Below are 48,378 nucleotides of genomic sequence, written 5' to 3' on the forward strand. Positions count from 1 at the left end.
AGGTCCGAAATCGGCATCATCGCCGAGCCAATGATCCCAAACGCATGCTCAATACCATGCATCTGCAAAACCTTAACAAAGGCCTCTTCCGTCGTCATCTTCATAGGGGTGTTTCCTTATCTTCAGAACGCTAAAGCGTTGGTAAATTACAGTATTTCGTCTCTTAGGTAATAGCCGACATACGCCATGCGCTGACCCAGACGGCGGAAGGGTGTCAGGATGCCGTGACTCGGAAGCGGGGACGTGAAGATCGGCAGGGCAAAGGCCTTGTCTTTCTTGCCCGCGATCAGCTGTGCCATACGACGCCCGGCCTGAGCCGAGTACATCACGCCGTTGCCACCATATCCCATCGCGTAGAACACGCGCTGTTCCGGGTCCGGTTGAAAGATACGCGGCATCATATCGTGGCTAACATCGACCCAGCCCCACCACGAGTAATCGAGGTTGATATCCGTCAGCGCCGGAAACTTTCGGGCGAGGCCCTTTTTCAGAAGCTCCAAGTGTTTTTCGTTCTCGGCGTCTCGTCCTGTTACCGCGCTGCGGCTGCCGATCTGCATCCGGTTGTCAGGCAATAAACGATAATAATGGCGCAGGGTGCGCGTGTCCGTCAGGGGCGATTTGGTCTGAATGCCACACTCATCCAGCTCGGCCTGGGTCAGCGGCCGTGTCACCATCGAGTTGGACAGGATAGGCATCAAGCGGTGCTTTGTGCGCGTGTTCAGACCCGGCGGGGTATAGCCCGCGGTTGCCAAGGCCACCGTTTTGGCGCGGACGATGCCGCCCGGTGTGCGCAGGTGATGCACGCCGTTCTTCGTCTGCCATCCCATAACCGGGCTGCCGGTGTGAATTTTCACCCCCAAACGACGCGCCATGTTGACATAACCGAACGCCAGTTTACCCGCATGGATACAGGTCCCGTCAGGTTCCCACATGGCACCTGCGGCTTCCATATCGCGCACGTGCTTTTCATGCAGCTCTTCCCGAGAGAGGATGCGCGAGCCGTAGCCGAACACATCGTTGAGCAGCTTGCTCTCTTTCTTGAGGGACGGCATGACCTTGTCGCGATGCGCGATGTAGTAGTGGCCGCCTGGCTGCGGGTCGCAATCGATATCATCCGACGCAATCAGATCGTTGAACAGCTGAAACGCTTCTGTGACCTCGGCATGCATGCGCTTGGCCACGTCCGTTCCCCACCGTTCGATCCATTGCGACCGCTTGAGCCGCCCGGATGAGATCTGGGCCTGCCCGCCATTGCGGGTGGAGCAGCCCCATGAGACGGTATTTGCTTCTAAAACAACGGCTTGAATGCCGTGTTCCTTGGCAAGATGAATGGCGGTCGACAGACCGGTATACCCCGATCCGATCACCACCACATCCGCATCCATATCGCTGGACACAGGTCCATCATCGGCCGGAGGTGTTCCGGCCGTTCCAATCCAATACGTGGGCGCGTGGTCGCGATTGTGACCCGGACCCGCATCAATGATCGGGTCATATTTGGGGTCATAGCTGGCCTTGGGCCAGTGACGCGGGATGCTGTTATCCACCATTCTTGTTTTTCTCCGAGGCTGCGCGCAGGGCGGCGGATCAGGCTTTGAACATTGGGCGCGCTTTGCGAAGCGCCTGTTTTACAATGATTTTACCGTCACGAACGGTGAACAGATCTGCACCTTCGGCTTCGATCCGCATTCCGTTTGCGTCGGTTCCCGTGAAGGTCCACTCGGATACAGCACGATCACCGTGGACAAAGTGGCTGTGATGGTCCCAATGGGCGTCTTTCATGCCTGCCCAGACGCCCGAAAACGCGGCGGCGATGGCTTCGGCACCTTCAACCTTGTTGCCGTATTTCTCGTCACCGGCCACGGTGTAGAACACGCAGTCGTCGGCGAAGTGGGTCATCACGCCGTCGATGTCGTGGCGGTTGAACGCGTCGAACGTGTCCGCCAGGTCCTGCGTGGTCAGGGTTTTGTTCATTTTGTACTTCCTTGTCAGTGGGGTTGTTACATTTCGTCCGGGTTCGGAACGATCAGTGTCGGGATCCTGGAGCGCCGCAAAACGCGTTTTGCGACCGTGCCCAGGAAGGTGTGCGAAAAGCCGTGATCATGCGCTCCCAATACGATCAGGTCGCAACCCAGTTCGACCGAGCGGCGCAGGATCACTTCTGCCGGATGGCCGTCAGTCACCTCGACCGAGGTGACCTGATCGCGAATTTTCCCGTCGTCGCCGTCGAACTGCGCCCAGAACTTGGCTTGCCGCTCGGCCAGAACCTTGCGCACCATCTCGTGACGACGCTCAATGGCGGTCTTGCGGGTCTCTTCGTTCATAATGAAGATTTCCATCGTGATCTTGGCGTCGTCCGACAAGGGTTCATTCACGTGCAACACGTGAATCTCCGCCCCGGTGGCCTGCGCGATGCTTGCGGCATGGCGCATGGCGTGACCCGAGTTTTCGGACAGGTCGGTGGCAAACAGGATGTTGGAGACCATCTGTTTCATGTCGTCATCCTTTCAGATCAGTAGCCAAACAGCCGTGGAAGCCACAGCGACAGTTCAGGGAAGAAGGCGATAATGAAGATCGCCACCGTGTTTGCCGCCGCAAAAGGCAGCGCGCGCAACGAGATCTGTTCGATCGAGATGTTCGAGATACCCGATGCGATGAACAGGTTCTCGCCCAGCGGCGGGGTCTGGAACCCGATGCCCAGCGTACAGACCATCACCACGCCAAAGTGGATCGGATCGATACCAACCGAATACGCTACCGGCAGCATTACCGGAACAAGGATCAGGATGGTGGCCAGTGTTTCCATGAACATGCCGACGAACAGTAGGAAGAAGATGATCAGCGCCCAGATTACATAGAGGTTGTCGGTGAAGCTGAGCATCGAATCTGCGATGATCGCCGGGATCTGGTTTTCCACCAAAAGACGTCCGAACACCGTAGCGGTGAACAGGATCAGCAGGACGCGACCGGTCAGCCATGTGGTGGCTTCAAGCGACTGGAACAGCGACTGCCAGGTCAGTTCGCGATAGATGACTACCCCCACGAACAGGGTATAGAAGATCGCGACGATTGCAGCCTCGGTCGGGGTGAAGAAGCCGGTATAGATACCGCCCAGGATCACCAGCGGCGCCATCAAAGACCAGAACCCGCGATACATTTCGCAGCCCACATGGCGGATCGACCAGCCTTCGGCGACGCCTTTGTAGCCGCGCTTTTTCGACATGAAGTAGTTCAGGATCAGAAGGCTGGTGGCGATCAGGAAGGCGGGTACAAACCCGGCAATGAACAGTTTCGAAATCGAAACCGACTGGAAGGTGCCGAATTTCTCGACCGCTTCGGGTGGCGGGGCCATACCGAGCGCGGCAATGCCGAAGATCACCATCGGGATGGAGGGAGGAATGATAATCCCGAGGCCGCCAGAGGACGCAGTGATCGCCGAGGCATAGCCGCGCTCATAGCCGCGGTCGATCATTGCCGGGATCATCAGCATCCCAACAGCCGCGGTTGTTGCCGGGCCCGAGCCCGAAATTGCACCAAAGAACAGACAGGCCATGACCGTTGCGGCCGAAATACCACCGGTGAAAGGACCGGCCAGACTTTCGGCAACGTTGATCAGGCGTTTTGAGATACCGGCAGCCTCCATCAAGGCCCCGGCGAGGATAAAGGCTGGCAGCGCCATCAGCGGGAACGAGCCCACGGATGTAAAGGCGATCTGCACGAATTTGATCGGGTTATCGCCCAGATAGAGAAACGAGATCAGCGACGCGACACCCAGCGCCACCGTGATCGGCGCGCCAATGAGCAGCAAGAACAGAAATGATCCAAACAGGACCGTGACGATTTCGGATTCCATGATTTAACCCCCTGCCCTTAGGATTTCTTTGCTGCTTCGGTCGCAGCTTTGATTTCGTCGAGGTCGATCTGATCGGGATCGTGAATGTCCTCGCCTTTGACAAGGCGGAGGTAATTCACCTGAATGATGCGGACGGTCATCAGCGCAAACGCGATGGGCAGCACCATGTAGATATACTTCATCTCGACACCCAGAGTCTGGGATTTCCAGAACTTGTTCATCTTGTTGAAGACAAAATCTGTCGCCAGATAGAGGAAGTAGACATTGAAGAAGAGCCAGAAGAGATCGGCGAAGGCTTCGATGTACTTGATCGCCCCCTCAGGCAGGAACTTGAACTGGAATGTCACGCGGTTATGCGCCCCTTTCAAGGCGGCGTAACTTGCGCCGAAATAGACGAACCATACGAACATGTAGACCGAGAGTTCTTCGATCCAGCTGACCGAAAAGCCGAAGACTTCGCGCGCGATGATCTGCACGAATAAAAGGCAGACAAAGCCGGATAAGAGTATCCGGCAGATGACACTTTCTATGTTGTCCAGAAATTTCCAGAACATGTGGTTTCACTCCTCCCTGAGATGAGAAGAGCGCCGTGGCGCTCTTCCCGGTATCGCTCTGCGGCGATTATTGCTGCACCGGCTCGCGGCCAATGGCTTCCAGAACGGTGTTCAGTTTTTCGACGCCACCGATGGAGTCGTAGAACTGGGGCCATACGGCACCTGTCGCCAGTTCGATGAACTCGGCTTCGTCGTTTTCGGGATCGATGATCTCCATACCTTTGGCGGTCAGCTCTTCCTTGATGGCGGCTTCGGAATCCCGCAGGAACTGTGCGGATGCCAGGGTGGCTTCCTGTCCCGCTTCAAGGATAATTGCCTGATCTTCTGCGGACAGGTCCTGGAAGACCGCTTCTGAAACGATGAGCGGTTCGATCGAGAAGATGTAACGCAGGTTGGTGACGTGGTCCTGAACCTCGTAGAACTTCATCGCGTTGATGGTCAGGTAAGGGTTGTCCTGCCCGTCGACCACCTTGGTTTGCAGTCCGGTGAAGGTTTCCGACCAGGCCATTGGCGTCGGGTTGATGCCCCACGCTTTGTAGGTTTCGATCATGATCTCGTTCTTGGGAACGCGGATGACCAGATCCTGAAGGTCGGCAACCGATTTGACCGGCTTTTTCGAGTTGGTCAGGCGGCGGAAACCGGTATAGGTCCAGCCGATGATGCGCACGCCGGCATCACGGATGGTGTTTTCGACCAGTTCCTGACCGATTGGGCCCTGAGTCAGCTTTTCGGCATCTTCCAGGCTGAGGATCACGTAAGGCAGCGTGAAAACACCGACCGAAGGCGAGAAGGGCGTGATGTTATTGATCGCCAGCAGCGACATATCCAGCGTGCCGATCGCCGCCTCGTTCACGGTGTCCTGTTCGGACCCCAGCTGACCGTTCAGGAACAGCGTGGCGGTGTGGGCACCGCCCGATTTCTCTTCCAGCGCCTTGACGAAGGCGATGCCCAGAGCTTCCTGTGCGCTTCCTGCGCTATCGCCCACCGCGATCTTGAAGTTCTTCGCGTCAGCCGTGCCTGCAACCATCAGTGCAGCAACGGAAACGGCGGCGCTGATGGTGCCAAGCTTTTTGATAAATGACATGGATGTCCTCCCATTTGTCGTGTTTCGAGGTGCGCGATGGCCTGGGGAGAAGGTGGCCAGTCCGATTCTGCCTCGGCCACAAGAGGCTATCTTGCCAACATGGTTTCGTCGTTGTTAATATTTGCGCGAAAGGTTTCACAAATGTCGAACTTATAATATGAGACAGAACCCACTGGCCACCCGCATCGGGGACACGGACATTCGCCTTCTTCGGGTTTTCAAAACCGTTGCGGAAAGCGGAGGGTTTTCGGCAGCAGAAATTGAGCTCAACATCGGGAAATCAACAATCTCGAAACACATATCGGATCTGGAGCTTCGGCTGGATCTGAAGCTGTGCAACCGTGGCCCGGCGGGTTTTTCCCTGACTGAAGACGGCGAGAAAGTGCTGGCCGCGACAGAAGACCTGCTGATTTCGGTTTCGCAGTTCAGAACCGAAGTCAACGAGATCAAGCAGCAACTGGCAGGAAGTATCCGCGTGGCGCTGTTCGATCAATGCACCACGAACCCCGAAGCGCGCCTTGCGCGCGCCATTCACAGCTTCAACGAAGCCGCCCCTGCCATCCAGATCGAGTTGTCGATTGAACCGCCTAACGTCATTGAGACCATGGTTATCAGCGGGCAGCTGGATGTCGGGATCATCGCCCTGCACCGCCCCTCGGCAAGCCTGCATTATGCGCCGCTTTATGGGGAAAACATGTTTCTGTATTGCGGGCAGGCCAATCCGTTGTTCAGCCAGTCCGCTGACACGCTGAGCTTGCGGGACATTCAGGCGTTCAACTATGCGGGTCTGAACGTGAACTCGCCCAACCTGATCTACGGCCAGCAACTGGGGTTTCGGCGCGCCGCCAAAGTGCAGAACGAACAAGCCCTTGCAATACTTATTCTGTCGGGCAGCTATCTGGGCTTTCTTCCGGACCATCTGGCGCAGGAATTTGTTGATAAGGGGCTTATGAGGCAGGTGATGCCGCAGGAAATCAAATACAGAACGCGCTTTGCGGCGGTGACGCGGAAACAGCCGGATCCGACACGCGCGGCCAAACTGTTTCTGGAAACCCTGCTGAGCGTCCATTCCGAAGTGCCCTGAGCCCGGCCTCGTCGCCTGTTTGCGCGAGGGCACCCCGTTTATTAACCGAAGACATGCGCCAGCCGGGGGCGCACGGCCGCGCTTGTCGTGTCCACTAGGGCGAAAGGCACGGGGAAAATTGGTCGAAAACGTCTGATTGAAAACAAATTTGACTTGGCAATTCCAGTTTGATTTCAATCGGCGAAGACCATCACCTCTTGCCCCCAGATAACCGGAGAGCTGCATGTCATCCGACCCTGTTGCCGCCTTGCGCAATCAAACTGATCACGAGGCGCAATCATGAGCCGCGATGCCTTGCTGCAACCTTATCAGCTAAAGCACCTGACGCTGAAAAACCGGATCATGACAACCAGTCATGAACCCGCCTATCCCGAAGGTGGGATGCCGACGGAACGCTATCGTGCCTATCACGAGGTGCGGGCCAAAGCGGGGGTTGCGATGACCATGACGGCGGGGTCGGCCGTTGTCAGCCGCGACAGCCCGCCTGCGTTCAACAATATCCTGGCATACAAGGACGAGGTGGTCCGCTGGATGGCGGAGCTGACGGATGCCTGCCATGCCCATGGCTGTGCGGTGATGATCCAGCTGACCCATTTGGGGCGGCGCACGGGCTGGAACAAGGGTGACTGGCTGCCGTCCCTGTCGCCGTCGCACGACCGGGAACCAGCGCACCGGGCCTTTGCCAAGAAGATGGAAGATTTCGACATCGCGCGGATCGTGACCGATTACGCCGATGCCGCCGAACGGATGCAGGCCGCCGGGCTGGATGGAATTGAATTGCAGGCCTACGGTCATCTGATCGATCAGTTCTGGTCGCCGATGACCAATCGGATGGAGGCGCCCTTTGGGGGCAATCTGGACAACCGGATGCGCTTTGGTTTCATGGTTCTGGACGCAATCCGCGACCGCGTCGGGAGCGATTTCATCATAGGGGTCCGTTACACCGCCGATGAGGTGGAAAAGGGCGGCATAACCGAAGCGGAAGGGCTGGAGATTGCCCGAAGGCTGCGCGACAGCGGTCAAGTCGATTTCCTGAACATCATTCGCGGGCGTATTCATACCGACCCGGCCATGACGGACGTGATCCCGGTTCAGGGCATGAAAAGCGCACCCCATCTGGATTTTGCCGGGCGGGTTCGGGCCGAGGTTGGGATGCCGACCTTTCACGCCGCGCGCATTCCCGATGTGGCGACGGCGCGGCATGCGGTGGCCTCGGGCCTGCTGGACATGGTCGGCATGACCCGCGCGCATATGGCAGATCCGATGATCGTTGCCAAAATCCGGGCTGGACGGGAAGAGGACATCCGGCCCTGTGTCGGTGCCACTTACTGTCTTGACCGCATTTATCAGGCGGGTGAGGCGCTGTGTGTCCACAACCCGGCCACCGGGCGCGAATTGTCGATGCCGCATCTGATCCCCGCCGCTGAAACGCGCCGCCGCGCGGTGATTGTGGGCGCAGGCCCCGGCGGGCTTGAGGCGGCGCGGGTCGCGGCCGAGCGCGGGCATGACGTCACCGTTATTGAGGCCGCCCCCGCACCCGGCGGTCAGGTGCGGCTGACCGCGCAGTCCCCGCGCCGGGCCGAGATGATCGGGATCATCGACTGGCGCATGGCCCAATGCGCCGCACGCGACGTGACATTTTGTTTCAACACCTTTGCGGACGCCGATGCTGTAACTGCGCTTGCGCCGGACATGGTGGTGATCGCAACCGGCGGATTGCCCGAGGTGACGGTTCTGGAGGCGGGTAACGATCTGGCGGTTACTGCCTGGGATATCCTGACCGGTGATGTGCGCCCCGGCGACAATGTCCTTATCTATGACGATGCAGGGGATCACCCGGCCCTGATGGCGGCTGAGGCTATCGCGCAAGCGGGGGGGCGGGTAGAAATCATGACCCGAGACCGCAGTTTTGCCCCCGAAATCATGGGGATGAACCTGGTGCCCTACATGCGCGCCCTGCAAAAGACCGGTGCCGAGTTCACAGTCGCCCGGACGCTGAAATCATTGGTGCGATCAGGCAATCAGCTGGAGGCAGCCATTGGTACGGATTACTCGGACCTGATAGAAAAGCGCCTGTATGATCAGGTGGTTGTCAATCAGGGTGTTTTGCCGCTGGATGATCTGTACTTCGATCTGAAACCGCTGTCGCGAAACTTGGGCGCCGTGGATTATGAAGCGCTGGTCGGCAGGTCCGGCCCCGTGTTTCCGCAATCTGTCCCAGAGGCGGGGTTTGATCTGTACCGGATCGGCGATGCCGTTTCATCGCGCAACACGCATGCCGCCATTTATGATGCGCTGCGCTTGGGGCTTCGATGGTGAGGCCATTGAAACACCCCCCGGCCAAGCACGCCACAAACAGCTTTTCACCTGACAGTCAGTCAAAGGACCGGACATGAGCAACACAGAGGTCATCGAAACCGTTTGGATTCCCATGCCGGACGGCGCAAAACTTGCGGCACGGCTTTGGCTGCCCGGCTCGGCCCGAGCAACGCCCGTTCCCTGTGTTTTGGAATACATCCCCTATCGCCGCCGGGATCGCACCCGGATGCGGGATGAAAGCATGCATCCGCATTTCGCCGCTGCAGGCTATGCGTCGATCCGGGTGGACATCCGCGGCTATGGCGACAGCGACGGGATCCCCGAGGATGAGTATTCGCATCAGGAGATTCAGGACGGGCACGACATCATCCAGTGGATTGCCGATCAGGACTGGTGCGACGGAAATGTCGGAATGTTTGGCAAAAGCTGGGGGGCGTATAACGCCTTTCAGGTGGCCGCTACCCGCCCGCCTGCGCTGAAGGCGATTGCGCCGGTGATGGGAACGGATGACCGCTGGCGCGAGGATATTCACTTTTACGGCGGCAGTCTGGCCAATGACAATTTCTGGTGGGGCTCGATCATGCAGCTGTACAATGCCATGCCGCCCGACCCCGAGATCGTGGGCGCAGATCGCTGGATCGACATGTGGCGTGCACGGTTGGAGGGGGGCGAATTCTGGCCCGCCATGTGGCTGGAACATCAGACCCATGATGACATGTGGCGGCGCGGTTCGATCTGCGAAAACTACGCGGATGTCGATGTGCCGGTGTATTTCTTTGGCGGATGGATGGACCTGTATCGCGACACTCCGTTCCGCATCGCGGAACACCTGAGCGGGCCGGTCAAGATCCTGATGGGCCCCTGGGCGCATCTGTACCCGCAAGAAGGGGTGCCGGGGCCCCGGGTCGATTTCGTCGGCGAGGTGATCCGGTTCTGGGACCATTGGCTGAAGGGGATCGACACGGGCCTGATGGACGAGCCGCCCTTGCGGTTTTTCCTGCAGGACAGTGCCGCCCCGTCCGGTACACATGTGCACCGCGACGGGCGGTGGATCGAGGAGCCAAGCTGGCCATCGCCACATGTCAAGGACCAGCCCTTGTGGCTGAATGACGGAACGCTGGACGCCTCCGCCGGGTCGGGCGGGGAGATGTCGGTTTGTTCGCCGCAGAATTTCGGGGCCGCAGCGGGCGACATGTGTTCCTTTGCAATACCCGGAGATATGGCGGCAGATTGCCGGATCGAAGCCGCAGGGGCGCTGCAATTCAAAGCAGAGCCACTTGGAGAGCCGATCGATATTCTGGGCCAGCCCTCGGTAGACCTGACAGTTTCTGCCGATCGGGCGCAGGGTTTTGTTGCGGCCTTGCTGGTGGATGAGGCCCCGGATGGCGCGCAGACATTGATTGCACGCGGGTTCTGCAATCTGACCCACCGGATCAGCGACACTGAACCGACACCGATCACACCCGGCGAAGACATGCACGTGACTGTCCCGCTTTATGGAACCGGTTATCGGGTGTTGGCGGGTCATCGCATCGTTCTGCAAATCGCGTCCGCCTATTGGCCGGTCCTGTGGCCAGCGCCCGAGCCGGTTACGCTGACGATCCAACCCGGCACATCGCGGCTGATCCTGCCCGTGCGCAGCCAGCATGATGACGCGCCAGCCCCACGCCCCTTGCCCGAACCTCGGGGTCCCGACGTCGCCCCGCGGAAGACGAACGTTCGCTCCGGTTCGATGGAGCGTTCGGTCCACACCGATCTGACCAATGGCGAGGTGACACACAGGTATTTCCTTGACGGGGGTGTCTTTGGGCCGGTGGGCGATATTCGCCTCGACGATATCGGCACGGTGCTGAGCGATATGTCGGATCGACGCTATACCATCCAGCCGGATGATCCGTTGTCGGCAGTAGCCACAATGGAGCAAACCGCCGGTTTCGACCGCGAGGGGTGGTCCGCCAAGATCTGGACCTGTTCCGAACAAAGGGCGACTGCGACCGAGTTTCACCTGACCGCTCGCCTAAAGGCGTGGTCGGGTGACGACCTGATCTTTGAGGAAGAACAGTCTTTTGTCATCCCCCGCAACGGGATGTAGGCGCAGAATGGTTTACAGACCTGCCGTCTTGTGGTGCGTGGGTTGGTGGGCTGCTCGCGGGATCGAAATTGTTCAGGGCTCTCATCCGGGGGCAACGTGCATCAATCGGAACCTATCTTTGAGCGGGATTGCAAAACCCTGTAGCAAGGGCGCAAGAAAGCAGGACGAAGGAGAGTTGCCATGACGAGTTTTTCTGAGAACCTGAGCGCCCTGCGGCATGAGTTTCACCGCAACCCCGAGCTTGGCTTTCAGGAGGACTGGACCAAGGCCCGGATCGCCGATCACCTGAGAAGCCTTGGCATCGAAGTGCATGAAGGTGTCGGCGTTGTTGGTGTTCTGCGAGCGGGTCATGGCAACCGGTCCATAGGTCTGCGCGCGGATTTCGACGCCCTGCCCATTACCGAGGCCAACAGCTTTGCCTACAAGTCTCAGAACCCGGGCGTGATGCATGCCTGCGGCCATGACGGCCATACGACGATGCTGTTGGGCGCGGCCGAGCTTTTGGCCAGGGAACAGGGCTTTGACGGCACCGTTGTCTTCCTGTTCCAGCCCAATGAGGAGCACGGGCTGGGTGCGCGGGCGATGATTGAGGAAGGCGTCCTGCGGGATTTTCCGATTGACGAAGTCTATGGCGCGCACAATCTGCCGGGCGAACCCGTTGGGCGGGTTTCAACCCGCGCCGGTGTTGTTTGTTGCAGCGAAAGCCTATTCGAGATCACAATCACTGGTCAGGGCGGCCATGCCTCGATGCCCCATGTCGGGCGCGAGACACTTACGCCCGCAGCAGAGCTTGTTCTGGCCTTGCAAACCATCGTTTCGCGTAAGCTTGCCCCGTCGTCTGGCGCGGTCGTTTCCGTGACCGAGTTCATCACCGATGGGCAGCGCAACGTCCTGCCAAGTCGAACGGTGTTGAAAGGGGACGCACGGGCGATGTCCCCCGACGACCGCGCGCGGATTGAACACCACATGCGGCAGATTACGGCAGGCGTGGCTGAAAGCCACGGTGTCGCGGTGACGGTGGATTTCCTGACTGAATTTATCGAGGCGATCAACGATGCCGACGCCGCAACCCATGTGGTTTCAGCCGCAAAAACGCTGGGTTTGGAGGTTGACGGCGACCGGACCGCCATGTCGTTTTCCGAGGATTTCGCGGAATTTGCGGCAGCGGTTCCGGGGTGTTTTCTGCTGATCGGCAATGGAACCGAGGGGTCGAATGGCCGCCCCCTGCACGCGAATGACTATGATTTCAACGACGCGCTGCTGCCATTGGGAGCAAACCTGTGGGCCGAACTGGTGCGGCAACGCCTGCCTGTGACCACCTGACTGTGCAGGACGATCCATGGATTTTCCGGATCGCCCGCTCAGGTCGTGCTGAAAATTCGCTATCGGATGCCGGTCTTTTCCAGAATGATCAGCGTGCTGCTTCGGTGGGCGCGCATGCCGAACCCGACCATTCAGCGCCGGATGCGCCGGTCAGGAACCCGTCGCTTAGCCTTATACCGGGATCGTCCGCACGCAGCGCGTGTTCCAGATCGCCCCGGTCAAGTTGCCCATCCAGCCGCTGTCGGTAGAGCGCGCAGAGCCTTGGGAACCCCTGAGATTGCGGCGACAGGCGCAGGGCCGAGACGCCAGCACTTTGCAGCAACTCGATCTGATGATCCGTGCAGGCATAGCTGTCTGACAGGGTCTGCACACCGTTCATGGCCATGAACGGCTGTCCATCGCCGGTCAGCACATCCAACCCGTCGGGATCGTTTTCGCAGGCAAACTGGCAATTATCCTTGCTGCGCCCATGCAGGCGCGCGTGGTAACACCGGCCGGAGATGGCCAGCGGCAGGCGACCGTGGCCCCAAACCTCGACCGCGACACCCAAACTGGCGGCGGCTTGTGCCAGAACCCTGACCGAGGCGATTGGCAGTTCCGGCGGCAGGCATATGCGACGCGCCCCGCGTGACGCCAGCCATGCCAATGTGCCTTCGTTATAGACATTGATCAGCGGTCCGACATCGAAATCGGTGTTTTCGGGCAGATGCGCTAGCGCAGTCAGATCGTTGATCTCGACCGTGACCCCCAGATCCGCCAGATCGGCGGTCAGCTTGCGTTCACGCTTGAGCGTCACCAGTGCAAGACTGGTCAGCGCAACCTGTTTGCCTGCTTCAACCAACCGGGCAATCGCGTCGGGAATCCGGTCCTGATAAAACGGCAGGCGCTTGGAACAAACCAGCTCGCCCAGCACGATGCGGTCGACGGGGGTTTGGGCCAAATCCTCATAAAAGGATGTCCAGCTATCGGCGGGCCAGAAAAACTGGTTGGGGCCAACGGTCAGCTCCATCGCGCTATCTCCAGGTCTTTTTGTATGCGCCGGTTGTCATGGCCTGCCCTTCGGACAAACGGGCCAGCATCCCCTCGGGCAGGGGGCGTCCGGCCTCAAGCGCGTCGACAGCGGCGCGGAAATTCCGAACCACCTGCGCAACGTAGGATTTCGAGCGCTGGCGCCCTTCGATTTTCAGCGCGGTAACGCCGGCCTTCTGCAATTGCGGGATCAGCCGTTCCGCATTCAGGCTGACGGGGTCTTCGAACAGGTGGCCCGTCTTTTCACCTGCGGAAAAGCACCCTTTGCACAATGTCGGATAGGGTGCCGGCTGATTTCGTTCGACCCGGTGGATCAGGTAACCGCCCAGACGGGTGTTCAACGCGCCCTGATCGTTCTGGTATTCAACATGGCTGGCGGGCGAACAGACGCCATTCATGTTCGGAGACAGCCCGGTGGCATAAGAGGACAGCGAACAGCGACCTTCGGCCATCACGCAGAGCCCGCCGAACACAAAAACCTCGGTCTCGACTTCTGTTTCGGCGTTGATGGCGGCGATTTCGGGAACCGACAGCACGCGCGGCAGGACCACACGTTTGACGCCGAAGGTTTCGGCATAGAAGTTGATCACATCGGCATTCGCCGCCGCGGCCTGCACGGACAGGTGCCTGCGCAGCCCCGGATGGTTGCGCGCGGCATAATCCAGCAGCCCGATATCGGCGAGGATCACGGCATCCGCGCCGCAGGTTTCCGCGTCGGCCACCGCGCGATGCCAGATTGCTTCGCTGCCGGCGCGGGGAAACGTGTTGATCGCAACCAGTACCTTGGCCCCGTGGTCATGGGCAAAGGCAACACCCGCGCGCATTTCGGCCCGGTCGAAGTTCAGGCCCGGAAAGTTGCGCGCGTTGGTTTCGTCATTGAAGCCGCAATAGACTGTATGCGCCCCGGCCTTGACGGCTGCGCGCAAGGCGGCGGGCGTTCCTGCCGGGCAGACGATTTCCATCACCATAGTACAGCATCTTCCGGTCGAGTCAGGTACAGGCCGGTTCGACGTTCCACCAACGCGATCAGCTGCTTCAGCGGGCGCGCAAGCGGGCCGGAGAGGGCTGCGGCCTCGTGCGCGAGGTCCAGTTCCGCGTCGTCTATTGCGTTGCGCAGGGCCAGCGCCGCGGCCGTATCGCCCTCGATCACCAGATCACGTGAGAAGAACAGTGCATCGCCGTCAAATGCACCGTGAACCAGCCCAAGAAGGGCCGCCAGAGGGCCGGAAATACGCGCAACCCCTGTCCCGCTGCGCCGGGTCAGTGTCACCTTTGGGGCACCGCCATTCGGATCAAGCAGCAGGACAACAGGCAAATCCGTCGGATCAAGAACGAAAACTGATCTTCCGTATGCGCCAAGCCGTTGAAACATTTCCGGGTTTTTCTTTGCGACCCGGCGCGTGAAGACCGTCAGCGACAGCGACAAGGGGCCAAGCGGCACTATCCGAAGCATGGCCGCCAAAGCCGCCGGGCAGCGCGGTATCGGGTTCTGAGGAACGGGCAATGAGACCTCCTGCTGTCTCAACATTATGACCTTGGATGCCTTCCTAGGGCGATCGCGGCTGGGGTGACTTGACGGTTGTCAATTCGACCCCTCGCTTTCGTTGCTAGAGGGTGGAAACCACCGTCGGAGCAGTCCCATTCGCACCCTGCCGCAATATCCCAGCCTTCGGCATTTTCTGAAATGGTGCGAGGACACCGGACAGTTCAGGCGCATCCCTGATCCGGTTTCCGTACGCCATCAGATGACCGCCGTTCACCGCGCCGTGCTTGAGGCGGGCGGGCCGGTTCTGCAATTTGACCACCCGACAGACGTGTCCACTGATCGGTTCGATACCCCCGTCGTCGTCAACCTGTTCGGAACGGCGGAACGGGTTGCTGCCGGGCTGGGTGTCACACCCGCCGGGCTTGACGATCTGGGGGCCTTTCTGGCCGCGCTGCGGTCCCCGACGCCGCCGGACGGAGTGCGGGACGCGCTGGCCAGATGGCCGATGCTGAAGGCGGCCCTGTCGACCCGACCGAAACTGGTCAGAACCGCCCCGGTGCAAAGCCTCTGCCACAGCGGAGCGGATGTGGACCTGACCGCGCTGCCAATCCAGACCCACTGGCCCGGCGATGCGGGGCCGCTGATCACGTGGCCCGTGGTTCTTACCCGGCCCTACGGCAGCGATGCCAACGCGGCGCAAGGCTATAACGCGGGGGTTTACCGCATTCAGGTGCTGGACCGGAACCGTGTCATCATGCGCTGGCTGCCTCATCGCGGCGGCGCGGCGCATCACAGGAGCTGGGCGAGGTGCGCCGAAAAGATGCCCGTCGCCATTGTGCTGGGCGCAAACCCCGCGACTTTGTTATCGGCGGCCTTGCCCTTGCCAGAAACGGTATCCGAGCTGACATTTGCCGGTGCCCTGAACCAGAAGCGCCCACATCTGATCCCGGCCAGAACCATCCCCATGTTGGTCCCTGCTGACGCCGAGATTGTTCTGGAAGGTTGGGTTTCACCAAGCGAGACCGCCCCCGAGGGGCCTTTTGGGGATCACACCGGCTATTACAACCCGGCTGAACCCTTTCCGGTGATGCAGGTCAGCGCTGTCACCCATCGGGACGCGCCGCTGTATCTTTCGACCTATACCGGGCGGCCACCGGACGAACCGTCAATCATTGGCGAGGTGTTCAACCGCCTGGCCCTGCCGACCATCCGCGCGCAGATCCCCGAAATCCACGATCTTTGGCTGCCGCCCGCCGCCTGTTCCTATCGAATGGCAATCGTTGCCATCGACAAACGGTATCCGGGGCAGGCCCGGCGCGTGATGATGGCCCTGTGGGGAATGCTGCCGCAATTCAGCTATACGAAAATGATCATCGCGGTCGATGCCGATATCGATCCCCGAAACTGGGAGGATATTGCTTGGGCGCTTGCCACTCGCATGGACCCGGGCCGGGACGTGATGGTGCTGGACAGGACACCTATGGATTATCTGGATTTTGCATCACCCGAACCCGGTCTGGCCGGAAAAATCGGCATCGACGCGACGACGAAACTGGGCAGTGAAACGCTGCGGGAATGGGGGACTGTGATGCACACCGCGGATGGAGATCACGCCTTTGCAGAAGACCTTTTAAACCGATTGATGCCGGAGCTGAGAGCATGACAAACGCCCGTGTTGTTTTGGGGGTATCCGGTGCGTCAGGCGCGGCGTTGAGCCTTGCCGTGGCCCGGTGCATGGCGTCATCGGATATCGAGGCCGATCTTGTGGTCAGCGCAGCCGGGATGCGGACACTTGCGCAGGAATGCGGCCCGGACGCTTTGCAAAACCTGCGGCAACTGGTGACGCGGCATCACCCGAGCGCCGATATCGGTGCCAGCATTGCGTCCGGGTCGGTTCCGGTATCCGGCATGATCGTTGCGCCCTGTTCCATGCGAACGCTTGCCGCGATTGCGCATGGGCTGGACGATAACCTGCTGACGCGCGCCGCCAGTGTTCAGCTCAAGGAACGCAGGCCGTTGGTTTTACTGACACGCGAAGCGCCGCTGACCCTGGCCCATTTGCGCAACATGACGGCGGCGGCAGAAATGGGGGCCATCATCCTGCCCCCGGTTCCTGCGTTTTATCTGAAGCCCGACACCCTGATGGATATCGTGTCCCAGATCGCTGCGCGCGCAGTGGACTGCCTGCGCATTTGTGACCCGGTGGCGCAGCAATGGCGCCCGCAATGCGCTGGTGGGTGAGTTCGGGCGCCTCCGGCGGGAGTATTTGGAAAAAGATGAAGTCGCCTGAAGTGCCGAGACGAGACATCTTTTGGAGCGTCTTAGTGGCCTTGCCTGCCTGTAGACGGGTTTTGAGCGTTAACACCGCAGTCTGGCGCCTGTCGGGTCAAACGGTGCCTCGGCCAGTACGCGCGCCTTGTGCGGTTTGCCGATGACCTGAATGACCACCTCATCGCCCGGCTGTGCCGTGTTTGGGTTGCGGAACCCCAGCGCCAGCGATTTCCCGACCGAATAGCCGTATGCCCCTGAAGTGACACGGCCCAGGGGCGTGCCATCGGGGGTAAAGATCGGCTCACCCCCGGTTGCGTCGGCATCTTCGGTCACATCCAGCTCGAAGACGGACAGCACCTCGCGCGCGGGGTTGTCCTTGACGGACAGATAGGCGTCTTTGTGCAGGAAATCCTTGTCCAGTTTGATCAGACCCGCCAGCCCGACCTCTTGCGGCCAGTATTCCTGAGAATACTCGCGCCCCCACGAGCCATAGCCCTTTTCGATCCGCAGCGCCCCCAGCGCGCGCGCGCCCACCGGACCGCCACCACAGTCTTTGGCGGCCTCAAGCAGGGCGGTGTAGAGCGCCACCTGATCCCCCTCGGCGCAGTGCAGTTCCCAGCCCAGATCGCCGGTAAAGCTGACCCGGATGGCCACGCATTCGACGCCAGCGACCGTGATTTTCTGCGACCGCATGAAGCGGAACGCCTCGTTCGACAGATCGGCATTGGTCAGGCGTGCCAACGCTTCGCGTGACCTGGGGCCTGCGATGTTGAACCCTGCGATGCGGTCGGTGGCGACCTCAAGCGTGGTGCCTTTGGGCATATCGACCATGTTGAAGAAGCGCTGATGATAGCGTTCGGCCATGCCGGACCCGATCATCATGTATTCATCCTTGGCCAGCTTGGTGATGGTGAAATCGCCCGCCACGCCACCGCGAACCGAGATCAGCGGCGTCAGGCAGCTGCGCCCCACTTCGGTGGGCACCCGATTGGCCACCAGACGGTCCAGCCAGTCATGGGCACCGGGGCCCTTGATCACGTAATTGGCGAAGTTCGAAATATCGATCACGCCCACGGTTTCGCGCAGCATCTGCACCTCACGGCCCACGGGCACCCACCAGTTCTGGCGGGTAAAGCCGGTGGTCTCTTCCACCTCGGGTTCATCGGCGAACCAGAGCGGATGTTCCCAGCCGCAATTGAGGCCAAAGACGCACCCCATCTGTTTCTGCATCTCATAGGCGGGGCGCGCACGGGCTGGGCGGCCCGCGCTGCGTTCCTCGTTGGGGAAATGGATCTTGAAGCGGTGGGTGTAGGCATCCTGAACGCGGGCCTTGGTGAATTTCTTGTCGGCCCAGTCGCCAAAGCGGGCCAGATCCCAGGCGAACATGTCATATTGCGGCTCGCCCTCGATCATCCATTGCGCCGCCAGCAGACCCAACCCACCGGATTGCGAGAAACCGGGGATCAAACCACCGCAGAGGAAATAGTTCTTCAGCTCGGGCACCGGCCCCCAGAGCATGTTGGCGTCGGGCGACCAGATCATCGGCCCGTTGATTACGCGTTTCACCCCGGCTGTGGCCGCGACTGGCACGCGTTCGGTGGCGCGGATGACGTTTTCCATGATCCGGTCCAGATCGTCGGGGAACAGATCATGGGCAAAATCCAGCGGCGTGCCGTCTTCGGCCCAGAATTTCATGTCTTTCTCATAAGCCCCGATCAGCAGGCCGTTGCCTTCCTGCCGGAAGTAGTATTCGCCGTCGCGGTCAGCGATCGAGGGCAGACGGCGCCCCAGGCTGGCGACCTCGTCGATGCTTTCGGTCACGAAATACTGATGCTCGGTCGGTTGCAGCGGCAGGGTCAGACCCGCCAGCGCCGCCACCTCACGCCCCCAGAGACCGGCGGCGTTGACAACCCACTGGGTGTGAATGTCGCCTTTGGGCGTGCGCACGATCCAGCTGCCGTCGGGCTGTTGTTCGGTTCCTGTCACCGGGCAGAACCGTTCGATGGTGGCCCCCATGGCGCGGGCCCCGGCGGCATAGGCGTGCGGCACGCCCGACGGGTCGACATTGCCGCCATCGGGTTCGTACATGATGCAGCGGATGTCATCGAACTGCGCCAGCGGATGCAGTTCCTTGGCTTCTTCACGGCTGACTTCGTAGAAGTTCAGACCATAGAACCGGGCCTTGGCCTCTTGCAGGCGCAGCTGTTGCTCACGCTCTTCGGTCTGGGCCAGATAGAGCGAGCCTGGCTGGAAAACGCCGCAGCTTTGGCCGGTTTCCTGTTCCAGCTGTTTATACAGATTCATCGTATAGTGCTGGATGCGGGTGATGTTGTTGTTATCGTGCAGCCCGTGAATATTCGCCGCTGCGTGCCAGGTCGAACCGGAGGTCAACTCGTTCCGTTCCAGCAGGACAACGTCGGTCCAGCCAAGCTTGGCCAGATGGTACAGGATCGAACAGCCGGCAAGGCCCCCTCCGATCACGACAGCTTGTGCATGGGTTTTCATGAGTGCTTGTCCCTTGGTCCGCCGCAACTCAGGCGGCGATTTCTTTCATGACAGCCAGAAATTTGGCGACTTCGCCGATTGAGTTGTAGTGGCACATCGAGACCCTGACGCAGGCGTCATAACCCAGCGGCGTCAATATGTTGCCAGAATAGTGGTCGGCCTTGCGCAAATGGGTGCGAATACCTTCATCGTTCAGCCGTTTGACGACATCCGCCGAGGCCACGCCCTGTACGCGCAGCGACACCAGCCCTTCGCGTGCGGGGTTGTCGGCACCGCCCAGAATGGTGACCTTCTCCATCTCGGCCAGACCGCTCAGGTTGCCGGTGCCGTGGATCATCGCGTCGGTCAGTGCCTTTTCCTGCGCGTGAATGGCGTCACCCGCTGCCAGAAATCTGGCACGCCGGTCGGTGGCGTCGCTGACCTGACTGCCAAGCCATTCGAAATAAGACACAACGTCGGACATGGTCGCATAAGCCCCGGTGTCGCGCGTGCCCATTTCCCAGTTATCTGCCGGGCCGTCCAACAGGGCATTGTGTTCAAGCCGCGTCAGCCGGTCGGAAATCCACGCCACGCCGTAGCCATGGCGCGAAAACACCTTGTAGGGCGAGATCACGTAGCCGTCGACGTCATACGCGCTGAGATCGATCCGGCCATGGGCGGCGTGCTGGATGCCATCGACAATTATGAAACAATCTGGCGCCACGGCGCGGATCGCTTGTGAAACTGCGGCCACATCAACGCCCATGCCCGTCACGGGTGAGGTGTGCAGGATTGTCGCCACTTTGGTGTCGGGTGTAACAGCTGCGGCATAGGCCCCGGCTGTCACGGTGCCGGTGTTGTCATCGTGGGGCACCAGCACATGGGTCTGCCCGGCAATACGGGCCCAGCGATCACAGGCTGAGCGTGTGGCGGGGTGTTCCAGTGTCGACCCCAGCACAATCCCCGGACCGGTTCCGAGACAGGCGTTCATGATCAGCCGGAACAGAAGTTCTGTGCCGCTTTCACCCACAAAGAACTGACCACCGGGTGCATTCATGAAATCCCGCATATCGGCCTTGGCCGCGTTGATCGTGGAAACCAGAGCATGAGACCCCGGATTGTCACGCCCCTGATTGTCGGGAATTGCGGCGTGACGCGCCGAGCTGTCCAGCACGGATTTCAGTGTCAAAGCCCCACCGGCGTTTTCGAAAAATATCCGCTCGCCCTGTTCGGGGCAGTGATCGATCTGGGCAAAACGGTTGCGGATCTGGTTCAGCAGGTTTTCCGAAATTTGACTCATGAAAAGCGGCACCTTTGTGTTTTGTGAACGTATGATGTTTCAGACAAGCCTAAGATGGTTTCCCCGCAGGGCTGGCCAAATCTCCCGTAACCGTGCGGATGGTTCAACATGTGCTTCATTCCCGAGCGGCCCTTATTCCGACTATGGCGTCGAGGGCGCGGTATCTTGTTCTTTTGCGACGTAAATACAGTCACGTCTGCGACACGGCGTGTTGAGTAGGCCAGAATACCCGCCCCATGTGTCGGGGCGAACCTGCCTTTGAGGCAGGCAGCCATCCGACGTGGGTTCCATGCTTTTGCCTGATCCGCGGCTATAGCAGATCAAACAACCGCCCCGGAACATTTCTGTGCCTTGGCAGGTCAAGCGCCCGCATTAGGGCAAACATCATGGCCTGATTGGACGTCACAACAGGTTTATCAAGGGCCGCTTCGATCCGGTCTATGGCCTCGACCGCGCGCATGTCGGTGCAGCTGAGTATGATGGCCTCGGCCTTTGGGTGGTCGGCCTGCATGGCAAGGTCGAAAACCTCGTCCGGGGTCAGTTCTCCCTGCCCGTAATTGCCCAGCTCGCGGCCGATATCGGCGCATTTCACCGTTGTGATCTGGTTTTGCGTCAGAAAATCCATGGCCTGCGTGTTGATCTCGCCCAGATAGGGTGAAGAAAAACCGACGCTGGACACGCCGAGCGCATTGATCGCACCAACCAGCGCCCCTGCGGCGGTAATACACACGGCCCCCGACGCAGCCCTGATGTCCTGCGCCAGCTGGTGATCAAAGGACGGGCCATGGGTCAGCGTGGCCGAGGTACAGCCATAGAGCACCACATCGGGCCGAACGCCCGAGATCATCTTGAGGTCATGGCTGATATCCGAGGCCCCCAGACCCGCCATCTGATCCGAGCCGGGGATCTCATCCACGTCATAGCCACCCATTCGCTGAAAATGCACCGTCGTGTCCGGGCAGCGCATCAGCATCATGTCAGCTTCGAGATTGGTGTTGGTAAAGGGCACCAGCACCCCGATTTTGGCCCGTGTCCGGGTTTCAAAGGTCATGACGTCACCTCTTTCAGAACAGTCAGGCAGCGCTCCATCACTGCCGTGTCACAGATCGTGGCGCGCAGGCAATCCGCGAGGCAATAGCCGCCCATTCCGCGCATGAGCAAACCCGCTTTGCGCAACGCGGCATCCGCTTTTTGCGCGGTGGCGGCATCGGCAAATCGGATCAGGACAAAATTGGTGTGGCTGTGCGGAACAGATAATCCCAGCGCCCGGCACCCGTCGGCAAAGCGATCCCGGATGGCGGCGGTTCTGGCAACCGTGTTGCGCATGTGGGGCTGATCTTGCACCGCTGCCGTTGCCATGGCCTGAGAGGGGGTCGATACGTTGTTGGGGTTGAGCAGTTTTCGCAGCTCAATCGCGACCTCAGACGGGAACAGACCCCAACCCACGCGCGCGCCCGCCAGACCGTAAGCCTTTGAGAAGGTGCGTATGACCACAGTATCCCCACGTGCGACGAGGGCAAAGATTTCAGCCGGGTCGTGGTCGCGATCAGCGAATTCTGCATAGGCCTGATCGACCACCAGCAGCACGTCCTCGGGCAATGTGTCGCGCAGGCGGATGATCTCGGCATTCGGGATCAGGGTGCCGGTCGGGTTGCCGGGGTTGCAGACAAAGACGATCCGGGTATCTGGCGTAACAGCCGCCAGAATGTCGTCGACCGAGACGGTCAGATCAACCTCGCGTGCCTTCACATAGTCCGCCCGCACCTGCGCCGCCGCTGATGCCACATAGGCATAGCCGTAATCCGTGCCCAATACATGGTCGCCCGGCCCTGAATAGGCGCGGATAAGGCAGCCGATCAACTCCATCGATCCGGCACCGCACAGGATGTTGTCGGCTGGCACCCCGTGCACCTGAGCGATGGCGGCGCGCAGGTCCGACCAGTCGGGATCGGGGTAAAGCGGCATCCGGTGCAATGCCACCTTCCCCGCCGCAATTGCGGCAGGGCTGGCCGGGAAAGCGCTTTCATTCTGGGCTAGAGATACAGTGTCCGGCCCGCCCAGATCGGCCAGCGCATAGGCCGCCATGGCACGAATGTGATCAACCGCGCGGATCATGAGGCACTCCCATAGGCTTTGGCCCCTTCTTCCGTGACCAGACCGCGCCTGAGGTCCAGCGCCAGCGCCTTTGGGTCGCGCGCGGCCGGATCGCCAAAGCCGCCGCCCCCGGGCGTGTCGAAGATCAGGTAATCGCCGCTTTCCACGCGTAGCTCACCCTTGCCCGGAATGTCGCCACTGCCATCGCGGAACCGGATACGTCCCGGCGCGCCGGGCAGGCCGCCCATGCGGCCCAGAGCGGGGAATTTCAGACGTTCGACCGACAGAAAGACGATGAAGGGGGCATCGTTGGCGGACGTCATCTCGATCCGCTGACCCAATCCGCCCCTGAACTGGCCTGCGCCGCCCGAGTCGGGCAACAATTCGCGTCGCCACATGATCACCGGTGCGACACTTTCGGTTATTTCGACCTGCGAGCCGAACACCCCCGAAGGGTAGGCTGTCGCAGACAGGCCATCCGCAAGGGGTCGCGCCCCGGTGCCGCCGTTGTGAACGGGTTCAATGGCAAATTCACGCCCGCCATTCGCCGCCACTTCGGGCGCGTGGCGCATTGGCAGATCGAACATGCACGAGGCCCCTTCGGCGGGCACCTGATCGGGCAGCGCCTGATGCAGGCAGCCCAAAACCAGATCCGGTGTAACCTGCCCCAGCGTATGCCGCATGGCCACAGGCACCGGATGCTGGGCGTTCAGAATGCAACCTTTGGGGCCGTCCACCGTGAAAGGTTCCAGCGAACCCGCGTTGTTCGGGATATCCGGCCCGACGATGCAACGCAGGGCAAAGACCGTATAGGCGGTCGCATAGTTCAAAGGCACGTTGATGCCCTTCTTCGAACACCCTGACGTGCCCGTGAAATCGACATGCATCCCGTCTTTGGTCACAGTGAGCGTTGCGTGCAGCTCCAGCTCTGCCTCATAACCGTCCATGCGCAGCACGTTCTTGTAAACGCCCTCGGGCACCTCGGCGATGGCCTGCAACGCACCTTTACGCGAGGTGTCGATGATATAGGTGCCAAGCCTGTCCAGATCATCGATCCCGAACTCCTCCATCATCGCAACAAGGCGGTTCACCCCGGCCTCGCAACAGGCGATCAGGGCGTAGATGTCGCCCTCATTCGCCACAGGCTCGCGCGAGTTGGCGCGGATGATTTCCATCAGCAGCGCATTGGGCGTTCCGGCCTCGACCAGTTTGCAAGGCGGGATCAGCAGGCCTTCGTCATAGATGTCCGAGCCTTCAGGCCCCATGCCAAGACCACCCAAATCCACCAGATGCGAGGTGCAGGAGGTAAAGCCCACCACCCTGCCGTCCTTGAACGCGGGCATCATCAGCAGGAAGTCGTTCAGATGCCCCGAGGCCAGCCATGGGTCGTTCGTCATGTAGATGTCGCCGGGGCGCATGTCCTGTACCGCGAAACGGGCGCGCAGGTGCAGCACGGCCTCGGCCATGGTGTTGATATGGCCCGGTGTTCCGGTCACGGCCTGCGCCAGCATCCGGCCATTCACGTCGAATATCCCCGCGGAAATGTCGCCGCATTCGCGCACGATGGGCGAGAAAGCCGCGCGGATCAGGGTCTGGCCCTGTTCTTCGACCACAGCCAGCAAGCGGTTCCACATCACTTGCAGGCGGGCGGGGGACAGATCAGCGGTCATCATGCGCCTCCTTTCTGGTCCTGTATCAGGACAAGGTTGCCGATTGCATCCATCTGGGCCGAGAAATCGGCGGAAACGAGTGTGGTTGTTTGCGGTTCATGGATCAGCGCGGGGCCTGCCACATGGTCACCGGGGCGCATATCGGCGCGGGCGAGAAAGGCGGCCTGTTTTACCGTGCCATCCAGATCACAGGTGATGGGGCGTGTTTGCGTGACCTGAAATGCGGTTTTGCCCGGCGTTTCTGACACCGTGGGCACCGCTTTGTCCGGGGTGGCAACGCGAACGGCCCAATTGAGGATCTCGATCTTCATCCCCGGAACAGGGCGTGAGAATTGTTTGCGGTATTCCTCTTCGAATGCGGCTGTCAGCGGGGCGATATCCTGGCGCGTCAGGGCGCGGTCCGGCAAGGTAATCTCGATCTCATGCCCTTGCCCGCTATAGCGCATGAAGGCGGTGCGCAGGGTTTCGGTGGGTGCATCCCCTGCCCCTTGGGCGACGACCTCTTTTGCTTCGGCAATCATCGTATCGAACAGGGCGTTCACCCCGTCCATGTCCATGCTGTCGAGCAGGGAATAGCGCGAGCGGACGATTTCGAAGGACACCGGGGCAAACAGGAACCCAACCGCCGAACCGACGCCGGGATTGGGCGGGATCACGATATGCGAAACACCGGCGGACCGGGCGACGCGGGTGGCATGCAGCGGCCCGTTGCCACCAAAGGCAATCATGGTACGCGGGCCAAGGTCCTTGCCGCTTTCGACCGCGTGCATCCGCCCGGCGCTGGCCATGCTTTCGACAACGATGCGGCTGACCCCATCTGCCGCACCTGTCGCATCCAGCCCCAGTTTTTCCCCGATCACACGTCTCAGGGCGGCCTTGGCGCCAGCAGGGTCCAGCTGGATATGCCCCTCGGCAAAGGTGTCGGGCACGATATAGCCCAGAGTGATGTCACTGTCGGTCACGGTCGGATCGATGCCGCCGCGCATGAAGGCGACCGGTCCGGGTTCCGAGCCTGCCGATTTCGGCCCGACCGTCAGACGCCCGAGACGGTCAACACCCGCGATCGAACCGCCGCCAGCACCGATTTCAATCATCTCGATCACCGGAATGCGCACCGGCATTCCCGACCCCTTGATGAACCGTGCCGCGCGGGCGATTTCGAAAGAGCGGGATGTCTGAGGGCGCGCCTTGTCGATCAGGCAGAGCTTGGCCGTGGTGCCACCGACGTCAAAGGACAGGACCTGATCCAACCCGGCACGCGCGGCGATGCGGGCGGACAGAATAGCCCCACCGGCAGGGCCGGATTCCACCAGACGAATGGGGAAACGCGTGGCGGTGTCGATCGTGCACATACCACCGCCTGCCGTCATCATCAGGATCGGACAGGTTACGCCCTCGGCCGTGAACTGATCCGCGAACCGGGTCAGATAGCTATCCATCAGCGGTTGAATATAGGCGTTGGCCACAGTGGTGCAGAGCCGGTCAAACTCACGCGCTTCGGGGCTGACATCGGACGAGATCGAGACGGTCAAACCGGGGCGGTGTCGCGCGAGAAGATCGCGCAAACGCCGTTCGTGGGTCGGGTTGGCGTAGGAGTGCATCAGGCAGATGGCCACCGCCTCGGCCCCGCTGGCGTCAATCTCCGCCAGCAACCGGTCTACTTGCGCTTCATCCAGTTCAATCAGCACCTCGCCTTCTGCCGACATGCGTTCGCGTATGGTCAACGAGCGTTCGCGCGGCACCAGCATGTCCGGCTTTTCAAGGTTGATGTCGTATTGGGAATACCGACGCTCGTACCCGATATCGAGAACATCGCGGAACCCTTCGGTGCAGACCGTGGTCACGACCGCCCCGCGCCGTTCGATCAGCGCGTTGGTTGCCAGAGTTGTGCCGTGAATGAATCCGGTGACATCCTTCAGCGACCGGCCAGTCTGCGCCATGACGCGCCGCGCGCCTTCCAGTGCGCCTTCTGCCGGGTTCTGGTGGGTGGTCAGGGTTTTGGTGGAGGCAAGTATCGTCTCATCACCCGAGACGAGGGCCGTGTCGGTAAAAGTGCCGCCAATATCGATGGCGAGGCGCAGAGCGGTTGTCATGAGGTATTCCGTTGTCGTCTGAAAGCAGGCAGGCAGAACGGCCCCGAAGGGCGGTTACCGGCGCGTCGCGACCAGATCACAGCCGGTCGCACGGCGATCAAGACGGGTGGGGATACACTGACAGGTCATACAGTTTTGTCCCCTACTGCGCCCCGCGTCACTAGCAGATTTACGACAGATTGGCCCACAAGCGACACATTTGTCGCCGCAGAGGGTTCTGCCCTGAACCTGCCTGGTGTCAGTCTAAGGGTGCTTAAGGTGAACCGTTTCGCCGGTTTGCAGGGCCTGCTGCGCCGCCAATCCCATTCGCACCGCCCACAAACCGTCATGCACTGTCACATCCGGTTCGGCCTTGTGCCCGCGCACCAGATCCAGAAACCCCTTGTGCTGATAATAGGTCGAGCCGTTGTGATCTCCGGCAGCCAGCAAACGGGGATCGACAGGGATATCCTGCGACATTGGCCCCTTGGGGTCCCGCGGGCTGACGATGACCTGCGGCACTGGCGGCGTTCCCAGATGGTCGGGCCAGAACCGCCCCGGCCCCGGCACCAGAGCCTCGACCTTGGCTTTGGGTCCGATGGCCGAAATCTCCTCCTGATAGCGGGCGCCTTCGGCGAACATGCACAGCTCGAGCATCGCGCGCGCGCCATTGGCGAAATCGACCAGAACATAGCCATGATCCAGTATATCGGGTGTTTCACCCCCGTAGGTTTCGTCCAGATGATTCACCGCCTGCCCGCCGCTTGCGGTGATCCGCACAGGGTCGGATTGCAGGATCAGCCGCATCAGATCGAAGAAGTGGCAGCATTTCTCGACAAAGGTGCCGCCGGTGTTGCGGTTGAACCGGTTCCAGTCGCCGACTTTCCGCAGAAACGGAAAGCGATGTTCCCGGATCGACAGCATCCTGACCCCGCCTGTGTCCCCGATCTTGTCGATCAGGGTCGCGATGGGCGGCATATAACGGTATTCCATCGCAACCCAGATCGGGTGTGGATAGTCACGCTGTACCTTCGCTAGCCTTGCGGCGTCCTGGGGGTTGGTGAACAGGGGCTTTTCCACCAATAGCGGCAAGGGGCGCGTTTGCGCGATTTCACAGATCTGGTCGACATGCAGGTGATTTGGGCTGGCTATGACAAGGCAGTCCAGGTCTTCGATATCCAACACCTCTTGCACCGAGCGTGCCATAACCGCCCCCGGCGCAATCGCCTGCGCGGCTTTTGCCATCCCGGGATCGGGTTCGAATATCGCCGCAACACGCGTGCCGTCCAGCAGGGCGATGTTGTGCAGGTGTTCCTGCCCCATCATGCCACATCCGATCAGCCCGTAATTGATGGTCTGGGTCATGCGCGTTTCCTTTTACTTCAGACGTTGGACATAGGTGGCCCGGTCCGGGTCGAACCAGGTCTTTGAAAATTCGACAGGTTCGGCCTTGTCCGACCAGCTGAACCGTTCGATATAGCCCACCGTTTCACCGGCGGCTTTGGTGAACGCCGCGGGCGTCCAATCGGGCAGCTGGCCAATCGATACGCGATCTTCGGCCCGTGATATCCAGAAACCCAGCTGGTGCTGATAATAGCGGTAGAGCGAGTCCGACAGCAGGCTTCGCTTGATCAGGCCGGCTGATTCGTCCAGCCAGATTTCCTCGACCGCGATGATTGTGTCATTCAGATAGCGCATCCGACGTACGCGCGATCCGGTGTCTGAAGTGCCAAAATCCGGCAGATCGGAAGGTTTCTTCAGATGATCGACGGACAGGATATCCGCACGCGGCAACCCGCCCCCTTGGGGCAATTCCAGCCGGAACATCGCGTAGACGCTGTTCTGAGTTCCGGTCTCGCGGATGTAATTTCCTGACCCCTGAATACGCTCCAACATGCCTTTTTTCTCAAGCTCTGCGAGAGATTTTCGCAGCGTGCCGACCGACACGTTCAGCTCGGCCGCCATATCGCGTTCCGGGGGCAGACGCTCACCATCGATCAAGCGGCCCGCAGCGACATCGCGGATCAGCAGCTCGGCAATCTGAACGTAGATAGGCAGGGCATTGGGGTTTCGGGTGTTGGGGGGCATTTCAGGCGCTTCATTCGGTCGCAGGAAAAATTGATACACTATTGATCTACATCAATGTGATTGCTACGCAAGAGGAAAGTAAAAGATGCACGGAGCGTGAATCAAATGACCATCGTCCCCATCACATCCCCTGATCTGGATGCGGCCGAGGTTTCGTGGTTCGCCGCCTTATGTTCGGACGATTATCAGTTCCTGGGTGTGCCTGATGGTGATCTGCGGTCCAGCTGGGAGCATTGCTCGGCCATCGTGAAGGAGGCCGAGGCGCAGGGGTTCCGCAACATCCTGTGCCCGTCATCGTATCAGGTTGGGCAGGACACGCTGAGCTTTGTCGCCGGTTGCGCGCCGATCACGCAGAAGATCAACCTGTTGGCCGCTGTGCGCTGCGGCGAGATGCAGCCGATCATGCTGGCCCGCACGATCGCGACTTTGGATCACATGTTGAAGGGGCGGCTGACCGTCAACATCATTTCATCCGATTTTCCCGGCGAAAAGGCCGACAGTGCCTATCGTTATCAACGGTCGCGCGAAGTGGTCGAGATCCTGAAACAGGCCTGGACGCAGGAGGAAATCAACCATGCGGGCGAGGTCTACAACTTTACAGGTCTGACAACCGACCCGGCGCGACCCTATCAGACTGGCGGGCCGCTGCTGTATTTCGGAGGCTATTCGCCCGCGGCGCTGGAGCTATGCGGCGAGCATTGCGATGTGTACCTGATGTGGCCGGAAACCAAGGATCAACTGGCCGAGCGGATGAAAGCTGTTCATGCAGTGGCCGAAAATTATGACCGTACGCTCGACTATGGCTTGCGGGTTCACATGATCGTTCGCGATACCGAAGCCGAGGCGCAGGAATACGCGGATTACATCGTTTCAAAACTGGATGACGACTATGGCCGCGTGATCCGCGAGCGGGCGTTGGATGCAACGTCGCTTGGCGTAGCGCATCAGGCCAGGAATCGTGATCTGGCGGATAAGTATGGGTATGTGGAACCCGGTCTGTGGACCGGCGTCGGCCGCGCCCGTTCGGGCTGTGGTGCGGCACTGGTTGGATCAACCGATCAGGTCATGTCAAAGATCGAAGATTACCGGAAGATGGGCATTCGCGCCTTCATCTTCTCAGGCTATCCGCACATGGATGAGGCCAAGCATTTCGGTGCTCGTGTGATGCCGCATCTGAAAACATGCTCGCTGCCCGAAGCCTACAGGCGTGTGCCCAAGACACCCCCAGCCACACCGCTGGGCAACGGAGTGCGCCGCTGATGCAACGCGTGAAACTATCCCCGACGCTGGAAATGAGCCGCCTTGTCTATGGCATGTGGCGGCTGGGTGACGATAGCGACACCTCAGCAGGGCATGTCGAGGCCAAAATTCAGGCCTGTCTTGATCAGGGCATCACCACCTTCGATCAGGCCGATATTTATGGTGGTTACGCGGCCGAAGCCGTTCTGGGCAACGCCTTGCGCGCCAATCCCGGCCTGCGCCAGAAGATGGAGATCGTCACCAAATGTGACATCGTCGCACCTGTGGGGCGGCATTCCGATGCGAAGGTCAAATACTATGACACCTCACGCGCGCATATCCTGAAATCCATCGACATGTCCCTGTCGGAAATGGCCATCGACCACATCGATCTGCTGCTGATCCACCGCCCTGATCCGTTCATGGACCACCACGAAACCGGGGCTGCGCTGGATGAGGCTGTCGCCAGCGGCAAGGTGGGCGCGATTGGTGTTTCGAACTTCCGCCCGTGGGACTGGACCCTGCTGCAATCGGCGATGAAAACCCGGCTGGTCACCAACCAGATCGAGATCTCACTGGGCGCGATCGCCCCTTTCACCAATGGCGATCTGGCGTTTCACCAGCAGCATGGGCACCACCTTATGGCGTGGTCGCCGCTGGGGGGTGGGCTGCTGATGGCCGGGAACCCGCCCGTCGGGGTTGTCGCTGATGAAATCGCGGAGGAGTTCGGTGTAGACCGGGCCGCTGTGGCCGTCGCCTTCCTGCTGGCTCATCCGGCGGGCATTCTGCCGGTTCTGGGCACCAACAACCTGAACCGTATCAAACGCATCTCAGACGCGTTGAACGTCACCATAGACCGCGAAACCTGGTTCCGCCTGTACGAGGCGGCGCTGGGGCATGAGGTAGCATGATGAACGCAATCTCAAGGAATATGACCCACACCTTTGTGCCACATAAGGACGACACCCGGACCCTGCGGGATGCTTTTGGTCGGTTTGCAACCGGCGTTACCATCGTGACATGCGACAGCGGTGATGGCCCTATCTGCATCACGGCCAACAGCTTTTCGTCACTGTCGCTGGATCCGCCACTGATCATGTGGGCCGGCGACCGCAACTCGCGCCGGTTCCCTTATTTTCGCGCGGCACGGCATTTCACGGTGCATGTGTTATCGTCGGCGCAGGCCGAGCTGTGTTTTGGATGCTCGAAAGATGCCCATGCCCTGCGCGACATCCGGCATGAGCGCTGTGCAAACGGCACCCCGCTGCTGTCGGATTGCCTGGCACGATTTGAATGCGAACAACATGCCTATCACGACGCGGGCGATCACGTGATCGTGGTGGGCAAAGTCCTGAAGGCCAGCATGAGCGACGGCGACGCGCTGACGTTCTACGCCGGGAAAATGGGCCAATTCGCGCAGCACTAAGCGCGATCTGACGACCGCGGGACACACCTGCGGCTGAACAAGGGAGGATCCGCATGGGCGGACTGGCATCGGTGCTTGCGCCGATTGCATTCGTGAACGAAACCGCGCTGCGTCTGGGCCGCGCGGTTGGCGTTGTTGCGATTGCTTTCATGGTCATCGCAATCCTGATTCAGGTGTTCTTCCGATACGTTCTGGGCAACGCCCTGCCCTGGCCGGATGAGGCCGCGCGGTTCTGCATGTTGTGGATGACCGGGTTGATGGCACCGACGGCCTTTCGGCGCGGCGGTTTTGTAGCTATCGACATGCTGCAACGGTTTCTGCCGCGAATGTTCGGCCTGTCACTCAATCTGTTCCTCCTACTGATCTCGCTGGCCGTGCTTTTGGTTGCGGTCAAAATCGGCTGGTCCGAGGTCACGGGCTTTGGCGGCAGGTTTGCAACCGCCGCCCTGTACCTGCCGACATCGCTTGGGTTTGACGAGTGGTATCGCATTCCGCGCAGCTGGATGATGGCCTCGCTGCTGGTGGGGATCATTCTGCTGATCTCGGTCAATATCGAGCTTATCCTGCGTTCCGTGGTCACCTTGCTTGGCGGCGCGCATCTGTTGCCGGACATTCCCGACGCAGCCGTGGGGGCCGAATAGATGCTGATCTGGTTCCTGCCTACGTTCCTGATTTTCTTGCTGATTGGCCTGCCGGTCTTTTTCGCGCTTCTGGCGGCGCCCGGCATCTTGCTGTGGCTGAACGGACAGACGAACGACATCACCCTGCTTTATCGCAATGTCTACAACGGCATGGACAGTTTCCCGCTGATGGCCATCCCGTTCTTCATGCTGGCCGGTGAAATGATGAACCGCGGCGGCATCACCATCCGCCTTGTCGAATTCAGCCAGGCGCTGATGGGCCATCTGCGCGGCGGGCTGGCGCATGTAAACGTTCTGAGCTCGATCCTGTTCGCGGGCCTTTCGGGGTCAGCGGTGGCTGACACATCCGCCCTGGGTTCGATGCTGATCCCGGCGATGGAAAAACAGGGATACACCCGCAAATTCGCCGCCGCCATTACGGCCGCGAGTTCGGTGATCGGGCCGATCATCCCGCCCTCGGGCATCATGATCATCTATGCCTATGTCATGGGCGAAAGCGTGGCCGCCTTGTTCCTTGCGGGGATCGTGCCCGGAATCATGGTGGGTGTCGGCCTGATGGTGATGATCAAGTTCATGGCCGACAAGTACGATTTTCCCGTCGCCAGCCGGAAATACACATGGGATGAGCGTCGCAAAGCCAGCCTCAAGGCGTTCTTCCCGCTGATGACGCCCGTGATCATTCTGGGCGGCATTCTGGGGGGTATATTTACCCCGACCGAAGCCGCCGCTGTTGCTGTGGGCTACGCCTTTATCATCGGATTTTTCGTTCTGCGTACATTGACCCTGAGGGAAATTCCGGATGTTCTTAGCAATGCAGGTATGACGTCGGCTGTGGTGCTGCTGCTGGTTGGCGCAGCAATGGCGTTCAAGACCGTAGTCAGCCTGAGCCATGCCCCGGAACAATTGGCCTCGTTGATCCTCAGCCTGTCGGAAAATCCGCTGATCCTGTTGTTTCTGATCAACCTGTTGTTGTTTATCGTCGGTATGTTTCTGGACGCAGGCCCCGCGATCATCATCCTTGGCCCGATCCTTGGCCCGATTTTCACTGGCCTCGGCGTAGACCCGATCCATTTCGCCATCATCATGAGCGTCAATCTGACCGTCGGCCTTGCAACGCCCCCCATGGGGTTGGTGCTGTTCGTGGCCGCCGCCGTGTCGCGGGAGCGGGTCGAGACAATCGCCAAGGCGATCCTGCCGTTTCTGGCGGTCGAAATCATCGTGATCTTTCTGATCACCTACATTCCCGCATTATCCATGACGATCCCGAGGATAACGGGATTTGCAAACTGACTGAGTATCACAGGGAGGAAACGCATGCTCGGAAACTTCATCAAAACAGCGGCGATTGCCACATCGCTTGTGGCCGCGTCTGCGGTCGCTGCGGTGGCTGCGGACTATACGCTGCGCGCCACTGCCAATTCGAACGAAAATGACGAGGATTACGACGGTCTGATCGTTTTCAAGAACTATGTCGAGGCGGCGTCGAACGGCGCCATCGAGGTTGAGCTGTTCATCGGCACCCAGCTGTGTTCGAACGGTGCAGAATGCCTACAAGGCGTGGCGGATGGCACCATCGATATCTATATCTCTACCTCGGGCGGGGCCTCGGGCATCTTCCCCTATGTGCAGGTTCTGGACCTGCCCTATCTGATGGCCGATGACCGGATCGCCGAGCATGTTCTGTCGGGCGATTTCACCCGCAAGATGCGCGACATGGCGCTGGAGGATTCAGGTGGCGCGATCCGCCTGATGACCATCGGCAACACCGGCGGCTGGCGCAACTTCGCCAATACAAAACACCGGGTGGCCGAGCCTGCCGACATGGAAGGTCTGAAAATCCGCACCGTTGTCGCCGACCTGCCACAGGAACTGGTCAAGGCACTGGGCGCGTCACCTACACCGATCCCGTGGCCGGAACTTTTCACCAGCTTCCAGACCGGCGTTGTCGAGGGGTCAAAGAACGGCATCACCGACATCATGGGCATGAAGTTCCCGGATGCCGGCCTGCAATATGTCACGCTGGACGGGCACGCCTATATGGGTGCGCTGTGGTGGATGAACAACGCCAAGTTCCAGGCGATGCCCGAAGATATGCGCCGGGTCGTTGTCGATGGGTTCTACGCCCTGCAACAGGCCACTTTTGCCTCGCCCAAGCGCAAATCGATTCAGGCCTATGAGGACTTCGTCGCAGGTGGCGGTGACCTGTATGTCCCGACACCCGAGCAGAAGGCTGCGTTCAAAGCCGCGGCTTCACCTGTCTATGACTGGTTCCAGACCAATGTTGCCCGTGGTGATGAGATCTTTGCCGCGCTGACCGATGCGGTCACGGCGGCTGAGGCGGACGTGAACGCCTCGCGCAATGCAGACCTGAACTAAACGGACGGGTCGGGCCTTGTGGCCCGGCCCTTATCGAAACGGGTACATCCACCCTTTGTAGTCGTTGACCAGAACATGCGCCTTCTCGATCTGCTCCGGCGACATTTTCTTGATCACTTCCTCAAGGCTGATCGCCGCATCGGGATCGCCGCCAATGGCGCTGAGCGTGTACCACATATAGGCCCGCACCAGATCGGGGGCGGGCAATCCCAGACCCAGTTCGTAGTACCAGCCGACCCCCGACTGCGCCCCCGGATGCCCCTTCATCGAGGCACGCAGATACCATTCAAACGCCCTTTCATGGTCCTGCTCGACCCCAAGACCCAGCCCGTACATCACACCAATCAGTTCCTCGGCCTCGGCATTGCCCGACCGGGCGGCGGGCAGCAGTTCCGCGCGCGCGGCTTCAAACTCTCCGGCCTCCATCATGTCACGGGCCTGTTCCAGCTCAGCCAGAGCCGGGGTCGCAAGAAAACAAAGGGTAAAGAGAAACTGGCGCATTGGGCGATTGTCCTCGTTTGGGCGGGGGCCGCGGTGGCGCAGGACCTGCCGCGCCCGCTGACAGATGATGACTTTATCCCATTTGATATGGAACAGGCCACTATCGGTCATCAACTGTTTTACGATCCGATCCTGTCAGGCAATCAGAACATTTCGTGCGCCCATTGCCATCACCCCGATTTCGGCACCTCTGACGGGTTGTCCCTGGGGATCGGCGAAGGCGGACAGGGTCTTGGACCGGAGCGCACACCGGGTACCGGGGCGGACAAGATCCGCAAACGCATTCCCCGAAATGCGCCGGGGTTGTGGAACCTCGGGGCCAAGGACATCCGTACCGTTTTCCACGATGGCCGCCTGAGCATCTCGGACCTCTATGGCAACGGGTTCAATTCGCCTGCACAGGAATGGCTGCCCGGGGGATTGAACTCGCTTCTGGCGGCGCAGGCCTTGTTCCCGCTGACCGCGCAATTCGAGATGGCCGGTAATGTCGCTGAAAATCAGGTGACCGGCGCGGTTCACGACAGGATCGACAAGGGCTGGCCGATCCTTGCCAAACGCGTGCGGACCGATCCGCGCTATGGCCCTGCCATAGTCGCGGCTTTTGACAACATCGAGACCACCGAAGACATCACGATCACCCAGATCGCCAACGCGCTGGCGGCCTTCATGGCCATCGAGTGGCGCAGCACCGACAGCCCATTCGACCAGTACTTGGCTGGGGACAAGGATGCGCTGTCAGACATCCAGAAAGACGGGATGAACCTGTTTTATGGCAATGCGCGATGCGCGACCTGCCATGCGGGTCCGTTGATGTCGGACCAAGAGTTTCACGCGCTAGGTTTGCCCCCTTTCGGGCCGGGCCGGACCCGGCAATGGGACCCATATGCGCGGGACGTTGGACGGATGGCGGAAAGCAACCGTCTGGAAGACGCCTATCGCTTTCGCACGCCGATGCTGCGCAATGTCGCCCTGACCGCGCCCTACGGGCATAACGGTGCTTTTGCGGACCTCGAAAGCATGATCCGTCACCATCTTGACCCACAGACCAGCCTTGCCAAATGGAAACCCGACATGGCTGCGTTGCCCAAGGTTCCCTGGCTGCAAAAAGCGGATTTCGTGGTGTGGGAAGACCGGTTCGAAATGGAACGCCAGCGCAGCAGGATCGACATTGCGCCAGTGACGCTTTCGGATGTGGAAATCGCCGCCCTTGTCGCATTTCTGCATTCCCTGACGGGCACTGGTATTGGCTCTCCTCCTTTCGGGGTGCCTGCCGATTTCAACCCCTGACGGCGGTTACGCCATAATGACAATTGATCCGGCAAAATGTCGGATTAGTCGATCACTTCGTCAAATTGCGGCCTATGAAATGTCTGGCCAGCCCTGCACCATAATATCAGGAACAGAAATTTACGGAGACGTTGATGTCCTGGAATATTTGCGTAATCGGGGCAGGCAAGATCGGTCAGATGATCGCGACGCTGCTGAGGGCCTCGCCAAACTATACAGTGACCGTGGCCGACCATGACCTGAAAGCACTGGGTGATATCACAAGGCTTGGTATTGGCACGAAACAGATTGATGCCCGGGATGCGGACAGTCTGGCAAAGGAACTGACCGGGTTTAACGCCGTGGTTTCAGCGGCACCGTTCTTTCTGACCCCGAACATTGCCAAGGCCGCCAAAGAGGCGGGCGCGCATTATTTCGACCTGACCGAAGACGTTGCGGCCACCGAGGCCGTACGCCAACTGGCCGAAGGCAGTGAGACAGCTTTCATGCCGCAATGTGGTCTGGCACCTGGTTTTGTGGGTATCTCCGGAGCCGCGCTTGCAGCGGAGTTCGATGAGCTGGACAGCCTGCATATGCGGGTGGGCGCGCTGCCGCTTTATCCGACCAACGCGCTGAAGTACAATCTGACCTGGTCGACCGATGGGTTGATCAACGAGTACTGCAATCCATGCGACGCCATTGTGAACGGCAAACTGGTCAAGACCGCGCCGCTGGAAGATTACGAGATTCTGGGTCACGATGGTGTGGAATACGAGTGTTTCAACACCTCGGGCGGATTGGGCACGCTGCCGGAAACACTGGAAGGCAAGGCGCGGGCCGTGTCTTATCGCACGATCCGGTATCCCGGCCATTGTGAAATCCTGAAACTGCTGCTGCACGATCTGGGGCTGGAACGCCGCCGCGATCTGCTGAAAGAGATCTTCGAGACCGCCCTGCCCCGCACCGATCAGGACGTGGTGCTGGTCTATTGTACGGCCAAGGGTATGATCAATGGCGTTCTGCGCGAGAAATCCCTGATCAACAAAAGCTTTGCCCGCACCATCAACGGACAGGTCTGGAGTGCCATTCAGGTCACCACAGCTGCGGGTATTCTGGGCGTCGTTGACCTGATGCGTACCGGCACGCTGCCTTCGAAAGGGTTTGTCCGGCAGGAACAGGTCAAACTGAACGACTTCCTGAAAACAGAATTTGGCCAGCTGTATCGTGCTGGTGACGTGACCCGGCAAAACAAGGCGGCCTGAGATATGAAAGACATCGTAATGACAGCCCAAACCACGCTTGCAAATCTGGATCTGACGGGTGCCGCATTGAAGGGCGGCACCCTGAAAGTGACGTCGCCGATTGACGGCAGCCTGCTGGCCGACGTGCATGAAACTCCGGCCACCGAAATGGACGCGATCATTGCCCGCGCCAAAACCGCGTTCAAGGCGTGGCGCGTTGTGCCGGCCCCGCGTCGGGGCGAGCTGATCCGCCTGTTGGGCGAAGAGCTGCGCGCCGCCAAGGACGATCTGGGCGCGCTTGTCAGCTGGGAGGCCGGCAAGATCACGTCCGAAGGTCTGGGCGAAGTGCAGGAGATGATCGACATCTGCGACTTTGCCGTTGGTCTGTCGCGTCAGCTTTACGGTCTGACCATCGCATCGGAACGTCCGGGGCACCGGATGATGGAAACCTGGCATCCGGCGGGCCCAGTCGGGGTGATCTCGGCCTTCAATTTCCCGGTTGCCGTCTGGTCGTGGAACGCCGCTTTGGCACTGGTTTGTGGCGATCCGGTGGTCTGGAAACCGTCCGAGAAGACCCCGCTGACAGCGATGGCCTGCCAGAAGATCTTTGAACGCGCGCTGGTGCGGTTTGGCGATGCCCCCGAAGGGTTACTTCAGGTCCTGATCGGTGGCGCGGAGTTGGGCGAGGCGCTGGTGGCCAGCGAAGATGTTCCGATCATCTCGGCCACGGGTTCGACACGTATGGGTCGTGCAGTTGCGCCCATTGTAGCGGCACGCTTTGGCAAGTGCATTCTGGAACTGGGTGGCAACAACGCGATGATCGTTGGCCCTTCGGCGGATCTGGAAATGGCCGTGCGCGCCATTGTCTTCTCGGCCGTTGGGACCGCCGGTCAGCGCTGTACCACGCTGCGCCGTCTGATCGTGCACAACTCGATCCGCGAGGAACTGGTGGGCCGCCTGAAAAAGGCTTATGCCGGTTTGCCCATCGGCAATCCGCTGTCTGAGGGCACGTTGATCGGGCCACTGGTAGATGAGGCATCGGGTGCCGCCATGACAGCCGCACTGGAAGCCGCAAGGGCCGAAGGCGGCACCGTGTTTGGCGGCGCGCGCGTGACCGCAGGGCTTCCTGCGGGTGTCTATATGCAGCCCGCAATCGTCGAAATGCCCGGCCAAAGTGCGGTCGTGAAAACCGAGACATTCGCACCGATCCTTTATGTCATGGGCTATGACGATTTTGACGATGCGATCCAGATTCAAAACGATGTGCCGCAAGGGCTGTCATCCTGTGTGTTCACGCTGAACATGCGCGAGGCCGAGCAATTCCTGACTGCGGCGGGGTCGGATTGCGGTATTGCCAACGTCAACATCGGCCCCTCGGGCGCCGAGATCGGTGGCGCATTCGGAGGCGAGAAAGAAACCGGTGGCGGACGCGAAAGCGGCTCGGACGCGTGGAAGGCCTATATGCGCCGCCAGACCAACACCGTGAACTACTCGGCAGAGCTCCCGCTGGCGCAGGGTGTCAAATTCGACATCTGAACCAGCGCGCAAACTGACGGACATTCTGATCCCCCCGGAGCTTTGATGTTTCGGGGGGATTGCTTTTGTCGCGCAGGGTTTGGCACTGGCAGGCTGAAGCAGGCACAAAACCTGTGGTTCTTGACGAAATCCCTGCCGTGCGGCATGTGATGTCGCTGGGGGGAACGGCATGTCCGATAAGGTCAGATGGCCCGACACGGCATGTATGAACAGATTAAGCGTCCGAGTGGCCCCGATGGCTGGCTGCTTTTATACCGGAAGGTAAGTAAGATATGTGCCCTGCACCCGTTGATGCAGAGACCCCGCGCGGGTTCATCATCCCGATCGGCGGCGGCGAAGACCGCGTCAAGGAAATGCAGATCCACCGTAAGTTCGTAGAGCTTTCAGGTGGTGAGAATGCCGATATTGTCGTGATCCCGACAGCCTCGATGCTAGAAGAGACCGGACCGGATTACAATCGCATCTTTTCCGAACTGGGTGCGGGCAAGGTCGAATTTCTGCCCATCTCACGTCGTGCCGATTGCGATAATCCCGATTATGCCGAGATGCTAGACCGCGCCACAGGGGTTTTCATGACCGGTGGCAATCAGCTGCGACTGTCGGCGATTCTGGGTGGCACGCTTGTTGCGCAGAAAATTCGCCGTCGGAATGCGGCCGGTGTGCCGGTTGCCGGCACTTCAGCCGGGGCATCAATCATGTCCGAACACATGGTGGCCGGGGGCAGCAGCAACTCGGCCCCGGCTGAGGGCAATATCACGCTGGCTCCGGGCATGGGCTTGACCAACGCCGTCATCATCGACCAGCATTTCACACAGCGCAATCGGCTGGGACGTTTGTTAACTGCTTCATCTTTCAACCCTTTTTTGATCGGACTGGGTATCGACGAAGACACGGCAGCCTTCATCGGACCCGATAATGTCCTTGAAGTCGTGGGCAGTGGATCGGTTACCGTCGTTGACGCCAGTCATCTGACTCATTCATCGATGTGGGACGCGCGCCGCGGTGAAGCACTGAGCCTGCTTGGACTTCGGCTTGACGTTCTGGGCGAAGGGTGCCGTTATGATCTGACGGCTCGCCAGGCTTTTCCGCCGGATGAGCATATGGCGTTCTGCACATTGCCGGACATGTCCGGTCAAGAGGCCGCCAGCGGGGGGAATAATAGCTAACCAACGGGGAGCCTCATGAAAATAATCTCGACCAATGTCTTTGTCGGCCCAAATGTCTGGGCAAGTTTTCCGGTCATTCGCCATGTCATCGATCTGGGTGTTCTGGAAGAGTGGCCCTCGGCAAAAATTGGTTCCGAGTTTATTGACGCCTTGATCAAGGCGCTTCCCGGTCTGGCGGAACATGGCTGCTCCTATCGCGAACCCGGCGGCTTCATCCGCCGCCTGCGCGAGGATGAAGGCACCTGGTTGGGGCATGTGCTGGAACATTGCGCCATCGAAGTGCAGAACGTGGCCGGGTCCGACGTGACCTTTGGCCGTACGCGCGGCACAGGTGAGCCGGGCCAGTACAATATGGTCTATGAATACCGCCAGCGTGACGTCGGTCTGGATGCGGGCAATTTGGCGATGCGGTTGCTGATGCACCTGCTGCCGCAATCCCTGAAAGATCAGGTGGATTACGAATTCGACCCGGACTTCAACTGGGATGAAGAACTGCGCAGCTTTGTGCTGAGGGCGCAACGCAAGGAATTTGGCCCGTCGACCGGATCGCTGGTCAAGGCGGCGCAGGAACGCGACATTCCGTGGATCAGGCTGAATTCCGGCTCGCTTGTGCAATTTGGGCACGGCAAGTTTCAGAAACGCATTCAGGCGACAATTACGTCCGAGACCAAGCATATCTCGGTCGAGATTTCCTGCGACAAGGAAGACACCCATAATCTGCTGAACGATCTTGGCCTGCCGGTACCGCAGCAACGCATGGTCTATTCGGCCCGCGAGGCCGTGCGTGCGGCAGCGCGGATCGGGTTTCCGGTGGTGGTCAAACCGTTGGACGCCAACCATGGACGCGGCGTTTCGATCAATCTGAATTCCGATGCCGAGGTCGAGGCGGGCTTTGCCGAGGCCAAGGAGCATTCACGCAGCCGCGCCATTCTGGTTGAAAGCTTCATCACCGGCTTTGATCACCGGATGCTTGTCGTGAACGACAAACTGGTTGCGGTGGCCAAACGCGTCCCCGGCCATGTAATAGGCGACGGCACCCATACGATTGCCGAATTGGTCGACATCGTGAACCAAGACCCGCGTCGGGGCATCGGGCATGAAAAAGTGCTGACCAGGCTCGAGCTGGACAATCAGGCTAACCGCCTGATGGAGAATGCGGGCGTGACGGAAGACACTGTCTTGCCCGAGGGCGAGGTTTTCTATCTGCGCTCGACCGCGAACCTGTCAACGGGTGGCACCGCCATCGACCTGACCGACGTGGTGCATCCCGACAACCGCGACATGGCCGAACGCGCCATCATGGCCGTCGGGCTGGATGTGGGCGGTGTCGATTTCCTGATCGACGATATCACTAAATCCTACAAGGATATCGGTGGCGCGATTGTCGAAGTAAACGCCGCCCCCGGTTTCCGGATGCATGTGGCCCCGTCCGAAGGTCAGCCGCGCGATGTGGCAGGCAAGGTCATCGACATGCTGTTCCCCCCCAATGAACAGACCCGCATCCCGATTGCGGCCATAACCGGCACCAACGGCAAGACGACCACGTCGCGGATGCTGGGTCATATCATGAAAACCAGCGGCAAAATCGTTGGCATGACCTCGACCGACGGCGTCTATGTGGATGGCAAGCTGAGCGTCAAGGGGGACATGACCGGCCCGAAATCGGCACAGATCGTCCTGCGTGATCCGATGGTCGATTTTGCGGTGATGGAAACCGCGCGGGGCGGGCTGGTGCGCTCGGGTCTGGGCTATCAACGCTCGAACGTGGCGGCCTGTCTGAACGTCTCGGCAGATCATCTGGGTCTGGGCGGGATCAACACGGTAGAGGAGCTGGCCGTCGTCAAACGGGTGGTGGTGGAAAGCGCGACCGATACGGCCGTGCTGAACGCCGACGACATCAATTGTCTGAAAATGGCCGATTATGCCGGGGCGGATCAGATCTTCTATGTCACGACCAACCCCGGTCACAGTCTGGTCAAGGAACATATCAAGACAGGGGGCAAAGCCATCGTGCTGGAAAAAGGCATGAATGGCGACATGCTGACCTTCTATGACAAAGGGCTTCACATCCCGGTTCTGTGGTCGCATCTGATCCCCGCCACCCTTGAGGGCAAGGCGATCTTCAACGTGCAAAACGCCATGGTCGCGGCGGCAATGGCCTATAGTTTTGGGGTCGATCTGGACAATATCCGGCATGGTCTGCGCACTTTCGACACCAGTTATTTCCAAGCGCCGGGGCGGATGAACGTCTATGATGAACATCCCTTCAAAGTGATTCTTGATTACGGCCACAACCCAGCCGCGCTGAAAGCGATGGCCGCATTGGCCGATCAGTTGGACGTCAAGGGCCGCAGGCTGTGCGTTGTTGCGATGCCCGGCGACCGCCGCGATGAAGACATCGTTGATGGAGCCGCAGCGCTCGCCGGGCATTTTGATCATTTCATCTGCAAGGCCGATGACCGCCGCCGGGGTCGCGGGCATGACGAAGTGCCGCAAATGATGCGGCAGGCCCTGATCGATTGCGGGACGCCAGATGAGGCGATCACGATCATCCCGGATGAGGTTGAGTCCGTGACCGCCGCGCTGGAAATGGCGGCACCGGGCGATCTGCTGGTGATCTTTGGCGATGACACCACACGGTGCTGGAAACAGATCATCTACTTCAATTCCGATGGCGAAACCTCTGAAACCGAGGCGGCATCCAGGACCAGCCCCGCCGACACCACGTTCGAGGACATGTTAGACAGCGACCAGAACCTGATCCGGGACGAACGCGGCGTAAGACTGGCGCGTGAAGTCAGCGAAGACGCGGATTGAGCGAGGGCACCGGAATGGACCGGATCGAAGAGCTTGAAACCGCGCTGACCATCGAATGCGCGACCGCTGATCATATTCAGGTGGATGACGCGCGGCGTCTGACCGGCCCCGGCCTGTTATGGGATCACCCCGGCGCGGTGATGGATGTGTTTTTCACGGATATCGACCCCGCGCAGGTCATTGCACTGTGGGAAAAACATGCCCGGCGCGTTCTTGATGCGCTTGGCTGGCAGGATCAGGCACTGACCCACCGTACCTTCACCGGTGGTGTCAATCTGGCAATCTCGGCACCGATGGATCAGCTTTATTCCGCGATCTTTGCAGCGCAGACCGCCTGGCATTTCTGTGCGGCAGAGTTGTTGGCGACGACGCCGGGCGATTTTGATCAGATGATCCGGGACGTCAAAGGCGTCATGGCGAAGGAGGCCAATCCTGCGCTGATCGCCCTGATCACGGCAGCCGAGGCGCATGGCGTGGATATCCTGTGCGACGATGACGAAATTTCCATCGGGCATGGCACCGGCAGTCAAACCTGGCCTGTCGACGCATTGCCCGCCCCGGATGACGTGGACTGGCCCGCCCTTCACAACATCCCCGTCGCCTTCATCACCGGAACAAATGGCAAGACCACGACGACCCGGTTGCTGGAGGCCATCGCCCGCGCCTCGGGCAAGGTCGCGGGACTGACCTCGACCGAGTTTGTGCGGGTGGGTGATGATATTCTGGATCGCGGCGATTATTCCGGCCCCGGCGGAGGGCGGATGTTGCTACGCGACAAGCGGCTTGAAATCGGCTGCCTCGAAGTGGCCCGTGGGGGTATCCTGCGCCGCGGCCTGCCGACACGTGCCGCCATGGCCGCCACTGTCACCAACGTGGCGAACGATCATCTGGGGCAATACGGCGTCAACACGGTGCCCGAGCTGGCTCAGGCGAAATTCGCCGTGCACCGGACACTGACCAAGGGCGGCGTTCTGGCCCTGAATGCCGATGATCCTTTTGTCCGTGCCGAGGCCGAAAACACTACGGCAAATATCTGGTGGTTTTCTCTGGATGCCGGGAGTGATCTGATCCGTCGGGCGCGGGACGCGGGAACATGCTGCGCTTATGTTTCGCAGGGCAATATCGTCTTTTTCGACGGCCGGTCCGAGCAGGTGGTCATAGCTGTGTCCGACGTGCCCCTGACCATGGGCGGGGCCGCGAAATACAACATCCTGAACGCTCTGGCGGCTATGTGCCTTGCGCTGGCTTTGAAGCTGACGCTTGAGGCGGTGCGGCATGGGTTGGCCGGGTTCAAACCGGATGCCAGGGACAATCCGGGTCGCTGTAACGAATTCCTATACAACGGCGCTCAGGTTTTCGTGGATTTCGCGCATAACCCGCATTCGATTTCTGCCGTGTGCGATGCGCTGTCGGCCCTGCCAGCAAAACGGCGGTTCATCATGCTCAGCCATGCCGGAGATCGCTCGGATCAGGACATTCGGGACGTCACTGCAACCGCGTTGAATTTCCAACCCGACGTGGTCGTTGCTGCTGAACTGGAAGGGTATCTACGGGGCCGCTCATTGGGAGAGATACCGGACCTGATCGAAAAGTCTGCCCTGGAACAGGGATATGACAAGACCCAGATCCAAAGGGCCGCATCCCCGTCGGAGGCCGCCGCGATGATCCTGAAACAGATGGAACCGGGCGATCTAGCCTTGCTGCTGGTTCTGTCGGAACGCGACGCCGTGCTTGAGATGCTGAACCAGCAGGCGACCTAGCGGTTTGAGGGATCAGTAAAGCAACGAACCGCCATTTCCGTCTGCGATCATCTGAGCAGCAATTCGCGCATCACCCTTGCATTGACACCCAGCCTGACAATACTCGCCTAACACAGGCAACAGACGGTTGAGGTTAGGTGTTATGGAGATTGAGCGGACGGGGTTGTCGGGTGTGTTGGTTATTCGCCCGCAGCGGCATGGGGATTTGCGGGGGTTTTTTTCTGAAAGCTGGAACAAGGCGCGGCTGAAAGAGGCTGGGGTTGTGTTGCCGGAGTTTGTGCAGGACAACCATTCGTTGTCGTCCGCGGTGGGGACATTGCGCGGCCTGCATTTTCAGGCGCCTCCGCATGCGCAGGGCAAATTGGTTCGGGCGGGCCGGGGGGCGCTTTATGATGTCGCTGTCGATATCCGCAAGGGATCGCCGACCTATGGGCAATCTTTCGGCATCGAGCTCAGCTTTGAGAACGGGCGACAGCTTTGGGTGCCGGCGGGTTTTGCCCATGGTTTTGTGACGTTAGAGCCCGACACCGAAATCTGCTACAAATGTACCAGCTCTTACAATGCGGATGCCGATGGGGGTGTGCGCTGGGACAGCTGTGGTATTGATTGGCCCTTGCAGGGGAACCCGGTGCTGAGCGACAAGGACAGGATTGCGCCTGCCCTGGCCGATTTTGACAGCCCGTTTGTTTACGAAGGATAGAATATGAAACTGTTGGTGACAGGTGGTGCGGGTTTCATCGGGTCCGCGGTCGTGCGGCGTGCCATTGCGGACGGACATCAGGTCGTGAACCTTGATGCGCTGACCTATGCGGCCTGCCTCGACAATGTTGCCGAGGTTGCAGAGAACCCGAACTATGCCTTTGTTCACGCGGATATCCGCGACCCTGCGGCCCTGAAGGCGGTGTTTGCCGAACATGCGCCTGATGCGGTAATGCACCTGGCGGCAGAATCCCATGTTGACCGGTCCATCGACGGGCCGGGGGCTTTCATCGAAACCAATGTCCTGGGCACATACAACATGCTGGAGGCGGCGCGCCGCTATTGGGCCGGACAGGGAAAACCGGACACTTTCAGGTTCCACCATATCTCGACCGATGAAGTCTTTGGCAGCCTGGGGCCCTCCGGCCAGTTCACCGAAGATACTCCCTATGATCCGCGGTCACCCTATTCCGCATCGAAAGCCTCCAGCGATCATCTGGTCCGGGCCTGGCACGAGACCTATGGCCTGCCGGTGGTGCTGACCAACTGTTCGAACAATTACGGACCCTATCATTTCCCTGAAAAGCTGATCCCTGTTGTGATTCTGAACGCAATCGCGGGCAAGGCGCTGCCGATCTATGGTGACGGCTCGAATGTCCGCGACTGGCTGTATGTCGAGGATCACGCCGACGCGCTTTTGTTGGTGGTGCAAAAGGGGGCTGTCGGCCGGTCCTACAACATCGGTGGCGAGAACGAGCGCAGCAATCTGGAACTGGTGCAGACGCTTTGCGCGATCCTGGACGACCTGCGCCCGAAACCGCAGGGGGTCTATGCGGACCAGATCACCTTTGTCACAGACCGCCCCGGGCATGATGCGCGTTACGCCATCGATCCCTCGCGGATGCGCAACGAAATGAACTGGTGCCCATCCGTGACGGTAGAGGAGGGTCTGCGCAGAACGGTTGAATGGTACCTGAACAATGAAGAGTGGTGGCGGTCCCTGCAAGGCCGGTCCGGCGTTGGCGAACGGCTGGGGGTCAGCGCGTGAAACTTCTGGTCTTCGGGGCGACCGGTCAGCTGGGCCGGGAACTGATCCGGTGTGGCGGGGAAATCTCGGTTGAAGCGCTTGGGCGCGACAAGGCGGATTTTACCGATCCCGAAGGGTGCGCGGCCCTGGTTCGCAACACCGATGCGGATGCGGTGATCAACGCCGCCGCATATACCGCCGTCGACAAGGCCGAGGCGGAGGAAGACCTTGCCCTGCTGATCAACGGAACCACGCCCACGGCGCTGGCCAAAGCTGCGGCCGGGCGCGGATTGCCGTTTGTTCAGGTCTCGACGGATTATGTGTTTGACGGGGCGGGCACGGCCCCGTTTCCGCCCGACCACGCGACCGGCCCGCTGGGCGCCTATGGGCGTACCAAGCTGGCGGGTGAGGCCGGTGTGATTGCGGCGGGCGGACCCCATGCAATCATACGAACCTCGTGGGTGGTGTCGTCACATGGACATAACTTCGTCAAAACCATGCTGCGCCTCGGCAAAGAGCGTGACCGCCTGACGATCGTCGCAGACCAGATTGGCGGGCCAACCCCGGCGGCGGAACTGGCCGGGGCCTGTGTGGGCGCGGCCCGTGCCCTTTTGACAAACCCGGATGAAAAGACCGGAATTTACCATTGCAGCGGTGGCCCTGATGTCAGCTGGGCCGATTTTGCCCGCGAGATCTTCGATCAGGCCGGCATTGACTGCAATGTCGAAGACATCCCGTCCAGCGCATACCCGACCCCCGCGAAACGCCCCCTGAACAGCCGCCTGGACTGCACGACACTGACAACGGACCTGGGCGTGCCCCGTCCGGATTGGAAGGCGGGCCTGCACAGCATACTTGAAGACCTTGGAGAGCTCGGCACATGACGACCCGGAACGGCAAGAAACGCAAAGGTATCATTCTGGCAGGCGGGTCAGGTACCCGTCTTTATCCGATCACGATGGGCGTCTCGAAGCAGCTTTTGCCCATCTATGACAAGCCGATGATCTATTACCCCCTTTCGGTGCTGATGCTGGCCGGGATCCGCGACATCGCGATGATCACGACGCCGCAGGATCAGGAGCAGTTTCAGCGCCTGTTGGGCGACGGAAGCCAATGGGGCCTGTCCCTGACCTGGATTGTTCAACCTTCTCCTGACGGGTTAGCGCAAGCCTATATTCTGGCAGAAGACTTTCTGGATGGTGCCCCCTCGGCCATGGTGCTGGGCGACAACATTTTCTTCGGGCACGGCCTGCCCGAGATCCTGCAATCGGCAGACGCCAAAGAGACGGGAGGCACCGTTTTCGGCTATCGGGTCGCTGATCCCGAACGCTACGGGGTCGTGGCCTATGACGAGGCTGGCGCCGTCACCCAGATTGTCGAGAAACCTCAAGTGCCGCCATCGAACTACGCCGTGACCGGGCTGTACTTTCTGGACGGCTCTGCCCCTGAACGGGCCCGCGCCGTAAAACCGTCTGCACGCGGCGAGCTTGAGATTGTCACCTTGCTTGAAATGTACCTTGAGGCCGGGTTGCTCAGCGTCAACCGCATGGGACGCGGTTATGCCTGGCTGGATACCGGAACCCATGCAAGCCTGCTGGACGCCGGAAACTTCGTGCGCACGCTTCAGGACAGGCAAGGCCTGCAAACCGGATCACCCGACGAAATCGCCCATACGCTGGGCTGGATCAACGACCACGACCTCGAAGCCCGCGCCCAAAGATTCGGCAAAAACGAATACGGAAAATACCTCAAAAACCTGCTCAACCAGTAGCCGTTCGATTGCGGTTATGGATTGCTTGAGTATTTGGTATTGGTTGCGGGTTTGGTGGTTAGGTCTTATTTAGCGTGTTTGGATGTTGGGATGGGTTGGTCTGCCGCAG

Annotated in this window: 40 protein-coding genes; 22 read left to right on the plus strand and 18 right to left on the minus strand. The window is 60.1% G+C overall.

The window, feature by feature from the left end; genetic code table 11:
* Positions 1 to 146: 146 nt before the first annotated feature.
* The 6 genes from ACR0BF_RS17950 to ACR0BF_RS17975 all read right to left on the minus strand — a co-directional run bounded on the left by ACR0BF_RS17950 (position 147) and on the right by ACR0BF_RS17975 (position 5,491).
* Positions 147 to 1,550 carry an NAD(P)/FAD-dependent oxidoreductase gene (locus tag ACR0BF_RS17950; RefSeq protein WP_480521058.1) on the minus strand — a complete coding sequence of 468 codons (1,404 nt, stop codon included), beginning with the start codon at positions 1,548 to 1,550 and terminating at the stop codon, positions 147 to 149.
* A gap of 37 nt (positions 1,551 to 1,587) precedes the next feature.
* Entirely contained in the window at positions 1,588 to 1,974 is a 387-nt protein-coding gene (locus ACR0BF_RS17955; protein WP_480625450.1) for a nuclear transport factor 2 family protein, read from the minus strand.
* Positions 1,975 to 2,000: 26 nt separating this feature from the next.
* Complete coding sequence (locus tag ACR0BF_RS17960; protein ID WP_480496051.1) at positions 2,001 to 2,495, minus strand: universal stress protein; 495 nt, start codon at positions 2,493 to 2,495, stop codon at positions 2,001 to 2,003.
* 17 nt (positions 2,496 to 2,512) lie between these two features.
* Complete coding sequence (locus ACR0BF_RS17965) at positions 2,513 to 3,853, minus strand: TRAP transporter large permease (RefSeq protein ID WP_480496053.1); 1,341 nt, start codon at positions 3,851 to 3,853, stop codon at positions 2,513 to 2,515.
* Between the two features lie 17 nt (positions 3,854 to 3,870).
* On the minus strand, positions 3,871 to 4,407 hold the full coding sequence (locus tag ACR0BF_RS17970; protein ID WP_480496055.1) for a TRAP transporter small permease: 537 nt from the start codon (positions 4,405 to 4,407) through the stop codon (positions 3,871 to 3,873).
* Between the two features lie 67 nt (positions 4,408 to 4,474).
* Positions 4,475 to 5,491 (minus strand): TRAP transporter substrate-binding protein, encoded by a 1,017-nt coding sequence (locus ACR0BF_RS17975; RefSeq protein WP_480496057.1) that lies wholly within the window; start codon positions 5,489 to 5,491, stop codon positions 4,475 to 4,477.
* Positions 5,492 to 5,648: 157 nt separating this feature from the next.
* On the opposite strand from ACR0BF_RS17975, the gene ACR0BF_RS17980 reads away from it, so the two are divergent.
* The 4 genes from ACR0BF_RS17980 (at position 5,649) to ACR0BF_RS17995 (ending at position 12,309) form a co-directional block, all read left to right on the plus strand.
* Positions 5,649 to 6,575, plus strand: a complete 927-nt coding sequence (locus ACR0BF_RS17980; RefSeq protein WP_480496059.1) for a LysR family transcriptional regulator — start codon at positions 5,649 to 5,651, stop codon at positions 6,573 to 6,575.
* Positions 6,576 to 6,854: 279 nt separating this feature from the next.
* The gene (locus ACR0BF_RS17985) at positions 6,855 to 8,894 is read left to right on the plus strand and encodes an oxidoreductase (RefSeq protein ID WP_480625451.1); all 2,040 of its coding nucleotides are present in this window, start codon (positions 6,855 to 6,857) and stop codon (positions 8,892 to 8,894) included.
* A 73-nt stretch (positions 8,895 to 8,967) separates the two neighbouring features.
* Positions 8,968 to 10,986, plus strand: a complete 2,019-nt coding sequence (locus ACR0BF_RS17990) for a CocE/NonD family hydrolase (protein ID WP_480625452.1) — start codon at positions 8,968 to 8,970, stop codon at positions 10,984 to 10,986.
* Positions 10,987 to 11,166: 180 nt separating this feature from the next.
* Complete coding sequence (locus ACR0BF_RS17995; protein ID WP_480607328.1) at positions 11,167 to 12,309, plus strand: amidohydrolase; 1,143 nt, start codon at positions 11,167 to 11,169, stop codon at positions 12,307 to 12,309.
* A gap of 88 nt (positions 12,310 to 12,397) precedes the next feature.
* On the opposite strand, the gene ubiV is transcribed toward ACR0BF_RS17995, so the two are convergent.
* Genes ubiV through ubiT form a run of 3 tightly spaced genes read right to left on the minus strand, consistent with a single transcriptional unit; the run spans position 12,398 to position 14,842 of the window.
* Positions 12,398 to 13,318: a ubiquinone anaerobic biosynthesis protein UbiV gene (gene ubiV / locus ACR0BF_RS18000; protein WP_480547520.1), complete on the minus strand. Its 921-nt coding sequence runs from the start codon at positions 13,316 to 13,318 to the stop codon at positions 12,398 to 12,400.
* Between the two features lie 4 nt (positions 13,319 to 13,322).
* Complete coding sequence (gene ubiU, locus ACR0BF_RS18005) at positions 13,323 to 14,300, minus strand: ubiquinone anaerobic biosynthesis protein UbiU (RefSeq protein ID WP_480496099.1); 978 nt, start codon at positions 14,298 to 14,300, stop codon at positions 13,323 to 13,325.
* Positions 14,300 to 14,842 (minus strand): ubiquinone anaerobic biosynthesis accessory factor UbiT, encoded by a 543-nt coding sequence (gene ubiT / locus ACR0BF_RS18010; protein WP_480625453.1) that lies wholly within the window; start codon positions 14,840 to 14,842, stop codon positions 14,300 to 14,302. Before ubiT ends, ubiU begins: the two co-directional genes overlap by 1 nt.
* Positions 14,843 to 14,978: 136 nt before the next feature.
* Here ubiT and ACR0BF_RS18015 point away from each other — a divergent pair, with 136 nt between their 5' ends.
* Both ACR0BF_RS18015 and ACR0BF_RS18020 read left to right on the plus strand, forming a co-directional pair.
* Complete coding sequence (locus ACR0BF_RS18015; protein WP_480625468.1) at positions 14,979 to 16,487, plus strand: UbiD family decarboxylase; 1,509 nt, start codon at positions 14,979 to 14,981, stop codon at positions 16,485 to 16,487.
* The gene (locus tag ACR0BF_RS18020; RefSeq protein WP_480625454.1) at positions 16,484 to 17,065 is read left to right on the plus strand and encodes a UbiX family flavin prenyltransferase; all 582 of its coding nucleotides are present in this window, start codon (positions 16,484 to 16,486) and stop codon (positions 17,063 to 17,065) included. Before ACR0BF_RS18015 ends, ACR0BF_RS18020 begins: the two co-directional genes overlap by 4 nt.
* 117 nt (positions 17,066 to 17,182) lie before the next feature.
* Here ACR0BF_RS18020 and ACR0BF_RS18025 read toward each other — a convergent pair whose 3' ends face one another.
* The 8 genes from ACR0BF_RS18025 to ACR0BF_RS18060 all read right to left on the minus strand — a co-directional run bounded on the left by ACR0BF_RS18025 (position 17,183) and on the right by ACR0BF_RS18060 (position 28,803).
* Positions 17,183 to 19,600, minus strand: coding sequence for a GcvT family protein (locus ACR0BF_RS18025; protein WP_480625455.1), 2,418 nt, complete (start codon positions 19,598 to 19,600; stop codon positions 17,183 to 17,185).
* Positions 19,601 to 19,628: 28 nt separating this feature from the next.
* The gene (locus ACR0BF_RS18030) at positions 19,629 to 20,879 is read right to left on the minus strand and encodes an aminotransferase class V-fold PLP-dependent enzyme (RefSeq protein WP_480477523.1); all 1,251 of its coding nucleotides are present in this window, start codon (positions 20,877 to 20,879) and stop codon (positions 19,629 to 19,631) included.
* A 310-nt stretch (positions 20,880 to 21,189) separates the two neighbouring features.
* On the minus strand, positions 21,190 to 21,930 hold the full coding sequence (locus ACR0BF_RS18035; protein ID WP_480625456.1) for a maleate cis-trans isomerase family protein: 741 nt from the start codon (positions 21,928 to 21,930) through the stop codon (positions 21,190 to 21,192).
* Positions 21,927 to 22,994, minus strand: a complete 1,068-nt coding sequence (locus tag ACR0BF_RS18040; RefSeq protein WP_480625457.1) for a pyridoxal phosphate-dependent aminotransferase — start codon at positions 22,992 to 22,994, stop codon at positions 21,927 to 21,929. Before ACR0BF_RS18040 ends, ACR0BF_RS18035 begins: the two co-directional genes overlap by 4 nt.
* The gene (locus tag ACR0BF_RS18045; protein WP_480625458.1) at positions 22,991 to 24,643 is read right to left on the minus strand and encodes a hydantoinase B/oxoprolinase family protein; all 1,653 of its coding nucleotides are present in this window, start codon (positions 24,641 to 24,643) and stop codon (positions 22,991 to 22,993) included. The genes ACR0BF_RS18040 and ACR0BF_RS18045 overlap by 4 nt, the downstream gene beginning before the upstream one ends.
* On the minus strand, positions 24,643 to 26,736 hold the full coding sequence (locus tag ACR0BF_RS18050) for a hydantoinase/oxoprolinase family protein (protein ID WP_480625459.1): 2,094 nt from the start codon (positions 26,734 to 26,736) through the stop codon (positions 24,643 to 24,645). The genes ACR0BF_RS18045 and ACR0BF_RS18050 overlap by 1 nt, the downstream gene beginning before the upstream one ends.
* Positions 26,737 to 26,979: 243 nt before the next feature.
* Entirely contained in the window at positions 26,980 to 28,080 is a 1,101-nt protein-coding gene (locus ACR0BF_RS18055; protein ID WP_480625460.1) for a Gfo/Idh/MocA family protein, read from the minus strand.
* A gap of 12 nt (positions 28,081 to 28,092) precedes the next feature.
* Positions 28,093 to 28,803: a GntR family transcriptional regulator gene (locus ACR0BF_RS18060; protein WP_480477535.1), complete on the minus strand. Its 711-nt coding sequence runs from the start codon at positions 28,801 to 28,803 to the stop codon at positions 28,093 to 28,095.
* Between the two features lie 105 nt (positions 28,804 to 28,908).
* Here ACR0BF_RS18060 and ACR0BF_RS18065 point away from each other — a divergent pair, with 105 nt between their 5' ends.
* From ACR0BF_RS18065 to ACR0BF_RS18090, 6 genes are read left to right on the plus strand one after another with little or no spacing between them, the layout of a single operon-like run.
* Positions 28,909 to 30,063, plus strand: coding sequence for an LLM class flavin-dependent oxidoreductase (locus ACR0BF_RS18065; RefSeq protein ID WP_480625461.1), 1,155 nt, complete (start codon positions 28,909 to 28,911; stop codon positions 30,061 to 30,063).
* On the plus strand, positions 30,063 to 30,953 hold the full coding sequence (locus ACR0BF_RS18070; protein ID WP_480625462.1) for an aldo/keto reductase: 891 nt from the start codon (positions 30,063 to 30,065) through the stop codon (positions 30,951 to 30,953). The genes ACR0BF_RS18065 and ACR0BF_RS18070 overlap by 1 nt, the downstream gene beginning before the upstream one ends.
* Positions 30,953 to 31,468 (plus strand): flavin reductase family protein, encoded by a 516-nt coding sequence (locus tag ACR0BF_RS18075; protein WP_480477541.1) that lies wholly within the window; start codon positions 30,953 to 30,955, stop codon positions 31,466 to 31,468. The genes ACR0BF_RS18070 and ACR0BF_RS18075 overlap by 1 nt, the downstream gene beginning before the upstream one ends.
* A gap of 53 nt (positions 31,469 to 31,521) precedes the next feature.
* The gene (locus ACR0BF_RS18080; protein ID WP_480625463.1) at positions 31,522 to 32,109 is read left to right on the plus strand and encodes a TRAP transporter small permease; all 588 of its coding nucleotides are present in this window, start codon (positions 31,522 to 31,524) and stop codon (positions 32,107 to 32,109) included.
* Positions 32,110 to 33,399, plus strand: coding sequence for a TRAP transporter large permease (locus ACR0BF_RS18085; RefSeq protein ID WP_480477545.1), 1,290 nt, complete (start codon positions 32,110 to 32,112; stop codon positions 33,397 to 33,399). It abuts the gene before it with no gap.
* A gap of 24 nt (positions 33,400 to 33,423) precedes the next feature.
* Positions 33,424 to 34,485, plus strand: a complete 1,062-nt coding sequence (locus ACR0BF_RS18090) for a TRAP transporter substrate-binding protein (protein ID WP_480555887.1) — start codon at positions 33,424 to 33,426, stop codon at positions 34,483 to 34,485.
* Positions 34,486 to 34,515: 30 nt separating this feature from the next.
* On the opposite strand, the gene ACR0BF_RS18095 is transcribed toward ACR0BF_RS18090, so the two are convergent.
* Entirely contained in the window at positions 34,516 to 34,986 is a 471-nt protein-coding gene (locus ACR0BF_RS18095) for a tetratricopeptide repeat protein (RefSeq protein WP_480477549.1), read from the minus strand.
* Positions 34,987 to 35,019: 33 nt separating this feature from the next.
* Between ACR0BF_RS18095 and ACR0BF_RS18100 the strand changes: the two genes are divergently transcribed.
* The 10 genes from ACR0BF_RS18100 to rfbA all read left to right on the plus strand — a co-directional run bounded on the left by ACR0BF_RS18100 (position 35,020) and on the right by rfbA (position 48,269).
* The gene (locus ACR0BF_RS18100; protein ID WP_480521094.1) at positions 35,020 to 36,273 is read left to right on the plus strand and encodes a cytochrome-c peroxidase; all 1,254 of its coding nucleotides are present in this window, start codon (positions 35,020 to 35,022) and stop codon (positions 36,271 to 36,273) included.
* A gap of 134 nt (positions 36,274 to 36,407) precedes the next feature.
* Complete coding sequence (locus tag ACR0BF_RS18105; protein WP_480496091.1) at positions 36,408 to 37,514, plus strand: saccharopine dehydrogenase family protein; 1,107 nt, start codon at positions 36,408 to 36,410, stop codon at positions 37,512 to 37,514.
* A 3-nt stretch (positions 37,515 to 37,517) separates the two neighbouring features.
* Entirely contained in the window at positions 37,518 to 39,029 is a 1,512-nt protein-coding gene (gene amaB / locus ACR0BF_RS18110) for an L-piperidine-6-carboxylate dehydrogenase (RefSeq protein WP_480625464.1), read from the plus strand.
* A 272-nt stretch (positions 39,030 to 39,301) separates the two neighbouring features.
* Entirely contained in the window at positions 39,302 to 40,195 is an 894-nt protein-coding gene (locus tag ACR0BF_RS18115; protein ID WP_480477557.1) for a cyanophycinase, read from the plus strand.
* Positions 40,196 to 40,210: 15 nt separating this feature from the next.
* The gene (cphA, locus tag ACR0BF_RS18120; RefSeq protein ID WP_480625465.1) at positions 40,211 to 43,012 is read left to right on the plus strand and encodes a cyanophycin synthetase; all 2,802 of its coding nucleotides are present in this window, start codon (positions 40,211 to 40,213) and stop codon (positions 43,010 to 43,012) included.
* Positions 43,009 to 44,772, plus strand: a complete 1,764-nt coding sequence (locus tag ACR0BF_RS18125) for a Mur ligase family protein (protein ID WP_480555890.1) — start codon at positions 43,009 to 43,011, stop codon at positions 44,770 to 44,772. The genes cphA and ACR0BF_RS18125 overlap by 4 nt, the downstream gene beginning before the upstream one ends.
* 142 nt (positions 44,773 to 44,914) lie before the next feature.
* Complete coding sequence (rfbC, locus tag ACR0BF_RS18130; RefSeq protein WP_480625466.1) at positions 44,915 to 45,472, plus strand: dTDP-4-dehydrorhamnose 3,5-epimerase; 558 nt, start codon at positions 44,915 to 44,917, stop codon at positions 45,470 to 45,472.
* Between the two features lie 3 nt (positions 45,473 to 45,475).
* Positions 45,476 to 46,519, plus strand: coding sequence for a dTDP-glucose 4,6-dehydratase (gene rfbB / locus ACR0BF_RS18135; RefSeq protein WP_480625467.1), 1,044 nt, complete (start codon positions 45,476 to 45,478; stop codon positions 46,517 to 46,519).
* Complete coding sequence (gene rfbD, locus ACR0BF_RS18140) at positions 46,516 to 47,382, plus strand: dTDP-4-dehydrorhamnose reductase (protein WP_480496656.1); 867 nt, start codon at positions 46,516 to 46,518, stop codon at positions 47,380 to 47,382. Before rfbB ends, rfbD begins: the two co-directional genes overlap by 4 nt.
* Complete coding sequence (gene rfbA / locus ACR0BF_RS18145; RefSeq protein ID WP_480521544.1) at positions 47,379 to 48,269, plus strand: glucose-1-phosphate thymidylyltransferase RfbA; 891 nt, start codon at positions 47,379 to 47,381, stop codon at positions 48,267 to 48,269. The genes rfbD and rfbA overlap by 4 nt, the downstream gene beginning before the upstream one ends.
* The last annotated feature ends 109 nt before the right edge of the window (positions 48,270 to 48,378 follow it).

Source organism: Ruegeria sp. AG7 (genome assembly GCF_056541545.1).

What these genes read in the sequence shown, in the direction of transcription:
- ACR0BF_RS17950 (WP_480521058.1), bottom strand. Translation starts at nt 1,550, where the DNA reads ATGGTGGATAACAGCATCCCGCGTCACTGGCCCAAGGCCAGCTATGAC.
- ACR0BF_RS17955 (WP_480625450.1), bottom strand. Translation starts at nt 1,974, where the DNA reads ATGAACAAAACCCTGACCACGCAGGACCTGGCGGACACGTTCGACGCG.
- ACR0BF_RS17960 (WP_480496051.1), bottom strand. Translation starts at nt 2,495, where the DNA reads ATGAAACAGATGGTCTCCAACATCCTGTTTGCCACCGACCTGTCCGAA.
- ACR0BF_RS17965 (WP_480496053.1), bottom strand. Translation starts at nt 3,853, where the DNA reads ATGGAATCCGAAATCGTCACGGTCCTGTTTGGATCATTTCTGTTCTTG.
- ACR0BF_RS17970 (WP_480496055.1), bottom strand. Translation starts at nt 4,407, where the DNA reads ATGTTCTGGAAATTTCTGGACAACATAGAAAGTGTCATCTGCCGGATA.
- ACR0BF_RS17975 (WP_480496057.1), bottom strand. Translation starts at nt 5,491, where the DNA reads ATGTCATTTATCAAAAAGCTTGGCACCATCAGCGCCGCCGTTTCCGTT.
- ACR0BF_RS17980 (WP_480496059.1), top strand. Translation starts at nt 5,649, where the DNA reads ATGAGACAGAACCCACTGGCCACCCGCATCGGGGACACGGACATTCGC.
- ACR0BF_RS17985 (WP_480625451.1), top strand. Translation starts at nt 6,855, where the DNA reads ATGAGCCGCGATGCCTTGCTGCAACCTTATCAGCTAAAGCACCTGACG.
- ACR0BF_RS17990 (WP_480625452.1), top strand. Translation starts at nt 8,968, where the DNA reads ATGAGCAACACAGAGGTCATCGAAACCGTTTGGATTCCCATGCCGGAC.
- ACR0BF_RS17995 (WP_480607328.1), top strand. Translation starts at nt 11,167, where the DNA reads ATGACGAGTTTTTCTGAGAACCTGAGCGCCCTGCGGCATGAGTTTCAC.
- ubiV (WP_480547520.1), bottom strand. Translation starts at nt 13,318, where the DNA reads ATGGAGCTGACCGTTGGCCCCAACCAGTTTTTCTGGCCCGCCGATAGC.
- ubiU (WP_480496099.1), bottom strand. Translation starts at nt 14,300, where the DNA reads ATGGAAATCGTCTGCCCGGCAGGAACGCCCGCCGCCTTGCGCGCAGCC.
- ACR0BF_RS18020 (WP_480625454.1), top strand. Translation starts at nt 16,484, where the DNA reads ATGACAAACGCCCGTGTTGTTTTGGGGGTATCCGGTGCGTCAGGCGCG.
- ACR0BF_RS18025 (WP_480625455.1), bottom strand. Translation starts at nt 19,600, where the DNA reads ATGAAAACCCATGCACAAGCTGTCGTGATCGGAGGGGGCCTTGCCGGC.
- ACR0BF_RS18030 (WP_480477523.1), bottom strand. Translation starts at nt 20,879, where the DNA reads ATGAGTCAAATTTCGGAAAACCTGCTGAACCAGATCCGCAACCGTTTT.
- ACR0BF_RS18035 (WP_480625456.1), bottom strand. Translation starts at nt 21,930, where the DNA reads ATGACCTTTGAAACCCGGACACGGGCCAAAATCGGGGTGCTGGTGCCC.
- ACR0BF_RS18040 (WP_480625457.1), bottom strand. Translation starts at nt 22,994, where the DNA reads ATGATCCGCGCGGTTGATCACATTCGTGCCATGGCGGCCTATGCGCTG.
- ACR0BF_RS18045 (WP_480625458.1), bottom strand. Translation starts at nt 24,643, where the DNA reads ATGACCGCTGATCTGTCCCCCGCCCGCCTGCAAGTGATGTGGAACCGC.
- ACR0BF_RS18050 (WP_480625459.1), bottom strand. Translation starts at nt 26,736, where the DNA reads ATGACAACCGCTCTGCGCCTCGCCATCGATATTGGCGGCACTTTTACC.
- ACR0BF_RS18055 (WP_480625460.1), bottom strand. Translation starts at nt 28,080, where the DNA reads ATGACCCAGACCATCAATTACGGGCTGATCGGATGTGGCATGATGGGG.
- ACR0BF_RS18060 (WP_480477535.1), bottom strand. Translation starts at nt 28,803, where the DNA reads ATGCCCCCCAACACCCGAAACCCCAATGCCCTGCCTATCTACGTTCAG.
- ACR0BF_RS18065 (WP_480625461.1), top strand. Translation starts at nt 28,909, where the DNA reads ATGACCATCGTCCCCATCACATCCCCTGATCTGGATGCGGCCGAGGTT.
- ACR0BF_RS18070 (WP_480625462.1), top strand. Translation starts at nt 30,063, where the DNA reads ATGCAACGCGTGAAACTATCCCCGACGCTGGAAATGAGCCGCCTTGTC.
- ACR0BF_RS18075 (WP_480477541.1), top strand. Translation starts at nt 30,953, where the DNA reads ATGAACGCAATCTCAAGGAATATGACCCACACCTTTGTGCCACATAAG.
- ACR0BF_RS18080 (WP_480625463.1), top strand. Translation starts at nt 31,522, where the DNA reads ATGGGCGGACTGGCATCGGTGCTTGCGCCGATTGCATTCGTGAACGAA.
- ACR0BF_RS18085 (WP_480477545.1), top strand. Translation starts at nt 32,110, where the DNA reads ATGCTGATCTGGTTCCTGCCTACGTTCCTGATTTTCTTGCTGATTGGC.
- ACR0BF_RS18090 (WP_480555887.1), top strand. Translation starts at nt 33,424, where the DNA reads ATGCTCGGAAACTTCATCAAAACAGCGGCGATTGCCACATCGCTTGTG.
- ACR0BF_RS18095 (WP_480477549.1), bottom strand. Translation starts at nt 34,986, where the DNA reads ATGCGCCAGTTTCTCTTTACCCTTTGTTTTCTTGCGACCCCGGCTCTG.
- ACR0BF_RS18105 (WP_480496091.1), top strand. Translation starts at nt 36,408, where the DNA reads ATGTCCTGGAATATTTGCGTAATCGGGGCAGGCAAGATCGGTCAGATG.
- amaB (WP_480625464.1), top strand. Translation starts at nt 37,518, where the DNA reads ATGAAAGACATCGTAATGACAGCCCAAACCACGCTTGCAAATCTGGAT.
- ACR0BF_RS18115 (WP_480477557.1), top strand. Translation starts at nt 39,302, where the DNA reads ATGTGCCCTGCACCCGTTGATGCAGAGACCCCGCGCGGGTTCATCATC.
- cphA (WP_480625465.1), top strand. Translation starts at nt 40,211, where the DNA reads ATGAAAATAATCTCGACCAATGTCTTTGTCGGCCCAAATGTCTGGGCA.
- rfbC (WP_480625466.1), top strand. Translation starts at nt 44,915, where the DNA reads ATGGAGATTGAGCGGACGGGGTTGTCGGGTGTGTTGGTTATTCGCCCG.
- rfbB (WP_480625467.1), top strand. Translation starts at nt 45,476, where the DNA reads ATGAAACTGTTGGTGACAGGTGGTGCGGGTTTCATCGGGTCCGCGGTC.
- rfbA (WP_480521544.1), top strand. Translation starts at nt 47,379, where the DNA reads ATGACGACCCGGAACGGCAAGAAACGCAAAGGTATCATTCTGGCAGGC.